General features: G+C 48.2%; 43 protein-coding genes (1 of these 43 only partly in view). 40 read left to right on the top strand and 3 right to left on the bottom strand.

The features are described from left to right. The first annotated feature begins 558 nt into the window (after positions 1-558). The 17 genes from AK95_RS32340 (at position 559) to AK95_RS32260 (ending at position 22,445) form a co-directional block, all read left to right on the top strand. Positions 559-1,680: a glycoside hydrolase family 88 protein gene (locus AK95_RS32340; RefSeq protein WP_071224127.1), complete on the top strand. Its 1,122-nt coding sequence runs from the start codon at positions 559-561 to the stop codon at positions 1,678-1,680. Beyond that, a complete protein-coding gene (locus AK95_RS32335; protein ID WP_071224125.1) occupies positions 1,670-3,838 on the top strand; it encodes an alginate lyase family protein in 2,169 nt (722 codons plus the stop codon). Before AK95_RS32340 ends, AK95_RS32335 begins: the two co-directional genes overlap by 11 nt. Before the next feature lie 67 nt (positions 3,839-3,905). Continuing rightward, positions 3,906-5,630, top strand: coding sequence for a cache domain-containing sensor histidine kinase (locus tag AK95_RS32330; protein ID WP_071224123.1), 1,725 nt, complete (start codon positions 3,906-3,908; stop codon positions 5,628-5,630). After that, positions 5,627-7,216 carry a response regulator transcription factor gene (locus tag AK95_RS32325; protein ID WP_083397788.1) on the top strand — a complete coding sequence of 530 codons (1,590 nt, stop codon included), beginning with the start codon at positions 5,627-5,629 and terminating at the stop codon, positions 7,214-7,216. The genes AK95_RS32330 and AK95_RS32325 overlap by 4 nt, the downstream gene beginning before the upstream one ends. Before the next feature lie 168 nt (positions 7,217-7,384). Further along, on the top strand, positions 7,385-8,305 hold the full coding sequence (locus AK95_RS32320; protein ID WP_009593494.1) for a carbohydrate ABC transporter permease: 921 nt from the start codon (positions 7,385-7,387) through the stop codon (positions 8,303-8,305). An 18-nt stretch (positions 8,306-8,323) separates the two neighbouring features. Then, complete coding sequence (locus tag AK95_RS32315) at positions 8,324-9,160, top strand: carbohydrate ABC transporter permease (protein WP_071224383.1); 837 nt, start codon at positions 8,324-8,326, stop codon at positions 9,158-9,160. A 150-nt stretch (positions 9,161-9,310) separates the two neighbouring features. Then, positions 9,311-10,693, top strand: coding sequence for an ABC transporter substrate-binding protein (locus tag AK95_RS32310; RefSeq protein ID WP_071224121.1), 1,383 nt, complete (start codon positions 9,311-9,313; stop codon positions 10,691-10,693). A 114-nt stretch (positions 10,694-10,807) separates the two neighbouring features. Then, positions 10,808-12,061 carry an alpha-L-fucosidase gene (locus tag AK95_RS32305; RefSeq protein ID WP_071224119.1) on the top strand — a complete coding sequence of 418 codons (1,254 nt, stop codon included), beginning with the start codon at positions 10,808-10,810 and terminating at the stop codon, positions 12,059-12,061. Between the two features lie 37 nt (positions 12,062-12,098). After that, positions 12,099-13,961, top strand: coding sequence for a glycoside hydrolase family 35 protein (locus AK95_RS32300; protein ID WP_071224117.1), 1,863 nt, complete (start codon positions 12,099-12,101; stop codon positions 13,959-13,961). 239 nt (positions 13,962-14,200) lie between these two features. Beyond that, complete coding sequence (locus AK95_RS32295; RefSeq protein WP_071224116.1) at positions 14,201-15,862, top strand: hypothetical protein; 1,662 nt, start codon at positions 14,201-14,203, stop codon at positions 15,860-15,862. A gap of 26 nt (positions 15,863-15,888) precedes the next feature. Next, positions 15,889-16,560 (top strand): bifunctional 2-keto-4-hydroxyglutarate aldolase/2-keto-3-deoxy-6-phosphogluconate aldolase, encoded by a 672-nt coding sequence (locus AK95_RS32290; RefSeq protein ID WP_071224114.1) that lies wholly within the window; start codon positions 15,889-15,891, stop codon positions 16,558-16,560. Positions 16,561-16,782: 222 nt separating this feature from the next. Next, positions 16,783-18,255: a spore germination protein gene (locus tag AK95_RS32285; protein ID WP_071224112.1), complete on the top strand. Its 1,473-nt coding sequence runs from the start codon at positions 16,783-16,785 to the stop codon at positions 18,253-18,255. Positions 18,256-18,314: 59 nt separating this feature from the next. After that, positions 18,315-19,523, top strand: coding sequence for a Ger(x)C family spore germination protein (locus AK95_RS32280; protein WP_071224110.1), 1,209 nt, complete (start codon positions 18,315-18,317; stop codon positions 19,521-19,523). Further along, positions 19,520-19,741: a hypothetical protein gene (locus AK95_RS32275; RefSeq protein WP_071224109.1), complete on the top strand. Its 222-nt coding sequence runs from the start codon at positions 19,520-19,522 to the stop codon at positions 19,739-19,741. Before AK95_RS32280 ends, AK95_RS32275 begins: the two co-directional genes overlap by 4 nt. Before the next feature lie 21 nt (positions 19,742-19,762). After that, complete coding sequence (locus tag AK95_RS32270; protein ID WP_071224382.1) at positions 19,763-20,857, top strand: GerAB/ArcD/ProY family transporter; 1,095 nt, start codon at positions 19,763-19,765, stop codon at positions 20,855-20,857. 161 nt (positions 20,858-21,018) lie between these two features. Next, positions 21,019-21,792 carry a MerR family transcriptional regulator gene (locus AK95_RS32265; protein WP_071224381.1) on the top strand — a complete coding sequence of 258 codons (774 nt, stop codon included), beginning with the start codon at positions 21,019-21,021 and terminating at the stop codon, positions 21,790-21,792. Next, positions 21,789-22,445, top strand: a complete 657-nt coding sequence (locus tag AK95_RS32260) for a GAP family protein (RefSeq protein WP_083397785.1) — start codon at positions 21,789-21,791, stop codon at positions 22,443-22,445. Before AK95_RS32265 ends, AK95_RS32260 begins: the two co-directional genes overlap by 4 nt. A 99-nt stretch (positions 22,446-22,544) precedes the next feature. On the opposite strand, the gene AK95_RS32255 is transcribed toward AK95_RS32260, so the two are convergent. Next, positions 22,545-23,237: an aspartate/glutamate racemase family protein gene (locus AK95_RS32255; RefSeq protein WP_071224107.1), complete on the bottom strand. Its 693-nt coding sequence runs from the start codon at positions 23,235-23,237 to the stop codon at positions 22,545-22,547. 230 nt (positions 23,238-23,467) lie between these two features. Here AK95_RS32255 and AK95_RS32250 point away from each other — a divergent pair, with 230 nt between their 5' ends. The 13 genes from AK95_RS32250 to AK95_RS32190 all read left to right on the top strand — a co-directional run bounded on the left by AK95_RS32250 (position 23,468) and on the right by AK95_RS32190 (position 41,437). Then, positions 23,468-24,046, top strand: coding sequence for a biliverdin-producing heme oxygenase (locus tag AK95_RS32250; RefSeq protein ID WP_071224105.1), 579 nt, complete (start codon positions 23,468-23,470; stop codon positions 24,044-24,046). 195 nt (positions 24,047-24,241) lie between these two features. After that, positions 24,242-26,530, top strand: a complete 2,289-nt coding sequence (metE, locus tag AK95_RS32245) for a 5-methyltetrahydropteroyltriglutamate--homocysteine S-methyltransferase (RefSeq protein ID WP_071224103.1) — start codon at positions 24,242-24,244, stop codon at positions 26,528-26,530. Positions 26,531-26,829: 299 nt separating this feature from the next. Beyond that, the gene (locus AK95_RS32240) at positions 26,830-28,269 is read left to right on the top strand and encodes an N-acetylmuramoyl-L-alanine amidase (protein WP_071224101.1); all 1,440 of its coding nucleotides are present in this window, start codon (positions 26,830-26,832) and stop codon (positions 28,267-28,269) included. 89 nt (positions 28,270-28,358) lie between these two features. Beyond that, the gene (locus AK95_RS32235) at positions 28,359-29,057 is read left to right on the top strand and encodes a response regulator transcription factor (protein WP_071224100.1); all 699 of its coding nucleotides are present in this window, start codon (positions 28,359-28,361) and stop codon (positions 29,055-29,057) included. A 3-nt stretch (positions 29,058-29,060) separates the two neighbouring features. Next, the gene (locus AK95_RS32230) at positions 29,061-30,518 is read left to right on the top strand and encodes a sensor histidine kinase (protein WP_071224098.1); all 1,458 of its coding nucleotides are present in this window, start codon (positions 29,061-29,063) and stop codon (positions 30,516-30,518) included. Further along, positions 30,515-31,654 carry a hypothetical protein gene (locus AK95_RS32225; protein WP_071224096.1) on the top strand — a complete coding sequence of 380 codons (1,140 nt, stop codon included), beginning with the start codon at positions 30,515-30,517 and terminating at the stop codon, positions 31,652-31,654. Before AK95_RS32230 ends, AK95_RS32225 begins: the two co-directional genes overlap by 4 nt. A gap of 166 nt (positions 31,655-31,820) precedes the next feature. Continuing rightward, positions 31,821-32,708 carry a YwqG family protein gene (locus AK95_RS32220; RefSeq protein ID WP_071224094.1) on the top strand — a complete coding sequence of 296 codons (888 nt, stop codon included), beginning with the start codon at positions 31,821-31,823 and terminating at the stop codon, positions 32,706-32,708. A gap of 147 nt (positions 32,709-32,855) precedes the next feature. Further along, entirely contained in the window at positions 32,856-33,584 is a 729-nt protein-coding gene (locus tag AK95_RS32215; protein WP_071224092.1) for a class I SAM-dependent methyltransferase, read from the top strand. 266 nt (positions 33,585-33,850) lie between these two features. After that, the gene (gene ytxJ / locus AK95_RS32210; RefSeq protein ID WP_071224090.1) at positions 33,851-34,189 is read left to right on the top strand and encodes a bacillithiol system redox-active protein YtxJ; all 339 of its coding nucleotides are present in this window, start codon (positions 33,851-33,853) and stop codon (positions 34,187-34,189) included. Between the two features lie 38 nt (positions 34,190-34,227). Continuing rightward, the gene (locus tag AK95_RS32205) at positions 34,228-34,560 is read left to right on the top strand and encodes a thioredoxin family protein (RefSeq protein ID WP_071224088.1); all 333 of its coding nucleotides are present in this window, start codon (positions 34,228-34,230) and stop codon (positions 34,558-34,560) included. Between the two features lie 499 nt (positions 34,561-35,059). Next, complete coding sequence (locus tag AK95_RS32200; protein ID WP_071224086.1) at positions 35,060-36,832, top strand: methyl-accepting chemotaxis protein; 1,773 nt, start codon at positions 35,060-35,062, stop codon at positions 36,830-36,832. 48 nt (positions 36,833-36,880) lie between these two features. Continuing rightward, complete coding sequence (locus tag AK95_RS32195; RefSeq protein WP_235613272.1) at positions 36,881-40,609, top strand: non-ribosomal peptide synthetase family protein; 3,729 nt, start codon at positions 36,881-36,883, stop codon at positions 40,607-40,609. 150 nt (positions 40,610-40,759) lie between these two features. Further along, positions 40,760-41,437, top strand: coding sequence for a serine/threonine protein kinase (locus AK95_RS32190; protein ID WP_071224082.1), 678 nt, complete (start codon positions 40,760-40,762; stop codon positions 41,435-41,437). Positions 41,438-41,564: 127 nt separating this feature from the next. Here AK95_RS32190 and glsA read toward each other — a convergent pair whose 3' ends face one another. Further along, on the bottom strand, positions 41,565-42,506 hold the full coding sequence (gene glsA / locus AK95_RS32185) for a glutaminase A (protein WP_071224080.1): 942 nt from the start codon (positions 42,504-42,506) through the stop codon (positions 41,565-41,567). A gap of 217 nt (positions 42,507-42,723) precedes the next feature. Between glsA and AK95_RS32180 the strand changes: the two genes are divergently transcribed. From AK95_RS32180 to AK95_RS32150, 7 genes are all read left to right on the top strand, one after another. After that, a complete protein-coding gene (locus AK95_RS32180; protein WP_071224078.1) occupies positions 42,724-43,491 on the top strand; it encodes an ABC transporter ATP-binding protein in 768 nt (255 codons plus the stop codon). Then, entirely contained in the window at positions 43,478-45,409 is a 1,932-nt protein-coding gene (locus tag AK95_RS32175) for an ABC transporter permease (protein ID WP_071224077.1), read from the top strand. Before AK95_RS32180 ends, AK95_RS32175 begins: the two co-directional genes overlap by 14 nt. Before the next feature lie 22 nt (positions 45,410-45,431). Further along, positions 45,432-45,797, top strand: coding sequence for a YxeA family protein (locus tag AK95_RS32170; RefSeq protein WP_071224075.1), 366 nt, complete (start codon positions 45,432-45,434; stop codon positions 45,795-45,797). 26 nt (positions 45,798-45,823) lie between these two features. Then, complete coding sequence (locus tag AK95_RS32165) at positions 45,824-48,028, top strand: M1 family metallopeptidase (RefSeq protein WP_071224073.1); 2,205 nt, start codon at positions 45,824-45,826, stop codon at positions 48,026-48,028. A gap of 94 nt (positions 48,029-48,122) precedes the next feature. Further along, on the top strand, positions 48,123-48,827 hold the full coding sequence (locus tag AK95_RS32160; protein WP_071224071.1) for a response regulator transcription factor: 705 nt from the start codon (positions 48,123-48,125) through the stop codon (positions 48,825-48,827). 3 nt (positions 48,828-48,830) lie between these two features. Next, on the top strand, positions 48,831-50,261 hold the full coding sequence (locus tag AK95_RS32155; RefSeq protein WP_071224067.1) for a sensor histidine kinase: 1,431 nt from the start codon (positions 48,831-48,833) through the stop codon (positions 50,259-50,261). Positions 50,262-50,351: 90 nt separating this feature from the next. Then, the gene (locus AK95_RS32150; RefSeq protein WP_071224065.1) at positions 50,352-50,702 is read left to right on the top strand and encodes a DUF2512 family protein; all 351 of its coding nucleotides are present in this window, start codon (positions 50,352-50,354) and stop codon (positions 50,700-50,702) included. Positions 50,703-50,883: 181 nt separating this feature from the next. On the opposite strand, the gene AK95_RS32145 is transcribed toward AK95_RS32150, so the two are convergent. Continuing rightward, positions 50,884-52,674 carry a hypothetical protein gene (locus tag AK95_RS32145; RefSeq protein WP_071224064.1) on the bottom strand — a complete coding sequence of 597 codons (1,791 nt, stop codon included), beginning with the start codon at positions 52,672-52,674 and terminating at the stop codon, positions 50,884-50,886. A gap of 367 nt (positions 52,675-53,041) precedes the next feature. On the opposite strand from AK95_RS32145, the gene AK95_RS32140 reads away from it, so the two are divergent. The 3 genes from AK95_RS32140 to AK95_RS32130 all read left to right on the top strand — a co-directional run. Then, positions 53,042-53,455 (top strand): YugN-like family protein, encoded by a 414-nt coding sequence (locus AK95_RS32140; RefSeq protein WP_071224062.1) that lies wholly within the window; start codon positions 53,042-53,044, stop codon positions 53,453-53,455. A 270-nt stretch (positions 53,456-53,725) separates the two neighbouring features. Further along, entirely contained in the window at positions 53,726-57,178 is a 3,453-nt protein-coding gene (locus tag AK95_RS32135) for a glycoside hydrolase family 2 TIM barrel-domain containing protein (RefSeq protein WP_071224061.1), read from the top strand. A gap of 151 nt (positions 57,179-57,329) precedes the next feature. After that, on the top strand, positions 57,330-57,671 hold the beginning of the coding sequence (locus AK95_RS32130) for an alpha/beta hydrolase (RefSeq protein WP_071224059.1). Its footprint extends 438 nt past the window's final position; the window shows 342 of its 780 coding nt (coding positions 1-342); its start codon is at positions 57,330-57,332; its stop codon lies beyond the right edge, outside the window.

Raw genomic sequence — 57,671 nt, 5'->3', positions numbered from 1 at the left:
CTCATAAACAGAAAGTGTATCAAATAAAGCCATGGCGGTGATCAGGATATTACTCCCACACCGCTAGGCTTCTTTTTAATTAAGATAGAGTTGGTCCATGGTATATTGAATGTACAAAAGAAACCGTTCCTTTGGGTCGTGCCTCCACTTTACCAAAGAACGGTTTCTTTGCGACTAAAAAATCAAGAAATCTGCACGGCGTAGCGGAGAGGACGAATCGATTCCGGACAAGCGTCAGCGCTCGCCTTTGCCCACACATTTCGTCCTTGCTCAGAACCATTCCAAGAAATGTGGGGGCAACAGCGATGGGAGGAACGATTCGTACATGGAGCGCTTCTAACAGCAAGAAGGGGCCTCCCCGAAGATTTTGATCTTTTGGGATAGCCTCTTTTTTTAGTTGGTTTCCAACGAAAAGGGATGGATTTGTTCCTTTATCACCACCTTAGGGCGCAAAAGTCAAAATATTGCACATCAAGGCAAAAATCGGCTCTACAAGAACCGGGTGACTCTCCTTATCATGAATCGTAATCATGATGGATTGGAAGGGAGCACGACGTTATGTGGAGCAGTGCGATTAAAGATGCTGTAGAGAAAATCCGGAAGAACATGGATACCTTCGGGACAAGATTTCCCCACGTCAGCAGGGACGGCGCTTATTTGCTGAATGACAATGACGACTGGACGAACGGTTTCTGGAGCGGTCTTCTCTGGCTATGTTATGAATACACGGGCGACGAGGCCTTTCAATTGGGCGCGAAACGAACGGTAGAAGATTTTCGCCGCCGCTTTGCAGAAAAAAAGGTGCTTGATCATCACGATATCGGATTTCTGTATTCCTTGTCCTCCAAAGCGGAGTGGATCATTGAGAAGAACGAGAGCGCCCGCCAATTGACGCTTGAGGCTGCGGAATTGCTGCTGAAACGCTGGCGTCCAGGCGGTGGATATATTCAAGCTTGGGGTCCTGAAGGAGATCAACAGGAGGGCGGCCGCATCATTATCGATTGTTTGATGAATCTGCCGCTGCTGTTCTGGGCGGGACAGCAAACCGGCAATCCCGTATATAGAGAGATCGCAATCATGCAGGCGGAGAAGACACGGCGTTATCTGGTACGGGGAGATGACAGCTCATACCATACCTTCTTCTTCGATCCGCATACGGGGGAGCCGATCGGAGGCGCCACGCATCAGGGTTATACGAACGGCTCGACATGGACGCGGGGACAAGCTTGGGGGGTGTACGGCTTCGCACTGGCTTATCAATATACGGGAGATCGTGTATACCTGGAAACCTCCAAACGAATGGCGAAGTATTTCCTGAAGCACTTACCGGAGGATCATGTCGCCTTTTGGGACTTTAACGCCCCCGTAAGCGCTGATACTTACCGCGACAGCTCGGCCTCCGCCATTGTGGCAGCAGGCTTGCTGGAACTGATTGGGCATTTGGATGAGGAGGATCCGGAAAGAACTGACTTTGAGCAAAGCCTGGAGGCTTCCATGACCTCGCTGGTACGAAATTACTCTACGCTCGGCAAGGAGGCGGAGGGTCTGCTGAAGCATGGCTCTTATCATGTACGCGGCGGATTGTCACCGGATGATTTCATGATCTGGGGGGATTATTTTTACCTGGAAGCTTTGATTCGGATGGAGACCGGGAGCAAGGGGTACTGGTATGAACGCTGATGCCACGGAAGCTTCGGTGAATGCCGTATGGGCTCTTTTGAATCTGGAGGATCCCGTTATGCGTTCGATACAGGATGCAGACGATCAAGGCCATCGGCGCGATATGCTGTGTAAGCTGCATAAACACTTCTCCTGTCGGAACACACCCGGATGGTGGATGAGCAGTGAGGATAAGCAGAAAATTACGGATTATGTGAAGCAATGCTGTGCAGATGAACTGGAAACCGTCATGAAGACGGCGGATGAGGTGGTGCAGCAGACGTTCCTGTTCCGCTTTCCATGGGATATGGAACGAAGCGTGATTCCCGTTACATTTGACGGTGATATTGACTGGTGCCATATTCCCGATCAAGACGTGGAGTGGGCCTATATGCTGAATCGCCACCGCTATTGGGTGGCGCTGGGACAAGCGTATGCGATGACAGGCGATGAGAAGTATGCAGCAGTGTTTAGCCAGCAGCTTGGAGACTGGATCGATCGGAATCCGGTACCTGGAGAACCTACGACGGATACGTTGACATGGCGTCCGATCGAGGCAGGTCTACGCAGCGTGAACTGGATCAAGGCACTTCGATACGTGATCGGTAGCCCTTCCCTGACTCCGTCATTGCTCGGTAAAACGCTGATTTCGCTTCACGAGCACGGGGAGTATCTGGCTGCTTCGTTCACCAGCTGGAAGCATATCAGCAACTGGGGAGTACTGGAAACTTGCGGTTTATACCATATTGCACTGTTCTTGCCCGAGTTCAGCAAGTCAGCACGGTGGCGGGAAATGGGAGAAGAGAGATTGAAGGAGACGGCGAGTCTTCAAATTATGGCGGATGGCATTCATTGGGAGCAATCGCCTACATACCATCATGAGGTGCTGGCTTGTTATCTTGACTGCATTCACCTCGCCAATCTCAACGGATTGGAGCTTGACGGTCCTTTTCGGCGTACGGTCCGCGAGATGGCCGAAGCCTCCCTGTACTGGGCGAAGCCAAATCACAGGCAGCCGATGCTGGGAGACAGCGACGATAGCGATATTCGTGGTATTCTGACCTATGCCGCGTGGTTATTTGGGGATTCCGTTCTGAGATATGGCGGACATGCTCGACCGGATTATGATAATGCCTGGCTGTTCGGCATAGACGGAATCCGTGAGTACAAAGCTATGGTTCCAGCGGAGCCGCCATCTCAGAGCCGGGCTTTTACCCATTCCGGTCATTATACGATGCGAACGGGTTGGGACGAAGATGCATTGTACCTTTGTTTTCACTGCGGCCCGCTTGGCGGAGGCCACGGTCACGCCGATATGCTGCACGTGGATCTTCATGCCTACGGCCGTGATCTGCTCACGGATCTTGGAAGGTATAACTATAGTGACCATACACCGCTGAGAAAAGCATTAAAGGAGAGCTCAGCCCATAACACAACGGTTGTCGACGAAATCGGGTTTACCGGAATCAAGGACACCTGGTCTTTCGACCGGATTGCCGCGCCGCTAGGCTGCAAATGGGTCAGCAGGCCGGAGTTTGACTATGTCGAGGGGGCGCATGACGGCTATCTCTATGGGAATGAACCGTTGTATCCGCGGAGAAGGATCATCTTTGTTAAGCCTTATTTTTGGCTGCTGATCGACAGCTTGGTGTGCCTTGAGCAGCATACCTTTACCCAGCATTTTCATTTTCCGCACACGCCAGGAGAAGTCGGGATCGAAGCTGAGTCATTGATATGCTGTACAAACACCCCCGGGGAGGCGAATCTATCGATTATCCCCGTACGCACAGACGGTCTGCGCGGAGAAGTTGGCGAGGGTGTAATATCCCGCGAATATAACCTGTGGGAACCGAATGCGAATGTGACTTACTCCCGGACGGGAAAAGGATTGATCAGCATCATGCAGGTGCTGTATCCTCATCGTCCAGGCGAAACGGCTTCTCCGCGAGTTCGTAAGGTCCCGGTATACCGTCATACGGGTGAGCGGGTTCATGACGGGCAAGCGGAGGCATGCGGTGTTCAGCTCCCGGGAATGGAAGAGGAGTTTATACTCGTTGTTAGTCACCGTGCGCCGTCAGGCCATTATGATTCTTTTGTGGTGGAGGACATGCAGATCTTCGGGGAGGTTGTGCTGATGACCCTTCAAGGCGGAAATAAGCATGCAACCGTCATCATTTAATGAATGCTTCCAGCACAGAGGACTGATAGAATAAAGAGGACAAGAGCATAAGAGAGGCGCAGAGAATATGTTCAAATTCACCTACTACAAACGCATCCAGCTGTCGTTTCTTTTGCTGATCTTTATTCCGCTGATCGCGGTTTCTATCATTTCATTTGTTCTGATTCGGGATACGATGGTAGAGAAGCTGCAGCTCAGCAACGAGAATGTCCTGAACGTCATGACGGATGAGCTGAGCAAGACGATTGACGATGTTACGTTTGCTTCCCATTTTATCGTGAACGATACGAATGTTCGCAATATCCTGAAGTCATTCGCAGACACCAAACGGCTGGCTACTTATCAGGATTATGTACATTTTAGACAAATTCAGGACGTATTTTCCCTGATTAATTCCAAGCCGCTGAATAATAATGTACGCATGTACTTGGTCAACCGTCAGCATTTTGTCATCTCATCCGGCACGGAGGATTTGACCGCCATTAACGGAAGTCTCGACAAACTGATGGAGCGCGTCGATCTGAGTAAACCGGAAACCCTGCAATGGCTTGGGATGGCCGGCGGCGACTCGTCAGGGAAAGGCAAGAGTTATTATATTGCCAGGGTCATCTATGACAGCCGAGAGAAGAGGCAAGTGTCCGTATTGCTTAGTGCCATTTCCGATTCGTACTTCAACAAGCTGCTGGGTACGATCGACTTCGGCAAGGTGGCGCTCTTTGATGCAAACGGGGAATTCATCGCAGGCAATTCCGGGTTGCTCCCGCATCATACGGAGACCAAGGGCAGTGTCCGAACGGACAAAACCATATTGAAATCGAACTGGAAGCTGGGTTACGAGGCCTCGGAGAAAGAGTGGTCGGGGCAAATCTCCCGGACTTTTTATACTGGTCTTGCGGGGGTTCTGCTGCTGTTTCTCGTGTTCTCCGGAATGTCCATCCTGATCGCCAAAAGGCTGCACAGTCCGATTCTTAAACTGCAGCGGGTCGTACGCCAGTTCGGAATGGGAAACCTGGATGTCAGACTGGAGGTCAAGGGCAAGGATGATATCGCCGAATTGGGGCAGACGCTGAATACGATGCTCGATCAATTGCAGCGGCTGATCCATGATATCGAACAGGAGCAGGAGCAGAAGCGAGTGATGGAGCTCGAGGCCTTGTTTATGCAAATCCGCCCACATTTTTTGATCAACACGCTGAATTCGATCAAATGCAGCCTGATCTTGACGAAGGATACGCTTCACAGTGGAATTATTGATTCCCTGATGAGTTTGCTCCGCGCCTATCTCAAGGTCAATGAGCCGGCCACCTTGCGCGAGGAATGCAAGCTGCTGGGCCACTATGTTGACATTATGAAAATCCGCAATGAAATCCCGCTTCATTTAGAGGTTGACCTGGATCCGGAAACCGAGGGACTCATCTTGCCGAAACTTATTTTGCAGCCCATCGTTGAGAATGCCATCGTCCACGGGCTTGTCGATCATCAAACTCCGCGCATTGAGATCCGTTCCCGAAGCAACCCGGACGGAATCAGAATCGAGATTATCAACAATGGCTTCGGCGCCGATGAAGACATGCTCCTATGTCTAAACCGTAGACTTGAAAGACCAAGCGGCGAGCAGAATGGTGCTTATGAGAGGGTCGGTCTTATGAACGTGATCCAAAGACTCCGATTGACCTTCGGACAGGAAGCGAGTTTGACACTCGCCAACCTTCCGCAGGGTGGAATGTCAGTTTCACTGTACTTGCCCCAAAGTCATCATCATGGTTTTTTACCGGAGGGAGAGGAAGAATGATGTACAGAGTAATGCTCATAGACGATGATGTTCCTATGCTCAAGGTACTGCAACAGATGATTGACTGGGAGGCAAACAATCTGCAGATTGCCGGCAGTACGTATTCCAGCGCGAAAGCGATGCACATGTTTGAGGAAGTCCGGCCGGACATTGTCATTACGGATATCGGACTGCCACAGAAAAACGGCATTGAGCTGGCGGACCATTTTATTCGCATGAAGCCGGAGGTTCGGATTATCTTCCTGACGTGTCATGAGGATTTTCATTATGCCCAGCAGGCCGTAAAACTGCAGGCGGATGACTATTTGATCAAAGATCAGCTTACGGCAGAGCAGCTGGAACAGAGCCTCGGCAAGTCCATGCACTTGTTAAAGACGCGGGCTGGTCTGATTAATCGCGAGGCAGCGAGTTACAATAGCCAGCTCTTTCGGCAGGATTTGCTGCAAAAGGTGCTCAATGGCTCTCCGTCCGAGGCCACTTTGGCTTATGCGGCGCAGATCGGCATTTCCTGGACGTATCCATGGTTTATGCTGGGGCTGGTCAGCATTCAGCTCTCCAGCTTTGACAAGCGCTTCAGACAATCGGAATTTCCGCTGATTTTATACGCTGTCTACAATATCGCGATGGAATTGTCCGAATCGTATGAAGGGATTACGCCGTTCATGGAGCAGGGGAACATTGTGATTCTGCATAACTTTAGGGTGAACCTCGCACAGAATGCCAGCTTGCATCTCCATAATTATTTGCAGCGGCTGCGTTATCAGTGCGTCCATTTTCTCAAAATTCAACTGAACGTTATCGCGGTTACGGACAAAATGGAATTAAGCTCGATTGGCTCCATTTATCAGGAAATTCTTCATGACAATTGCGAGTTTTACGAAAATTCCGACTATACGATATCCGAAATTTCTCAAATAAGATCGCGGTGGTTTCAAGCCGCGCCTCAGGGATTTCTAGATAGCTACGTTTCGGAGCTGGAACGGAAACTCATCAAGCAGGATCTCGACGGTATCCGTACGACCCTGCATAAAATCGCCAGCACCGCAAAAGAGCTGTCGATTGATCCGGCCGACTTTGCCAGGGATCTTTCCTCCATGCTGCGAGGTATCGAGCTGATGTTCTCCAGTCTCAAATTCGATGAGGATCTGTTTGCCTATCTTGCTTTAGCACGCACCTTGGAAGATATGATGGAACTGGTGGAGAGAAAGCTGACCCAGATGATCGGAACGCGGCAAGCGGGAGTGGGAAGCTCCACGAATGAACCGAAGCTGCAGGTGATCCAGCAATATATCGATCAGCATCTTGACGATAACATTACGTCGATCGACATGGCACGCTATCTGTTTTTGAATCCGAGCTATTTTTCGCGCTATTTCAAACGGATGACGGGGTTGACCTTTACGGATTACGTGCATCAATACAAAATGAAGATGGCTACCAAAATGCTCAGAATGTCCGGACAAAATCTGGAGTCCTTAGCTATGGGATTAGGTTATTCGGATCGGACGTATTTTTCAAAAGTGTTTAAAAAATACGTGGGGACCACACCCAGTGAATATAAAGCGAAATACACCGCACGAAAATAAGCGGACCGCTACCACATCGGTCACTTATACAGCATCAAAGCATAGGCTCCACTTTGTGGGGCTTCTTTAGGTCAAAATCTTGCACATGGCTGGTCATAATCCCTCCTTCTTGCCGATGGCGGATGTATTACTATAATGACAACTTACAAATTGTTGAGGTGATGCTAGATGGAGGCTGTACAACAACCAGTGCCCAAGAGCCGGCGGAAGTTTTGGACTCCCAAGCGGAAAGAGGCTTTGATCGGGTGGCTGTTTCTGGCCCCGGAAATCGTCGGGATGCTGCTATTAAACGTGTTTGCTCTTGGATTTTCTTTGTATTTAAGTTTATCCGATTGGGATATGCTGTCAGGCGTCCAGGGGATCGAGTTTACCGGATTTGATAACTACATCAAGATGTTCCATGATCCGACCATTATTCAAGCGATAAAAAACAATTTGATCTATATGGTTCTTACGGTGCCGATCCCGATTGCCATCGCTCTGGTGCTTTCGGTTTTGATTCACAACAGCGTGTTCTTCAAGAGTTATTTTAAAGTCGCATTTTTCATTCCTTATATCTCTTCGATTATCGCAGTTGCTGCGGTGTGGAGCGCATTATTCCACCCATCGCTGGGACCGATCAACCAGTTTCTGATGGATCTCGGGATCAGCAATCCGCCGAAATGGCTGGTCGATCCGAAAACGTCGCTCTTGGCGATTTCGATCATCAGTTCCTGGGCGGGCCTGGGCTACACGATCATTATCTATATGGCCGGGCTTACGAACATTTCGAATGAAATTTATGAAGCGGCGGATATTGACGGTGCCAGTGCAATTAAAAAGTTTTTTGCGATTACGGTTCCGATGCTCCGTCCGACAACCTTCTTCCTGTTAATTACGATGTTGATCGGCTCGTTTAAAGTGTTTGACATCATCGCCTTTTTAACGGAAGGCGGCCCGAACAATTCTTCTACCGTGCTTGTATTCCGCATCTATGAGGAAGGCTTTCAATATTACAATATGGGATACGCTTCGGCCATTTCCTGGCTGCTGTTCGCGATTATCGGTCTGATTACCGCGCTCACCTGGAAAATGAGAAATGAAGAATAAGGAGGGAGAGGAATGTACATGCAGCTTCTTCGAAAAAACCTGTCCAAAGTGGTAGTCACCTTTGTCATGGGGGCATTGTCCATTGTATTTCTCGTACCGCTCATCTGGATGATTTCCGCGGCTTTTAAATATGAGAAGGATGTTATGCGATTCCCGATTCAATGGATACCGGAAAAGGTGAATCTGGCGTACAATTTCAAGATGGTCTGGATGGGAAGAGTTCCCTTCTATGATTTCTATTTTAATTCTTTTAAAATAGCGATTATTACGACCCTAATCACCCTGATTATCTCATCCATGGCAGGTTATGCGCTAACGAAGATTCGATTCAAGGGACGGAATCTTGTTTTTATGGCCTTGCTCTCGTTCATGATCATTCCGGATCAGGCGACGCTCATTCCGCGGTTTCTGCTCATTCGCTGGTTTGGACTCTACAATACGCATGAGGCCATCATCTTCATGAGCATGTTCTCGATTTACTTTACGTTCCTGCTGCGTCAATTTATGAACGGGATCAGCGATGAATACTTGGAAGCGGCCAGAATTGACGGAGCGGGTCATCTGCGGACATTTGCTTCCATTATGGTTCCGCTGTGCAAGCCTGTGCTTGCTACGGTGGCGATTATTAAATTCATATGGACCTGGAACGATTACCAGAATCCGCTCATCTTCTTGCTGGACAAGGACTTATACACGATTCCGCTGGGGATGACGCTGTTCCGTGATGACTACACCAACAACTATGCCATTATGATGATGGCGTCAGTCTCGGCAATCATTCCGCTGGTCATTGTGTTCATCGCATTGCAAAAACAGGTTATAAACGGCATTGCTTTGGGCGGGGTAAAAGGTTGATACGAAGTCTAAAGTCAAAATTCAGAAGTTTGAAAAGTCAAAAATGTAATCCTAGAACCTCAAAATTGTGCACTTGATCAGCCATGCGGGTGCCTATAATGAACATGAAAACAGCACCACAACTAATTTATCTGTGCAGGGGGAAGTAAGATGAAGAAAAAAAGTAAACACAGATTATCCGTCATTCTTAGCACGATCCTGGCGAGCACCCTGGTATTAAGCGGCTGCGGGAAATCCGGGTCAGAAAGCGGTGCCAGCACGAACGGTGGAAGCGGTCAGACGGACAAGCAGGTTACCGTCAAGTACTACAACTGGGATAATGAAGCTCAACAGGCGGGAACGGACGCCATGCTCCAGGAATTTATGGATCAGAATCCGAATATCAAGGTCGAGCATGTGGTCCTGGTTCCCGGCGATTCCGTGGAAATGTTGAAAAAGCTGGATTTTCTGATCTCATCCGGTGAAGCGATCGATGTTATTCAATTCCCAAGCTTGGGCGGAGTTCTCGAACGGGCCTCACGTGGAGCCCTTGCTCCCTTGAACGAGTTCTATGAGCAGGAAAGTCTCGTTCCGGAAGACGAATACTTTGTTAATGCTAAGCTAGAAGACAAGTATTATGGCATGCAGTACACCAAGAGCACCAACTATGTGATGCTCAACAAGGATGCCCTGGATGAAGCGGGACTTGAGGTTCCGAAATTCGGCTGGACTTGGGATGATTACCGCGACTATTCCAAAAAGTTGACCAAGGGCGAAGGTGTTGACAAGCGTTACGGTTCTTACTTCCATACATGGGAGCTATATATGAACGCTCCGGCGCAGACCATGATGAAAGATCCGTTCGTATATGAGGACGGAACGACCATTCTGGCAGATCCGACCTACAAATACTTCTTCCAGCTCCGCAAAGATATGGAGGAGGCGGACAAGTCGGCCAAACCTTACAGTGACGTGCTTGCCGCGAAGCTGAACTACCGTACCGAATTTTTTAATGAAGTAGCTGCTATGATTCTTACAGGCAACTTTACGGTAGCGGATCCAGGCAATACCGAGCAATATCCGCATGATTTCAAAACAGCTTTCGCTCCTGTACCTGTGCCTCCTGCAGGATCGGAACCTAAAGAGTATGAAGGAAAATACTTCACCAGCGGCAATATGCTGGCGCTGGGTGCCAATTCCACCAACAAGGAAGCCTCCTTCAAGCTTATGAGATTCATGACAACAGCCGATTCGGACAACAGACTTGAGTTCTCTGGATACAAGAAAGCGAATAACGAAGAATTGTTGACAAAGCTGGTTGCCGGTAAAGAGGATAAGTACGATATGGAGTCGTTGAAATATACGCTGTTTAGCGATGAAATCCAGTATCTTGATGCAGCCAAAGTCATGATGACGGATACTTCGGAATTGACCAAGATCATTAATGACGGCTTTGCGAAATTCATGCTCAGCAACGAACCGATTGATGAGGTTCAACAATGGATGGTCGATGAGGCTACAAAAATTATTAACGAAAAAGGCGTTGTCAAGTAACGGGGCAATGCAAGAGGTATGAGAATCCTGGTAGGAAACGGGTTTCGGGGGGCCATTTAACGGGCTTCCCCAAAGCCCTTTTTTTTACGACTGGTGAGAGTTGGAGGGGAAGTTATGTCCATATCTAGAAAGCTTAAGGACCAGCTTGTTGTTCCTTCGCTGGAGCAGCTAGCCTGGCAGGACATGGAGCTCGGGATGTTCTGCCATTTCGGAATCAATACGTTCTGCGACCAGGAATGGGGGGAAGGCAAGGATGCTCCGTCTTTGTTTAATCCGGACGGCCTGGATGCTAAACAGTGGGTCCGGTCTGCGAAGGAAGCCGGATTCCGTTATTTCATATTGACGGCCAAGCACCATGACGGCTTTTGCCTGTGGCCGACGGCGACAACGGACTATTCCGTAGCCTCGAGTCCGTGGAAGGAGGGTCAGGGCGATGTCGTACAAGAGTGCGCGGATGCTTGCCGGGAAGAGGGCATCGGCTTCGGTATTTATGTATCCCCCTGGGACAGGCACGAGCCGTGTTATGCCGACCCGCAAAAGTATGATGACTTTTATTGCAGACAATTGGAGGAGCTCTTATCGGGCTATGGTCCGCTTGTGGAAATTTGGTTTGACGGCGCAGGGTCGGAAGGCCGCGAATATGACTGGCCCCGTATCATGGATCTCGTTAAAAGGTATCAGCCCGGTGCCATGGTGTTTAATATGGGCGCGCCAACGATCCGCTGGGTCGGCAATGAGGATGGCGTGGCTCCGTATCCTTGCTGGAACACGGCCGATTCTTCGCGGGGCAGCATGTTCAGCGAAGAATCGCTGAAGTGGCTGCCGGAGACGCCGGGCTGGGTGCCCGCGGAATGCGATGTCCCCATCCGCAAAGACCGCTGGTTCTGGCATCCGGATGAAGAACACTTGCTGTTGTCCGTTGATCAGTTAATGGAAATCTACAATCGGTCGGTCGGACATGGGGCGACCTTGCTGCTCAACGTCGCTCCAGACCAGCGCGGGCTGCTTCCGGAAGCAGATGTAAAGCAGCTTCTGGCATTTGGCGGAGAGATCAAGCGTCGGTTCGGTCATGCCCTGGCCGAATGCTCGGGATCGGGAGAGGTCGCCCAATTGACCCTTCCCCAAGCATGCGTGATCGATCATGTCGTGATCATGGAGGAGATTGCTCACGGGGAACGGGTCCGTCAATATGTGCTGGAAGCCTTCGTCGATGGAGAGTGGCTTGAACTTACACGCGGCAGCGCGATCGGTCACAAGAAAATCGATGCATTCTCACAAGTTACGGCCGACAAGGTGCGTATGCGGGTACTGGAATCGGCAGCAAGTCCGAAAATCAAAAGTATGGCGGCTTACCGCTGCGGGGAATAAACGTTGGATTTTATATAAGGTGTGGAGGGGTTCTGTAATGGGAGTGCTCACTTGGAAGAACGGGCAATACTTGCTGAACGGGCAGCCTTACCGGATCATATCGGGAGCGGTTCACTATTTCCGTGTCGTTCCTGAATATTGGGAGGACAGGCTATTAAAATTAAAGGCCTGCGGCTTTAACACCGTTGAAACGTATATCGCATGGAATGTGCATGAACCCAAAGAAGGGGAATTTAACTTTAGGGGTATGGCCGACGTTGTATCGTTTATCGAAATAGCCGGGAAACTGGGCCTGCACGTCATTGTCAGACCGAGCCCATTCATCTGTGCGGAATGGGAATTTGGAGGATTGCCGGGCTGGCTGCTAGGTTATGGAGAAATCCGGCTTCGTTGCAGTGAACCGCTCTATTTAAGCAAGGTGGATCACTATTACGACGAGCTGATCCCGAGACTGGTTCCGCTGTTGTCTACAAACGGAGGACCGATTCTGGCGGTTCAGGTCGAGAATGAATACGGCAGTTACGGCAATGACCACGCTTATCTGGAATATTTGCGCGCAGGAATGGTGCGGCGCGGCGTTGATGTGCTTCTCTTTACTTCGGATGGGCCAACCGACGAGATGCTGCTGGGCGGGACGCTTGGCGATGTGCACGCCACGGTGAATTTCGGATCCCGGGTAGAAGAATCGTTCGGCAAATACCGGGAGTATCGCGCGGAAGAACCGCTGATGGTCATGGAATTCTGGAACGGCTGGTTTGATCACTGGATGGAGGACCATCATGTGCGGGATGCGGTCGATGTCGCCGGCGTATTGGATGAAATGCTGGAGAAGGGTTCCTCGATTAATATGTATATGTTTCATGGCGGAACCAACTTCGGCTTTTACAGTGGAGCGAATCACATCCAGGCATATGAGCCAACAACGACAAGCTACGATTATGATGCCCCTTTGACGGAATGGGGGGATCAGACGGAGAAATATGAGGCGGTGCGGTTGGTGCTCGACAAGCATGGTTTTAAGCCGGGGTGTGCCTTCCCGGATCCCATTCCAAAGGTAGCTTACGGAAAGGTCGCGTTGTCTGAAATGGCCGATCTGTTTGCGGATGCCAATCTAAAGCATCTCTCAGAACCGATAAAAAGCGTATGCACCAAGCCGATGGAAAAATTCGGACAGTCCTATGGCTTTATACTGTACAGCACATTTATTCAGGGACCGCGGCAAGGACAGCAGCTGCATATTCAGGAGGTTCGTGATCGCGCGCAGGTATTTCTGGACGGTCGGCCGCTTGGCGTTATCGAACGATGGAAATCAGAGCCTCTCGATATTACCGTACCCGCAGGCGGAGCAAGGCTGGATATTCTTGTCGAGAACATGGGCCGGATCAATTACGGCCCACTAATCCGCGATTCCAAGGGAATCACGGAAGGCGTCAGAATCGATAACCAATTCCTGTACGACTGGACGATCCGAACCCTGCCGCTGGAGCCAGAAATGCTATCTTCTCTCTCTTATACACCGGTTACGGATGAAGGGCGGGCGGAGCAAATAGAGCTGTCCATTCCGGAGTCGGAACACGCGGGCCTGCCCCGATTTTACCGCGGCAGCTTTCGGGTGGAGGATATCGGAGACACGTTTCTTCGCTTTGATGGCTGGACCAAAGGTGTCGCCTGGATCAATGGCTTTAATCTCGGCCGGTACTGGAACGCGGGGCCGCAGAAGGCCTTGTATATTCCCGGCCCTTTATTGCGTAAAGGGGAGAACGAGCTGGTTCTATTTGAACTGCATGGCGGTCCCGAATCTTGCGAAGTCGAGCTGTCAGATCAACCGGACCTTGGACAAACCGCGGCAGTGGACGAAGCTGTGCTCAATTTTGTACAGGATGGGGAAGAAGACAAATAGTCCATCACGACAGGGAATACAGTTCATTGAGTACAACATGCCCGGCCAGAAAATCCTTCTGGTCGGGCTTTTCCTGCAAGCAAGATACATGATGGCATGGGTTCTGAAAAATAGCTTCCCTTTTTGTTCATTTAGGTTTTTAATGTTTATATGGGTTCGGATTTGGTTTCTTTAAGTTCGTTTTTTATCTTCATTATGTTGGGAAGCGGCTTTACCATCGGATTGGGAAAGGAGAACAAATGAACGATTATAAAGAGAGAATGAACCGGATTGTTCGGAACGTTGCGGAACAAGCATGGAGGCAGCCTCTATTACCCAGCGGATTGTGGTTCCATGGGGATGTGCGTGATAACTTCTACTATGCCTCTTATCTGTTTGCGGCTTCGCTAGACCTTGAGATTGATCCGAAGTTTAACCGGCAGGAGGGTAAACGGCTGGCAGAGGAGGTTCTGGGTCGTGTGCTGCGACTGCAGAACAAGGACGCGAAGAGTCCGATGTACGGACACTGGCCGCTGAACCTGGGGCCGAAGCCGGAAGCAGCGAGTCCGCATACGCTGCCGGTTGAATTAATGGGGAGCTTGATGGTTTTTTTTCATCGCAAGTTTGAAAGTGAGATGAGCGAGGGCTTGGCGGCTGAGTTTGAGGCTGGACTGGAACACATCTACCACGGAGGATTTTTTCGCAAGCCGCTCACCGTGTGCAATCATCATGAGGCTAAATATACGGCAGCCAAGCTAATATTCGGCCATCGGTTCAATGATAAGGAACTTCTGGAGGACGGAAAACAAAGTCTTCGGAATACCCTGACCTTGCTCCGGCGGGAAGGCATGGCAGAATACGGCTGCTTGCCGTGGTTCTGGCATTGGACACAGGCGTTCACCTGCGCGTTGGAACTAATGGAGGAACCGGAATTAAAGCGGGAACTTCATGAACTGCTGGATGAGCTGTGGAGCCTGCGCACGTCCTATTATTTGAAAGGGGCGTGGGTAGGAGCCCACTCCAGAGGATGGCCGCATGATGCACCGAGGGATGCCAATGTGCTTCACGATTATGTCCAGTTCGGTGATTTTAGCCTTCCGGAGGAGATGCCGCGCACGGAGTACGCCGGTTTTCTGTTCCACGAAGCTCCGGAAGCTGATCGTCGTCTAGCCCTGGATCGAAGCGAACCGACCGAAGTGCGCAAGGCTCTGATGAAATCGGTTGACGGCGAGATGCGGCAGCTGCACTCCTATGCTTATGTCACGGAACATTTTGCGGCGGGCGGATTGTGGGAGCGGGTTCGTGAGTTCGACAACGAGCAGCTGCGCTGGATGTTCAGCCTGCCTGTCCGCACTGGCGGCAAGGCAAATCAGCTGTATTTTTTTCACCCGGGAGAGGGATATGATCCCTCAGGAAGCGATCCCCGCCACCAGAGTGAGTGGATGGAGGTGCTGTACCACAAAAATGTGGTGCTTGCACTGTATCCGCTGCCGGAACCAGCGGGTGATGGTGGCGGTGAAGTTGTCGGCGTTCTACCGGAAGGAGAATGGCTGTATGAGGCGGAAGCTCTATACGGCAAGGTAGATGAGGTTTATTTTGCCGTACATTTGAGCCCCGGGACTGCGTATGAGATTAAGGAGCAGTCCGGATATCATCTGGCCGTCTGCCATGGCCCTCGAATGGCTCTCACCGTAGAAGCGGTAACCGTTCGGGAAGCGGAGAACATAGGGATCGGACAACTGGCGGCGTTCGCACGGCAAATGTCCGGGCACAGGCCGGAATTCAAGACTGACGGCGGATTTGAGGTTGCGTATACAGGATGGATGACCGAGGATCGGCTGCATCTGAAGGTTATGGCTTCAGGCAGCTCAGCGAGAACGATAAACGGAGCGGAATGTACGTTTGAATCGTATTCTGTATAGTTATCGAATAGAAAAGAGGAGTTAAGATGAAGAAATTGCAGCTGATTCAAAAAATAGCAGAAGAAGGCGTGGTCGCGGTTCTGCGCGGCGAAACGCCGGAGCAGGTTGTGGAGATGGCCGAACAGGCGATTGCCGGCGGCATTAAAGTGATCGAGGTGACGATGACCGTACCGTTTGCGCTCCGGGCCATTGAAACGTTGTCGCGCAAATATTCCTGGAACGCCGAAGACCCTTCCTCCTATGCCATCATCGGGGTAGGTACAGTGCTTGATCCGGAAACCGCGCGTGTTGCGATATTGAGCGGCGCCGAGTTTGTTGTTGGGCCGTGCCTGAGCAGGGAAACCGTGATGCTGTGCAACCGCTATCGGATTCCGGTCATGCCTGGCGTGATGACGATCAAGGAAATCCAGGAAGCACTTGAACTGGGGGCGGACATTGTCAAGCTGTTCCCTGGCAATCTGTATGATCCGTCGATGATCAAGGCGATCAAAGGCCCGCTGCCGCAGGCGAATATCATGCCGACCGGTGGTGTCTCGCTTGATAATCTTGGAGAATGGATTAAGGCGGGGGCTATAGCCGTCGGTATTGGCTCGGATCTGACAAGCGAAGCTTTGAAGCGGCAGGATTACAGCTTGATCGCACATAAAGCAGCCGAATACAAGAGAGCGTATCTGCAGGCTAAAGGGCTGCCACAGTAACTATATTTTGGAATTGGCAGAAAAATTAAATCAGATAACGCCTGTTGTTGACTCTCTGAGTCTTCAAGAGGCGTTTTATTTTGAATGAATTCACTTCAAGGACCTGTCTCAAAAAGTATATAATATCCAACTGCGGGAACAGTAGAGGAAAAGATAAATGAAGGTAATTGAATTCCTTGTAAGGCAAAGCTGACCATGAGGGAGAAACGAGGAGTCGTTTACATGACGGAGAACACCACACGCAATCATGTTTCACAAGAAAAATTGCCGGTTTCCATCGCGCAATTTATCGAAAATATGAAGAGTCGATTCGGGCAGAGCGGAGATATCATATACAGAGAGTTAATTGTGGGGGCTATCCCCACGGTGATGGTTTACATTGAAGGGATGGGAGATCCCCATCTTTTAATAGAAGCAATTCATAAGGATTTACCGCTATTTATTGAATTCCCCTATCAATCCCCGGAAGAACGTATGAGAATGCTGAAGGAACTGACGATAACAATGGGGAAAGTGGGGGAAGCCCGAACCTATCAAGAGGTTGAAAAAAAACTGTTGTCCGGGAACACGATCGTCTTCATGGATGGAACATCCACCTCGCTTTATGTGGGTACTGAAACACTGAAGCAGCGCGCAGTTGAAGACGCGACTTCTCAATCCGTGGTAAGAGGTCCGAGGGAAGGTTTTACTGAATCCCTCCGCGAGAATACGGCATTAGTCCGGCGGAGAATTCAAAGCCCTAAGCTGCGCATTGAAGAAAGAACTGTAGGCGAGCACACCAATACGCAATTGGCCGTGATGTACATGGACGGTTTATGTGATATCGATGTACTCAATGAGCTGCGCAGAAGACTGAATGCAATCAAGCTGGACAGCGTCCTGGAGAGCAATTATATCGAAGAGATGATACAGGACCATCGATACAGCCCTTTTCCGACGGTATATAATTCAGAGCGGCCCGATGTTATTGCTTCTGCAGTACTGGAAGGGCGAGTTGCTATTTTTGTGGAAGGTACGCCGTTTGTATTGGTGGTTCCGGCACTGTTTGTACAACTGTTTCAATCGAGCGAGGACTATTACCAACGCTGGGATTTTGCCAGCTTGGTTCGACTTCTTCGATACTTATGCTTCGGAATAGCGCTTCTTACCCCCTCATTATATATTGCGATCACTACGTTTCATCAGGAAATGCTTCCGACCAATTTGCTGACAAGTTTGATCGGTCAACGCGAAGGGGTGCCATTCCCCGCATTTATTGAGGCGTTGATTATGGAAATCACGTTTGAAATTTTGCGAGAGGCCGGGATTCGATTGCCTAAATCGATCGGCCAATCCGTTTCCATCGTTGGCACTTTGGTTATTGGACAGGCCGCCGTCGAAGCGGGTCTTGTATCGGCCGCGATGGTGATCGTTGTGTCCATGACGGCGATTGCCAATTTTGCCCTTCCGGCTTTTAATATTGGGATCTCGGTCCGGATATTGAGATTTGGGCTAATGGGAATAGCAGCGTCATTCGGATTGTATGGAATGATAATCGGAATGATTATGATTGGCCTCCACCTGTGCAGTTTGCAGTCCATGGGGGTTCCTTATATGTCTTCTTTTGCACCTATACGCTGGCGGAGCCAGAAGGATGCATTGTTGCGATTGTCACGCCACAGTATGAAGAAATACTTGTCCAAATCCAAGACATGAGCCGTCTTTTTACGTCATGACTCGAATTCTTTATTTTAGACAGATGGGACTGGTTATGGATGTGGGAAAGAAAAGTACTTACAGTCCTGCTTATAGTCAATCTAGCCATAACGCCTGGATGCTGGAGCAAAAAAGAACTGAATGAGCTTGCCGTCGTCATGGCACTTGGAATCGATACCCACGAGAATGGGTACGCCGTTTCTGCTCAAGTGCTCAATTCCAGTGAGACGGGGTCCAAAAAAGGTGGATCCATGGGGAGTCTTCCGGTCGTAACATACAAGTCAGTCGGTAAAACCATCCCCGATGCCCTTCAGCGCATGCTGAGCATGGCACCTCGGATGCCGTATCTGTCCCATGTCCGGGTGTTGGTATTTGGGGAAGATTTGGCCCGGCTAGGAGTCAGCGACGTGCTCGATTATATCTCCCGGAATCATCAGCTTCGAACGGATTTCTTCATGCTCGTTGCCAAAAACGGGAAAGCCTCTGACATCCTGGAGGTCGTTACGCCATTCGAGTATGTTCCGGCAAATTCGCTCTATTCCTCGATTCTGATATCGCAGAAAAAATGGGCAGCGACGGGGAAAGTTACATTGCAGCAGTTTGTGACGGAGTTAAAGCGCAGCGGCTCAGACCCTGTATTATCCGGGGTCCAGTTAAACGGCAGTTTAGCAGAAGCACAGTCTCTGGAGAATGTGAAGCAAATCAGTCCTTCAACGCTGCTTCAACATACGGGATTAGGCGTGTTTAAAGGGGACCGGTTAGTGGGATGGCTGGGGGAACCGCCTAGCAAGGCCGTCAATTATGTCTTGAATAGAGTCGACAACACGGCGGGATATATTTCATGTCCGGACGGAGGCATCGTCGGGTTTGCGGTAAACCGGGCAGACACATCGCTTGATGTTACGCTCAATTCGAAGGGGATCCCTGAATTCTCAGCCGAATTGGAGATCGAAGCGGACGTGAACGCCGTTCAATGTCCGATTGATATCAGTCAACCTGCCGTCATCGACGAATTAGAGAAGGATATCGAGGATAAATATAACACCAATATTTCGAAGCATATCGGTCTGGTGCAGCAGCGTTATGGATCCGATGTTTTTGGATTCGGTGAGGTCCTGCACCGAAAATATCCGGACGTTTGGAAAAAATACCGGGATCATTGGGGAGAAAGCTTTAAAACGATGAATATCCGCGTGGATGCAGATGTAGCGATCCGGCGGATCGGATCCATCATACAACCCATAAACCAAAAGGTGGATGAGCCGTGAATTGGCATTGGTTATTCATATCGTTTCTGGTTATCGTGCTCGTTACGGAAACCCGTCATCTCCTGAAACTGCGCTCTCTTAGAGACATGGTCGTATTCTATGCGGTGTGGGGAATAACCATGCTTGCATTGATAGGAGATATGATGGAGGTGCCTTATCTAAGGCCGCTGGATTGGATAAGCGCATTGATGCAACCTCTGAACAGGTTGATCTCATAACGAAGAAGGGTATGGTTGTACGTGATCAAATACAAGGATATCGCCGCACGACAATTCTTTATGCTGGCCTTTGGCTTAACCATCGGAACCTCGATCCTGGTGACCCCCTCCGGGTTAGCGCATACCGCACGGGAAGATGCGTGGATGGCTTCCCTCTTCAGTATCCTCATTAACCTCCTTATGGTTGTGCTGTACATAGCCATCGCGCGTGTCTATCCTGGCCAAACGATCTTTGAGATCCATGAGAAGGTTTTGGGGAAGTTGCTGGGAAAGATTCTCTCGCTGCTCTACCTTTTTTACTTTTTGATTCTTACGGGCACATTGCTTGGCAACTTGGGTTTTTTCCTGAGCAGCGAGATGATGCCGGATACGCCGATCGAGGCTATTCAAATCTTATTCTTGATAGCGGCTGTCATGTGCGCTAGGATGGGCATCATTCTTTTGGCTCGTGTCAGTGAATTGATGTTTCCGTGGATTGTATTTCTGTTCTTGGTCCTTGTCCTCTCGCTGATTCCCCAGATCGATTGGAACCATATCAAGCCTATGCTTGAGGAGGGCTGGATGCCAGTTGCCAAGGCAGGATTCCATTCCTCCATGTTTCAGGAACTGATTGTGCTGATGACCTTTTTGCCTCTGGTTAAGGGGGAGAGGAAAGGGGGGAAGGCATTGATGTGGGGAGCCGCTGCAGGCGGGATCGTGCTCGGCATTACCGTCCTGCTCAGCGTGCTGGTTCTGGGCATTGAGCAGACGGAGAATAGTACGTTTCCGGCATTTGCACTTGCGAAGACGATCAACTTAGGAAACTTTTTCCAACGTGTGGAAGGCATATTGATTACACTTTGGATCCTGACTTTTTTTATCAAGATCTCTCTCTTGTATCTTTCGATTCTTCAAGGCATGAAGACCGTGTTCGGACTAAAGGAACAAAACCCGTTAATCTATCCATTGTCCGTGCTGTTTGTGATCGTGGCCTGGAATACATACATCAACACCATCTATGTTGCCGATATCATTCAGAACGTGTGGTCAAGCTATGCGCTCCTCCATTTGCTGATGATTCCCATCGGACTCTATCTGATTGGCTTAACCAGAACAAAAATCATCAAACTGAAGTGAATTCCATTCTGCATTAGAACAAAGCCCGATAACTCGGGCATTTTTTGTGCCGGCTGCATCAAACCACAAACGGTCATATTTTTCGTTAAAAAGCTTGAAAGTGACGTAGCGTCATCCTGTATAGTGAAGTTATCGAGACTTTAGGAAAGCAGGTGATGAAGTTGATTCCCATTCAAGATTTATCCAAGCAGACGGGGATTACGGTAAGAACGCTGCGCTATTATGACCAGATTGGCCTGCTGATTCCTGCGGCCAAAACACCGGGCAAACATCGTATATACAGTGATGAGGAATTAAAGAAGCTGCAGCAAATACAGTTTCTGAAAAGGCTGGGCTTCAGTTTGCAAGAAATATCGGATATGATTTCCAACCCGGAATGGAACTGGTCCACCAGCCTGATGAATCAGTTGGACTTCGTTATGAACGAACAAAAAAAGCTGAACCAGATGGAATCGGCGCTGCGGACCGTGCTTCATAGTATTGCGATGGAAGGTGAGACAAGCTGGGACGTTATTCAGAAATTGATTCACCTCTCTGGAAGAGACCCATCGTTAAAGCATTCGTTCAGGCAGCAGATGTTTGAGAACCGCGAAGTGGAGTTGTTAAGTTTACTCCCTAATATGAACAGCACGGACCCCGACTCTCTCGAGTGGATTGCTCTGTTGGGGCAGCTCAAAAGGCGGATGCAGGACGGTCCCGATTCACCGGATGTGCAGCGAATTGTACGACGGATGGATGAGAAACGACTTGAGGTATTTGAAGATGAAGATCCCTTCATAGATAAGCTGTGGGAGATCCGTAAATCGCCGGCGCAGTCCGAGAAGATGGGATTATATCCCATCGAGGATGCTCTTCTTCATTTCATGGAACAGGCATTCGAAATTTATGTATTACGCAAGGACAAAGAACAAGTAGAAGTGGGGGAGACATCTTGACGTTGGAACTGCTGCTCTCCATTGGAGCCTTATCCCTCTTGGACATGCTGAGTCCAGCAACGGTTGGCGTAACGGTGTATTTGCTCTTGACTGAACGGGACAGGCTAATCCCGCGTTTATTCATTTATTTATTCACAGTGGCAGGCTTCTACTTCCTGGTAGGGGCTGCGCTTATGCTGGGTTTGGATGCCGTTCTGCAATCCGTAAGCGGCATTTTTCAAAATCGAACGGTAAGCTGGATCATGACCATTGTCGGCGGTGTCCTGTTTGTCTTCAGTTTCTTTATCCCCACGAAAAAAACATCTGAGCCGCGCCGTCCAAGATCCAAAAGCTTCGGAGCCATGATCGGACTTGGATTCACGACGTCCCTGCTGGAGGTAGCAACAGCCCTTCCATACTTTGCGGCTATCGGGCTGATGACTACGGCTCATTTACAAACGGTTCAATGGATGCCCATCCTGGCTGCATACAATATCGTGATGGTGCTGCCTCCAATCCTATTGCTTGGATTACACCTCGTATTCGGCCGCATGATGCAGCGTCCGCTGGAGAAGCTGCGCCTGAAAATCGCGCAGAGCTCCGGATCGATTCTGTCATGGGTTTTGTGTATTGCCGGGCTGATTCTGGTGCTGAACAGCATAGATAACTTGTGATGATACCCGATTTATATAAGAAGCATGCTGAATGAGAGGATGCCGAGAATCACCTTGGATCCTCTCCCAACATCAGGAAGGGAAAGCAAAATCGTAGAGTCAGCTTTCCAATGATTTATTGACGGCTTCAATGGCATGTATGAAGGTTGTATCAAACAGAGGAACATTGGAATCCTCGGGTTTTATTAATAATCCGATCTCCGTACATCCCAGAATAATTCCTTCGGCTCCAACTTGAATCAGCCGTTCAATAACTTCTTTATAGTGAGCTTTTGAATTCGATTGGATGTTACCGAGACATAATTCCTCGTATATCACTTTATTTACGATCTCTCGATCTTGTTCATTGGGGATGAGCACTTGAATACCATTAGATTCTAATCGTTGCTTATAAAAATTCTGCTCCATGGTATATTTGGTTCCAAGCAAGCCTACTGTACGCATCCCATGTTCATGGATTTGATTAGCCGTAGCATCGGCAATGTGCAGCACAGGGATCCTTAATCTTTCTTCTATGTAATCTAGTACCATGTGCATCGTGTTGGAACATATCACAATAAAATCGGCGCCGCCCTTTTCTAGTGAAAGTGCAACTTCACCTAATGTTTCACCGGCTTTTTTCCAATTCCCCTCGGATTGATAGCGTTCAATCTCTTCGAAGTTCACGCTGTACATAAGGCATTTGGCGGAGTGGAGGCCACCCAATTGGCTTCTCACCTGCTCATTTATCATTCTGTAGTATTCAATGGAGGATTCCCAGCTCATTCCCCCGATTAGTCCAATTGTCTTCATAGTTAAGCTCCTTTACAGTCCGAAGTAAATTTTATTATAGGGTGTTTCAACGTGCATAACAATTGCTATCTTATGATATCGGGCACCTTTGAGCCTGCTATGTATTCATCGTATCCTCGGTATGATATATTAATCGCAGGGTTCATCGACTGACCGATACTTAATTGTAGCGGTTTGTTACAGGTGTGCTTGTCCTTGCATTACAGCCTGAGACATTGAGGGGGTTATCCATGAGCACGCGGATTTTAGAACGGATAAGAGAAGAGACGGCAGCCCAGCATGAACGAATCGAACAGAATCCATACGCCAAAGCGGCCTTCGATCAGACCTTGACCATAGATCAATATCGGTCTTATTTAGCGAAATTTTACGGATTTATTAAACCGGCCGAAGAGCAGCTGAAGGCAGAGGGTGCCGTGAACCATCTTGGTTTGGATCTGGAAATCCGAACGAAATCGAATCTATTGGAAGAAGATCTTATTCATCTGGGAATGAATCCTGATGAGATTGCACAATTGCCACTGTGCAGCCAATTGCCAGAGCTGAGCAGCCAAGCACGAATATTAGGATATCTGTATGTTATTGAGGGATCCACACTTGGTGGCCAAGTCATTACGAAACAAGTGATGAAGTTCTTGCCGCTGAGTCCGGAGTCGGGTTTACGTTATTTCTATGCATATGGTCAAGAGACCAAGCCAAGATGGACCGAATTCCGGGAAGTACTGCTCAATACCGGGGAGGATCCGGATGTGATTATACATTCGGCTAAAGAAACTTTTCGTTTGCTGGATGCTTGGATCAGAGAATAGTTAGAAAACCATAGAGAAACCTTGATGAAAAACCGCGTTTTGCGGTTTTTTTGCGTTGAAGCGAAACATGCGTTACACGCATACCAATCTAGCTATAGCCATAGGCTATAACTAGATATAGCTTATATGAGTTACACTATACCGATCAATACATGATATCTTTCTTGTAACAATTTGTATAGGAGTGTTACATAGATGGCAAAAAGCAGTGTACTGGGATATCCACGTATTGGCGCTGATCGGGAATGGAAGAAAGCCTTGGAAGCATTCTGGGCAGGCAAGCTGGAAGAATCGGAGTTTCACAGACAGCTGCAGGAGATTCGGTTGAATCATTTACGGAAGCAGCAGGAGAGCGGGATCGATCTTATTGCGGTTAATGATTTTAGTTATTATGATCATGTTCTGGATACGGCGACGATGTTTGGTATCGTACCGAAACGCTTCTCTTATGTGGGCGGCGTTGTGCCATTGTCTGTATATTATGGTATTGCACGCGGAACGAAGGATGCTACGGCAAGTGAAATGACCAAGTGGTTTAATACCAATTATCACTATATCGTGCCTGAATTGGATGGGGCTGCTCCGGTACTGACAGAAAACAGACCCCTTGCAGCCTATCGGGAGGCCAAGGAGAAGCTCGGAATAGAAGGCAAGCCGGTTATTGTCGGTCCGCTAACCTTCCTGAAGTTGTCCAAAGGATATCAGTCGTCGGAGACGGATGCTTGGTTGGAAAAATTGTTACCGCTCTACGTACAGATTCTTCAGGAGCTTGCCCAAGAAGGCGTTCAATGGGTACAGATCGATGAGCCGATACTCGTTACAAAATTAAGCGATGCCGATCTTAAGCGGTTAACCAGCATTTATGGAACGTTTGCGGCTTCGGCACCAGGATTGAACATCATGCTGCAAACCTATTTTGAATCCGTTGAAAACTATCAGGATATTATCCAGCTTCCGGTTAGCGGCATCGGTCTTGACCTGGTGCACGGATACCAAGGCAATATGCAAGCGATTAAACAGTCAGGGTTTCCTGCGAATAAGGTGTTGGGCGCCGGCATAATCGACGGACGGGGTATTTGGAAGGCGTCTCTTCGCGAGAAGCTGTCACAATTGGAAGAGCTGACGAAATACGTAGCCCCTGAACGTCTGATTGTTCAATCTTCGTGCAGCTTGCTGCATGTTCCGGTGACGGTGAGCAGCGAAACGAAATTGCAGCTAGAATTGAAAGGGGCGCTCGCCTTTGCAGACGAGAAGCTGAATGAACTGGTTCTTTTGACAAAAGCAATCTCCACAGGAGCAGCCCGAATTACCAAGGAACTGGAAGCATGCGATGCTGCGCTTCAGGCGCTGAAACAATCCGGAGAGCGGAATCGCCATGATATTCAGCAGGCAGTTGCAGAGATTAGTGCACAGAATCCGGTTCGCAGTCTGCCGTTTGCGGAGCGTCATGTAGCTCAAGAGAACAAATGGCAGCTGCCGATTTTTCCGACCACGACAATCGGCAGCTTCCCGCAATCAGCCGAGGTTCGCAAGGCACGTCAGGCGTGGCGTAAGGGAGAGTGGAGCCATGAGCAGTATGAGCGCTTCATTCAAGAGCAAATCGATGTTTGGATCAAGCTGCAGGAAGAGATTGGCCTTGATGTGCTTGTGCATGGGGAGTTCGAAAGAACGGATATGGTTGAATTTTTCGGAGAGAAGCTTGGAGGTTTTGCCTTCACTCAGTTTGGATGGGTTCAGTCCTACGGCTCACGCTGCGTAAAACCGCCTGTGATCTTCGGGGATGTGGCATTCGAGAAACCGATGACGGTGGAGGAAACGAAATATGCACAATCGAAGACGGACCGGCCCGTGAAAGGGATGCTAACCGGCCCGATTACGATTATGAACTGGTCGTTCGTCCGCGAAGATATCTCGCGGGAACAGATCGCCTATCAACTGGCTTATGCCCTAAGACAGGAAGTAGAGGCGCTGGAGCAGGCGGGCATAGGAATGATTCAGGTGGATGAGCCAGCGGTGCGCGAAGGGTTGCCGCTTAAGGAGGAAGATCAAGCGGAGTATCTCGCTTGGGCTGTTAAAGCCTTCCGTATGACCACTTGCACGGTTCAGCCGACTACGCAAATTCATACGCATATGTGTTACTGCGAGTTCCATGACATGATCGATTCGATCGAGGCGATGGATGCCGATGTCATCTCGATTGAAACTTCGCGCAGTCATGGCGAGCTGATTCATAGCTTCGAGGTCAATACGTACAGATTAGGGATCGGACTAGGCGTGTATGATATCCACAGTCCGCGGGTACCTCGAGTGGAAGAGATGACAAGCATGATCGAGCGTGCGCTGCGGGTCCTGGATCCGAAGCTGTTCTGGATCAATCCGGACTGCGGCCTCAAAACACGCGGTAAGGAAGAAACAGTCGCATCCCTTCGTAACATGGTTCTAGCCACGGAGATCGCTCGCTCGTCCTATTCGTTGAACGTGTAACGCAGACACAAGCCGTCTGCCTGTACGATTTACGTCGATCTGTCATTGGTGAATCAGGGAGGAGACACGTCGGGTTTATAAATTTAAAAGTGTATGAATTCGAGAAAGCCGCACACATGCGGCTTTTTTTCTGCGCGGTGGTTTTGCATCCTCATGAATCTATGAAAATACTTTTGTTTGTATCCATAGTACAGTATCGGACACAAGTTGTTGACATCTTGGTAAAATCGTTGTCACATCCGGCGATTATATTCTTCTTATGGAATCGTATCTAGCACGATCATCCAGAAGGAGGAGCCATGAACAATTACAAGAAAAGAAAGAAATTTACCAGAGTCTTCTATATTCTATTTATTGCAATCCTGCTTATCGTCGGCTTCAAATTGGCATGGCACGTCGGTTCATCAACGGTAGAGTTGATGCCTGCATCATCTGCTAGAGTTGCAGATAACTATAAGACGCTTCCTGCCGTGCCCAATCATCAAGAAACATTTCGGATCGTCATCGATCCAGGCCACGGGGGAAAGGATCCTGGAGCTACAGGAGTCAGCGGCGCATATGAGAAGGCGTTCAATCTGTCCCTTGCCGGACGGGTTGCTGCCCTCCTTGAGGAGGATCCTATGTTTGAGCCTCTCTTGACACGAACGGATGACCAATTCATAGAATTGGAGGAGCGGGGAGCGATCGCGAATGATGGGAATGCGGATGCCTTCATCTCCATCCATGGCAACACCTATACGGATCCTATGGTATCAGGAACAGAAACCTTATACAGAAACCAGGACAGCATTCCATTGGCCCAAGCCGTTCAGACGCATTTGGCGGAGGGAATTGGACTCCGTGATCGCGGCATAAAGGAAGAACAACTAAAAGTGCTAGGTACACCCAGGATGCCCGCAGTGCTTGTTGAAGTTGGATATCTTACCAATGCGGAGGATGAGCGTTTCCTGCTGAGCGATGAAGGACAAGACCTTGCTGCGCAGGCTATTGTCGATGGACTCAGAGAATATTTTTTGGGATCGCAGGAGCTCTCGCTTGAACACCAAGGAACGAGTGATTTAGATGAAGAAAGATCGCCCGATACCTCTGAAAGCGGAATTCGGCCCATGGAGAAGAAGGTGTATTTTAATGGTTCAGCGAAAGACGGCAAACAGGTCGCACTTACATTCGATGATGGACCGGATGCCATTGTTACGCCCAAAATTCTTGATATCCTGAAAGAAAACGATATTAAAGCTACCTTTTTTATTCTGGGAAACCGGGCTGAGGCCCATCCTGAGACTGTGCGGCGGATTAAAGAGGAAGGTCATGTCATAGGAAATCATTCCTGGTCACATCCCAACTTCAAGGAGTTATCCATGGAGGAAGCGATGAAGCAGGTCATGGATACACAGGAGGAACTGAACGACATCATTGGTTATCGGCCATCCTTGTTCAGGCCGCCTTATGGCGCTTTGGATGAGGACAAAGTGGAAGCTATACAAAATAAGGATCTAGCTATTGTGAACTGGTCTGTAGATACGATGGATTGGTCAGGTGTGCCTGCTCAGGAGATCATGGGAATCATCCACGAGCAGTTGAAGCCAGGAGGCATCATTCTTCAGCATACCGCAAATGGTAAGAATCATCTGGCCAACACCATTGAGGCACTTACACTGTTAATACCTGATTTGAAGAATCAAGGATATTCTTTTGTCACCGTACCGGATCTGCTGCATTTGCCTGAATCACAGACATAATATGCTTGTAGGTGATCAGGTTATCATAACTGTGGGGATATGCTAAAATCGAATCATCAAATAGCTCGTGAATTAGGAATGGAGACTTCATGAAAAAAACAAAAATTCTCATTATCGAAGATGAGGAGCCGATCGCCGATCTGCTGGCCTATGGCCTCGCGATGGAGGGTTTTGAAACCCGTACCGCGGCCAGCGGTGCCGCAGGCTTTAGGGAGCTTGCGGCATTTCATCCCGATCTACTCCTTCTGGATTGGATGCTGCCCGACCAAAGCGGGCTCGATATATGCAAAAAAGTAACAACGGACTATAACATCCCCATATTCATGATTACGGCAAAATCCGACATCACGGATAAAGTGCTCGGGCTAGAATTTGGTGCCGATGACTACATTACGAAGCCCTTCGATCTGAGGGAGGTAATCGCCCGAATTCGCACGATCCTCCGGCGGCTGGATCAGGCGAACCAAGGGGATAGGGGAGGAATGCCGGAAGCCGTGATCCGCTTCAGGGATATCGAAATCGCAATGGAAGAGCGACTGGTCAAGAAAGAGGGAAGACCGGTTGATCTTACGCCGAAGGAATTTGATCTTCTCCTGACCTTGTACGGCCACCGGGGGAAAATTTATACACGCTCGGAACTGCTGGATTTGGTCTGGGGATATGATTTTGTTGGGGATACCCGGACGGTGGATACGCATATTCAGAGGCTCCGCAAAAAACTGGATGCCGGCGATTTGATCACAACCGTATTCGGCATCGGCTATAAATTCGAGAAGCAGGCGGAATAAGAGATGATCCGGACCATCAGAGCCAAGTTTATTGTTGGTTTTTTTGTGATCTTCAGTCTGTCGTTCCTCGTACTCAATCAAACCGTCAAGGAGATCATTCGGACAAGCAATCAGAAGATCGTAACTTCCGATCTGGTTGGACTTAAAAACAACAGCAATGTATATGTAAGGCAAGCTTTCCTTATCAATCATTTTACGAACAATAAGCTTTATTTCGGGCAGATGGCCGAGGAAATGGTGAATGATTTGAAGCATGCTACCTCTAGCCATGTCAGCGCGTACACCGTCGACGGCAAGTTATTGTTCTCATCGGACGAGAGAAGATTCTCGGGACCCTCGGATGCGGATCTTCGCCAAGCGATCGAGGGAAAGACGGCCTATACCATCACCTATGGTCGAAACAGCGGAACCGTTCTCTATTCATATCCGGTTATCATCGATGGAGTCAAGGTGGGCATATTGAGGTTTACCAAGGATTTTACCCTGCTCTACGAACAAAGCGGCCGGATCATGGACATTATTTTCTACATTGCGCTTGCCATATTCGGAGCAGCGTTCCTGTTCTCGTACCTGCTGTCCAGGAATATCACCATACCGCTAGTGAAGCTTACCCGCGCTTCCACTGAAGTAAAGAACGGAAACCTGGATGTTCGAATCAGATTCCGGCGAAGAGATGAAATTGGCAAACTGGCTCTGAATTTCAATGACATGATCGACCGGATCGGTAGCCAGATATCCACGATTGAGCGTGACCGGGATCGCTTGAAGGAGCTAAATGAGCAGGAGAAACGTTTTTTTGACAATGTGACCCATGAACTCAAAACGCCGCTCACCTCCATTCTGGGTTATGCCGAGATCATTCGGGAGAAAGGGGATGACGATCGGGAGTTCTTCGATAAGGGCATGAATCACATCGTTGAAGAGAGTCGACGTCTGCATGGCATGGTGCTAAGGCTGTTGGAAGTATCGCAGCACAACGCTGGAGAAGAGGATGTAGAGCTTGTGGATTCGGGGAAAATTCTGCGCGATGTAGTTGACTCCATGTCGTTCCGGGCCAAGCGCTATAAAAAGAGCATCGTTTGCGAAGCAGAGGAAGGTTCCTTCGTGCTTGGCCAGCCTGATCGGCTGCGCCAGCTCTTTATCAATCTTCTGGATAATGCCATCAAATATAGTGCCGCCCAATCGGAAATTACCGTCAAGGCTGAGCGTGTGGACGGAAGCGTTCGTTATACCTTCGATAATCCCGGAGAGCCCATACCGGATGACGAGCTCGCAAACGTCTTCCAGCCGTTCTACTCGGTGAGCCAGAAGCAGAAGGAAGAGGGCAGTGTGGGTCTGGGCCTCAGTATCGTTAAATCCATCGTCGATGATCACGGCGGAACCATCCGTATCGTCAGCGAGAAGTTTCATACTGTCGTCTATGTTGAAATTCCTTATGTAAAGACGGGGGCTGTCCAATGAGATATCGATATAAACGTTTAAAATTATGCTATGCTCTTGCCTTGATTTTACTGACCGGCTGTGCAAGCGAACTGCAATCAGAGACCGTCATTATCCCCAGCGAGGAATCGGATCAAGCCGTGGACGAGGGAAGCCGGCCTTTCCAAGTGAAGACGATTTATCGAATGCCAGAATCCAAGGCTCCAGTTGAATTGCTCGGCTGGTCATCATCCAAGTCGGTAGTCGGTCTTTTTTATGAAACCGAAGCAGTGGACGCGGCGAAATTGAGCTTGCAGCGTTTTCCATCCCCATACGAGCGAGTTGACCATTCATTAGAGATTGAAATGAATAAGCTTTCCTATCAATTGTCCCCCAATGGAAAATATGTTTCGGGAATTGCCAAAACGGAGGAGGGCGTTTTTCTGCAATTGATAGCATATCCGGGCGGGGAGGTGGAAAGCCTCGAAGCTACGACAGATGCCAATCAGGAGCTATGGTTTGAGGAACCGACTTGGTCCGGCAACAGCCGGTTTGTAAGCTATATGGTGATGGAATCAAACAAAAGGCAGTCCAGCATCGGGATTTTTGATACGGAAGCGGAATCGGCACGTGTTTATCGACTGCAGGGTCTTGAAACGGAAGCCCTTCCCTTCAAGGTGATCGTCTCGGATGACGGGAAAATGGCGCTCATCGTTCTGGACGAATACGGTCACGGTCGCCGAATTGCTATGGGTGCCGTCAACGGCAATGCGATTGATGTTCAGTATGAGCATGATATCGGCACAGACCAAGCCGCATGGTTGAACGATGATCAATTCGTATTCTTAGGAACGGAGGGAACCCTGTTCGTATATGACCGCAGAAATCATGAGCTGTCCATTCTGCTGGAGAAGGTGGATAGCTATGAGTTCTCGAAGGATCGCAAATATATCGCCTATTCCCAGAACGGGGAGAATACAATTTATGCAGGTAAGCTTCAAGGGAAGAATATACTGAGCGCAGAACCCATCTATCATGGGGTCATACCTTCTAAGATGTATTGGAGTCCGGACCATCGCCGGCTTCTCGTGAACGGCCGCAAAAATTATGTCAAAGAGCAGGGGCCTGTTGCGATCGGACCGACAGAACATCAGCCATTTATAATCGAATTCAAGTAAAGGCGGAGGGTTCTTCGACCACCTATTTATTCTTCGCGATGCGGCAGATTGAACGATAGGCGTTCGATTTGCCGCTTTTTCTCTTTAAGGATGAGAAGGGAATCGTGCAAATCCTCGTTTTTTGTTATGATTATTATCTAAACTTTGAATAGAAGAGGAACAAGACATGCAGTTAAACGAACATAACTTGATCAAGATGCAGAGCATCATCAAGGAACACCAATTTGAACATGCAGCTGACTATTTAATCGAACATACGCGCCAAGGCATACGGTTATCCAAAAAGGGAGTGGAGGACTATGCCAGGCCGTGCCATTCACGGATTGGCGGAGATCCGGATCTTCCCGAAGAAATTGAATGGCCACTGACTTCGGAAGGTACGCCGATGACGTTTTTGGCACAGCTGCAGTTGAGGGATGTGGCAGCTCATGATGCCACCGCTTCGCTTCCACTGGGCGGAATGCTGTATTTCTTCATTGGCGTTGATGAGCCTGCCTATAATATTGAACATCGGGTTCTGTATCTGACAGAGGATCAGACGGCGGCAGCGGTTCGACGCCAGGCTCCTGAGGAAACCACGTTAGAAGAAGAATTCACCGGCTACCGTATTGAAGCCAGAGCTACGCTTGAGCCTCCTAATTACGCATATGTGGATGACGCAATCGTCGAGGATGAGGAGCACGATTTTGAATCTTATGAGGACCTGTGTCATCAATTGACTGGACTGGGATCTGACGACATTGCAATGATCTTTGGCTATCCCTCTACCCAGCACGGAGATTGTGAGCATGAGGCTGCTTTAATGCTGCTAACCGGATCCGAGTACAATTACTCCATGGAGGCGGCTATGCAGCAGATCACCGATCATTGCGGAGGCAACGCGGAGCAAGCCCAGCAGGAAATTCGGGATACACTGCTTCTGCTCGCGATCGATTCGGACGACGATGTAGGATTTTGCTGGTGGGATGCCGGTGAGCTGCAATTTTACATGCGAAAAGAGGACTTGATGGCCGGAAATTTTGAGCGGACGTATTGTTCGCTGTATTCAAGCTGACTAACAGGGAGCGAGCAATGACAGCAACTTCCATCGGCTCTTGGTCGGAGGATCGGGAATGGATATAGCAGAAATCGATACGTTAATCTTCATCGGATGTTCAAGGATTTGCTTAATGAAGTTCTGTCACTAGAGGGGGGATGAACCATGAAGGAGAAGGTCATTAAAGCATATGATAAGCTGGCTGGAGACTACGAGCGGCATGTAGATTCGCAGAGTGGACATAATGCGTATTACGAAAGGCCGGCCATGATGCATTTGTTACCGGCGAACATGGAGCAAATGACCGTCCTTGATGCTGGTTGTGCCGCGGGGTGGTATACGGAGCAATTTCTTAAACGAGGGGCCCGGGTCACAGCGGTTGATCTGAGTCCGGCGATGGTAGAAGCCTGTAAGAGGCGAGTCGGCAATGAAGCGACGGTATTCGCATGCGACATAACCGAGGATCTGCCCTTTGAAGATGAGGTTTTTGATCTTATCGTAAGTTCATTGACGCTTCACTACATCGAGGATTGGGCGCCGACCTTTCGCGAATTTCAGCGCGTGCTGAAACCTGGCGGCAGTTTGATTTACTCCGTTCATCATCCCTTTATGGATGTTAAACATTTTGATCGCCAAGATTACTTTGCTCGTGAGTTATTGACGGAGGTTTGGAACAAACCGGAGTCCGGACCCGTCGAAGTCTCCTTTTATAGAAGACCGATTCAGGAAATCATCAACGTAACTTCTTCACGGTTTCGAATCGATCAGCTGATTGAGCCGCAGCCCAGTTTAGCGGATAAAGACAACCCGGAAGCTAAGGAATGGATGGCCAAATGGTATGATCGCCTGATGACGAACCCTCACTTTTTGATTGTGAAAGCCTTAAAATCATAACTTCGAATCCATACATATTCATAAGGGAACCGCGTCCATCGCGGTTCTTTTTGTGCTCGAAGGACGTGACGGAAGATACGATTTGCTGGTATGACGGCAATCAGACACTCCGGCCGTGATTCGGTTATCGATTGAAGAAGGATAATCACCCTAAGACTTTCTACGCATGAAAGAACGCTACAGCCTATGTGTATCATAGCGATTGGTTGTATAATAGAAGCAATGCAATGCAATGCATTACATCACATCCAAGGGGAGAATATCATATGCAATGGAATGAAATCACGACATTAGAAGAATGGAATGCGATTCTGGAAAAATCCTCCGAGCGCGGCCAAGTTATTTTGAAGCATAGCACGACATGCCCGGTTAGCTCCAATGCTCTTTCGGAGTTCGAATCTTACTTGAAAAAGGCACCAAACAGCGATGTGGATTACACGCTGGTTAAAGTCATTGAGTCCCGGCCGGTTTCCAATAAAATTGCCGAGGATTTGAACGTAAAGCATGAATCACCGCAAATTATCTATGTGAAGGACCAAGCGAAATATTGGACGGCCTCACACTGGGCGGTTACGTCTGCGCATATCACCGCGGTTCTGGACTGACATAATCCTTTGTCGCGCCTGAAAGTATGGTGTAAAAGATGAAAGAACTGGAAGAACTAAGATCGATAGAGGCCATCGAGCGGTTTATTCAAGATCACACCTTCAGTTTTGTTTATGTATCCAGACAAGATTGCAGCGTATGCCACGCGATCTTACCCAAACTTAGACAATTGTTGGAGCAGTTCCCTCGTATCTCATTGGGACATATCCAAGGCGAAGCCGTCGGGGAAATCGCCTCGAGATATTTGATATTTACCGCTCCGGTACTCCTCTTATTCGTAGAGGGAAAAGAGCATCTGAGAGAGGATCGCTTTGTACTGTTTGGCGCGTTAGAAAAGAAATTAAAAAACTTGATGGAGCTCTTTAGCTAGATATCAGCGAAAAAGCAATGAACCAAAAGGCGATATTCCTAAGTCACAAGACTTACGGAATGTCGTCTTTTTTGCGTTTCAAAACAAGCTGAAAAAGCGGAACTTTAAGGCAATAGCAGTCATGAAAAATTCAAATATTTGTCGAAAATCAGGACTAATTTGCATTCAAATATTACTAAAGTATTAAAAATTAAAGGGGATATGCCGATTTATTAATAGTACAAAAGATGTAAGGTTTATGGAATCATAACGTGAATATGGATCTATTGAACTGGAATTTCGCATAACAAGAACTTTGTGTGGAATGGACCTATGTCAGAAGAATGATGGAGGGGAAAGCGGTTCATTCAAGATGAACATTTTTGAAAAATGTAATGTATTCATGAAAAATTCCGGAAATTTTATAGTTTCCAGGAAAGTAGGTGATGCGACAGGTTCGCAAAAGAAATCCCTATTTTAATTGGAAGATACATAAGAGATATCAAAGGAGAGACACCAAGTGAGTGAGCCAAAACCGTTATCAAGAGGAATGCGTTTTAAAAATTTGAGCATTGTTACAAAAAATATGTTATGGACAAGCCTGTATATCATTATTACGGGTGCTGTCGTTATTGGATCTAGTTATTATATCCAGGACAACGTGCTGACGAAGCAGCTGCAATCCGATTCTGGAAAAATTATGGATACCTTGGTTAAGTCCGTATCGGTGGAAGATGCTCTAGCGGTGAAAGGCGCCACCGACCGCAATGCGGATATCCAAAAAAAACTTACCAAGACGTTTGATGATCTATCCTTAACGCATCCCAATATTGCACAGGGCTATATTTTTGGACCGGAGCTCGAGGGTGGCAACCAGACCTCGATTATTGCCATGCCGACGGCAGTGCTCGATATGTTTGCCGAAGAAGACTTGAATCTGGGCGACTTATACGAACAGCCGGATATCCATGCCGATGCCGTAAGAGAGATGCTGAAAACGAAAAAAATCGTCTACACCAAAGCCTATAAAGACAATTATGGTACCTGGATCACCGTGCTGCATCCTTTCCAGGATGCCAGCGGGGAAATTTTTGCTTACATGGGGATCGACGTGGATGCAAGCTTAATCGCTTCCGGGAAACAGGAATTGATCACCAATACGGTTTTTGCGCTGCTGATTACCTTGCTGATCGTATTAGCGCTGCAATACTTCACGATCAGACGGACATTCGCACCGATTCAAGCATTAATGGGGGCGCTGGACAAGCTGAGCAAAGGTGACTTTACCGTCCAATTAAAAGCTGGCGAAGATGAGCTGGGGCAGGTCAATGCCAAGTTTAATACAACCGTCAATCATATTAATGAACTTGTCACAACGATCAAAACGGTATCGGAACAGTCTGCAGAGCAGTCTAAATTTCTCTTCTCGGCTGTGGAAGTCAATAATAACAAATCTTCAGCTATTACTAAGAATATGGAGGAAATGTCGGAACGCGTTGCTCTGCAAAGCACTTCCATTACCGAAAGCGTGGTTTCGCTTGAGGAAATCTCGTCCGGCGTATCAACGATTGCCGGCAATACATCGGATCTTTCTGAGATATCGGTGCAGATGAAGGAGCAATCGGAGCGTGGTAACCACAATGTGGAGCAGGTTATCGAGCAGATGAATTCCATCGATCATTCGGTCAAAAACTCGGTGCATATCATCGAGAAGCTGCAGAACCGTTCACATGAGATTGGTCAGATCGTGCAGGTTATTACCGAAATTGCCTCTCAGACGAATCTGTTATCACTCAATGCCGGAATCGAGGCGGCAAGAGCCGGCGAAGAGGGCCGCGGGTTTGCTGTCGTCGCCAGTGAAGTGAAGAAGCTTTCGGAGGAATCCAGAAAATCGGCGGACCAAATCATTGAATTGGTTCGATACATTCAGGATGAAACGGCATCTGCGGTAGAAGCCATCAGCGAAGGAGAACACAACGTCGCTAAGGGAATTGAGGTTGTCAAAGAAACGGGTGAGCTGTTTAAAGGCATGCTGGTGGCAACCGATACGGTGACGAGTCAAATTCAAGAGGTGTCTGCAGCTACCCAGCAAATGGTTGCCGAGACCGAACAGATTACCGCAGCGATTAAACAATTGGCAGAGCTTGCAGAGAGAAACTCGTCTGTATCGGGTGAGATCCGGATCAGTGCCAAGGAACAGCAGGCTTCCTTCGCCAAAATTTTCGAATCTGCAGAACAGATCAGCCAGGTTTCCGCTGAGCTGGAGGCCCTTGTAAACAAATTGCGTGTGTAGTGTTGCGAGAACAAAAACAGTAGAGAAAAAAAGATGGAGCTGAAACCTTTGAATACAACATTGATGATCGAACAAGGCAAAGAATATTGGTTGAATGAACTGCAGCTACCTTTACCGGGATTCTATCTGTACACCGATGGTCCAGCGCATCTTCAGGAGCAAGAGCTTGATCGCACGACGTTGAAGCTTCATATCGAAACCGGTAAAATCAAGCGGTTCCGCGATTTATATGACATGAAGGTGTGGATGCTCACAAGCTATGTGGTGTTTCTATACCGAATGACTCACGATACCGATTTACTGATTGGCGTGAACAATGAAAAGGGCAATCTCCTTCCGCTGAGAGTTAACTTAAGCGGCAACGACTCATTCGCACAGATCTATGAGCAAATTCTCGGCAAAATGGAGCACATTGAAATAAGCAGCTTTTCGCTTGAAGATATAGAAGGATTCACCGGTCAACCGCTCTCGCTCCAAACGGTCTATGGCCATAATGGGAATGGTTATGCTTATAGTTCCAGCTGGCTGAACTGGATGGTTCAGGAGGAGAAGAAGGACGAGTGGACACTCTATGTATCCTATGCCCAACCATTGTATCGAGAAGAAACGATCGAAAAATTCAGCAGGCATTTTGAGCTGCTCGCAACGGCGGCTCTTGAACATATGGATGTTCCGGTTAGCCGTTTGCCTATGCTGACAGAAGAGGATAAGAACGCGTACTCGATACTCAATGACACGAAGAAGGAGCTCCCGAAGGATCCTACCATTGTGTCGATGCTTGCTTCCATTGTGGAGAAATTTCCGAAGCGAATCGCGCTATCGACAGGTCATGAGCAAGTATCGTATGAGCAGCTTGACCGGTTGTCAAACCAAATTTCACATATGCTTATAGACAAGGGACTGCGTAAAGGCCAATTCGTCTCGATATTTATGAAGAGGGGCCTGGATACGATTGTCAGTATGCTCGGTGTGCTCAAGGCCGGCGGAGCCTATATCCCGCTGGATCCATCACATCCAGACGAAAGAAATGCCTATATTATCGAGGATACCCAATCGGCGATCATTCTGACGCATCAGGACTTTACAGCCAAGCTGGATGGACTCCTGGCTGGTTTTCAACCGAAGCCAGCGTACTTCTGTCTGGATGAACAATTCCTTTCGTACTCGGATGAAGCCTGTGGCGTCCGCGTTGAAGGCGATGATTTGGCATACATTATCTATACCTCCGGTTCGACGGGCAAACCGAAAGGGGCCTTAATCGCCCATCAAGGCGTCGTGAATTTGGCACTTGCCAATCAAGAGAATTTACAGATGAGTGAACAGGATATCATTCTTCAATATTCCACATTCAGCTTTGATGCTTCCGTATACGATATATTCGGATCGTTGGCATGCGGTTCACGACTGCATCTTCTTACCGATGAACAGCGTTTCTCCATAGACGCCTTTACGGAGGCCGTAGCAGAAACCAAGGCAACCCGTGTCGCCATATTGCCTACGGTGTTTTTTAATCAATTGGCAGCGTATTTGCCTGTGGAAGACACACATAAATACCGGAATATCAAGACGATCGTCGTCGGAGGGGAAGCGCTGGCCGGAGAAACCGTTCGGATGTTCCAGAAAAAGCTGCAGATTCCAATCGTGAATCTATACGGCCCAACGGAAACAACGGTTGTAGCAACAGGTCATGTCGTGGATTATCCGGTTCCGGACGATCTGGCCACCGTGTATATCGGGACGCCTTTTGCCAACTATGAATTGTATATTGTGAATGAACATAATGAGTTATGTCCAACTTGCGTAACCGGAGAGCTGCTGATCTGCTCGGTCGGCGTAGCCAAAGGGTATCTGAATCAGCCGGAGAAAACAAAAGAAGCCTTCATTCTGGATCCGATAACACCGGAATCAGGAAAACAATACTACCGTTCCGGAGACTTGGTTCGTCTGCTGCCGAACGGACAAGTGGAATACCGGGGACGTAAAGATTCGCAGGTGAAGATCAGAGGCTTCCGGATCGAGATTGGGGAGATCGAAGACAATCTGGCGAAGCACCAACAAGTAAAGGACATCGCGGTTATTCCGAGAATGGACGAGGACGGAACCAAAATGTTAGCGGCATTCTATACAACCCATGATGGACAGGCAGCTTCCGCTAAGGATTTGGTGCAGTTTTTAGGTCAGAAAGTACCTGGTTACATGATTCCTAAATACATGTGTTTCGTGGAAGAAATGCCGCTATCCCCGACCGGTAAGATCGACCGTAAGAAGCTGGCAATGTACGAATTGTCGATGGAGATGGAAGAGGATGACTCCCACTACGAGGCACCGGTTAACGATATTCAGCGGAATGTTGCTGCGGCTTGGGAACAAGCACTTGGACAAACCAAGATCGGCATCCACAACGATTTCTTTGATATCGGCGGGTATTCGCTGAAAATACTGGAGATTCTGGTGCTCCTTAAGCCGCAGTACCCACAGTTGAAGATCAATGATTTCTTTGTGTATCCGACGATTGCAAAATTAGCGGAGCGAGTAGAGGAATTGGGGCAAGTAACGATCCCAGCCGATCAATTAGAAGATAGGGATCTTCCTATTCAGGATTTGGCTGAGTATCCGATCTCTTTCCCGATCAACGATGGTTCGGAACAACCCATCTATCACCAGCAGCATATTTTGCTGACAGGCGCCACGGGATATTTGGGGTCACATCTGCTGTATGAACTGCTCAAACAATCGACCGCTACCCTGTATTGTCTGATTCGACCAACAAAGCAGATGGAGCCCTATGCCCGCCTTGAGCAGATCATGACCGGATATTTTGGCGAAGAGGTCAAGTCTCGAATGGACAAAAGGGTGATTGCGATTCAAGGCGACTTGGAGCAGGAATATCTAGGGCTCGGAGCTGAAGACCGTGCCATGATTGAAGCGCGCATCGATTCCATCATTCATTGCGGAGCCGAAGTGAAGCATTTTGGCGATTCCGGCTATTTTGCGAGAGTTAATGTGGAGAGTACGGACCGTTTGTTGGCTTTGGCTCAGAGAAGACCGCATATCCGTTTTCACTTTATTTCTACGCTTGGGATCCCTGAAGATTTGGCACTGGGCGGTCAGTGGGATGCCATCGTTGCCGGAACGGGATATGAAGAGTCGTCCATTGAGAATGTCTATACGAACAGCAAGCTGGAGGCAGAGAAGCTGGTCATTAAAGCCGGTTCAGATCGAGGCATTCCATCATCGGTTTATCGCGTGGGGAATTTGTCCTGTAACTCGGAGAATGGAATTTTCCAGAAAAACATCGATAACAACGCGTTTTACCGCATGCTGAAAGCGATGCTGCTGTTGAAGAAAGCGCCCGGTGTGAGATGGGAAGTAGATATTACGCCGATTAACTATGCCGGGGAAGCCATTACCGCACTGCTGCTTCAGCAGGAAACGGTCGGGCGGGTGTTCCATATCTGCAACCCGGTTGCCGTTCCTTATGAGGAGATGGTGGAGCATTTCAAAGCCTATGGATATGACATTTCGGTGATGGACTGGAAGGAATACGAGGCATGGTTATTGGATCCTCAGCAGCCGAAGGATAAGGAAGGCCTTGAGCTGGCGATGGCGCAATTCGAAGGCGACGGAGCCAAGAATTCCATCTACCGGTATACTTGTCCGCAAACCTCGGAATTCCTCAAGCACACAGGGGTAAAATGCGCTTTACCGGACAAGCTTTTATTCGAAAAAATGATTGAATACGCCGCTGGTATTGGATATTTCGTGAAACCGGAGTAATCATAGGCAGGCAGCAAGCATGAAACCGCGAGAAGCTCTCGCGGTTTTTTTGTGGTCAGGATCAGGCATAGCATGCAAATATTTTTTTTGTGGCTGGAGTGTGGTACGATCATACTGATTTAAGTCCAGTAACACCAAATGAGGTGGCCCATGAATCACGAACATTGGAAGCAGGCAGAGACCGCACTGGCTTGCATGGAAGTTTTCAAGAATGGAGAGAACGACCCTGTAACGATTGAAGGCGAATCGGATGACCTGCGCTGCATCGGAATTGGTACGGATGCTGCAGTATTCGTATACGAACCTTTGCCGGCTTATGCGTTTAAACTGTATGCTGCGGAGGCGCAGCCTAAGAAGGAAGCGGAGATTAAGGTCTATCAAGAGTTGGTGGGAAGCCCCTATTTTCCTGTATTTTATGGAGCAGGTGAGCGTTACGTGGCGATCAGCCATGAATCCGGATTCACTCTGTACGACTGTTTGCTCTATGGTATGCCCGTTCCGAGGCAGGTCATCGATGATGTTGAAGCAGCACGCTCCTTTGTGCGCAGCAAGGGCTTAAACCCGCGGGATATTCATTTGAAGAATGTACTGCTGCAGGAAGGGAGAGGGAAGGTACTCGATGTATCGGAGTATATTCAGGATGGAAACGATAAACGCTGGGAGCATCTCGTGTGGGCTTACGACAACGTATATCCGCTGCTTGAGGGCAAAAAGTTACCACTCTGGGTGTTGGAGGCCGTGAAGAACGGGTATTACCGTCTAGACCCATCCAGTGTGAATATGCAGGAATTTGCGGACCGGATTGGACGACTGTTCTTCAGGAAATAGGATAACCGGGACTATTCCAAACGGGGTGGGAGCATTCCCCGCTTAGCAAACGAAGCGCTATCATCAGAATATATACGGCGGAATCAATCCCCCTGAAGCTGTAACGGCTCCAGGGGGATTTTGGTCATTAGAAGATACTCCAGTTCATCTCTCGGGATATGGTCTGCAGCAAATGTACGCCGGCATAGCTGTTGCCCTTGTCATTCAGTGCGGGTCCCAGCACACCGATTCCATAACGTCCCGGCACAAAAGTTAAAATGCCCCCTGAAACGCCGCTCTTGGCGGGCAACCCTACCTGAATGGCGAATTCTCCTGATGCGTTGTACATGCCGCACGTTGTCATGAACGTCCTGGCGATTTGAACATACCTTCTAGGTATGAGCGTGTTGCCGGTAATCGGATCCGTACCGCTGCAAGCCAGCACTAATGCCATTCTGGCTAGATCGGCGCAATTCACAGCGATGGAGCAGTGCCGAAAATACACCTCTAACACCTCTTCAACATCTCCGCTGAGCACCCCGTTTTCCTTCAAAAAGAATGCTATGGAACGATTCAGATTCCCGGTTTCCGATTCTGAACGGTAAACGCCCAAGTCGTATTCCAAACCAGCGTTGCCTGATAGCTCTTGAAGAAACTGAAGAATTCGGTCGGATTTCTCGCTCGGGCTGTCTCCGTGAATTAAGGAAGAAACGGTTATCGCGCCTGCGTTAATCATCGGATTGAAGGGAATGCCGGGCCTTACTAACTCCAGCTTCAGCATGGAATTAAAGTTGTCTCCGGTCGGCTCCATGCCAACCTTGCTGAAGACGGCATCCTCTCCATTGTCCATCAGGGCTAATATTAGCGTAAACACTTTGGAGATGCTCTGCATCGTAAAGCGCAGCCCGCAGTCCCCGGCTGTGGCGGATTCGCCCATAGTGTTCAGAAGGGTGATGCCTAGAGCAGCATGCGGAGCTTTGGACAGCTCTGGGATGTAGGCGGCGACTTTGCCTCTGCTGACACATGGTAAACTGGCTTCCAGCCAGCCGGGAAGCTGCCGTCGGATGGCTTCGATTTCGGTTGGCCTCATCTGTCAAACCCCTTTCTTGGTGTTAAACACCTTATAAGCCCGCCATGGCCGTGTCCATGCTGCGGGTTTTTGTTTTGTTCTGAGTAAGCCATGCTCGTGTTTGTGTACTGAGCAAGTTTGTTAAGCTTTATGTAAGGTTCGTATAAAAATCGTGTAAGGTTCGCCTTTTATAATTACATCTGTGCTTAACTAACGACAACTTGAAGGGGAACGCGATATGACAACCATATTACAAGCAAAACATGTAGAAAAAACATTCGGTAATCAAGGAAATCAATATACGGCATTGCACGATATTAATCTTGAGATTCAGGAAGGCGAGTTTGTCGGGATTATGGGACCATCCGGGGCAGGCAAATCCACGCTGCTGAATATTTTCTCGACGATCGATACACCGTCGGCAGGCGATATTACCATTGCCGGACAGCATATCGTGTCGATGAACGAGGAGCAGCTATCGGATTTTCGCCGGAATCAGCTCGGCTTTATATTTCAGGACTACAACCTGCTGGACACACTCACGGTCAAAGAAAATATTTTGCTTCCACTGGCGTTGTCCAAGGTGCCTGCAGACGAGATTGAGAAACGGGTTAACGCGATTGCCGATACGTTTGGCATTCGCGATATCTTAAACAAATATCCTTATCACATCTCGGGTGGTCAGAAGCAGCGTACCGCGGCCTCGCGCGCAATTGTCGCCAATCCAAGCCTCATATTGGCGGATGAGCCGACAGGGGCGCTGGATTCCAAGTCGGCAACCAGCTTGCTGCAAAGTTTAAAGAAACTGAATGAGATCGATCATTCCACCATCATGATGGTCACTCACGATGCTTATGCTGCGAGCTACTGCAAACGCGTCATTTTTATAAAAGACGGACAGCTTTACCAGGAGCTTCATAGAGAAGACCAACTTCGCAAGGTGTTTTTTGATCAGATTCTGGAGGTGCTGGCTGCACTTGGGGGTGAGCACGATGACACTGTTTAGCATAGCCAGAAAAAATATCCGTAAAAATTTCACCAATTACTTTTTGTATTTTGCTTCGATGATTTTTAGTATCGTCATTTACTTCACTTTTGTTTCATTAAAATATGATACTGCCATTCAGTCCGCAGCGGAGGGATCGACAAAAATCAGTTCAGCCTTTAGCGGTGCCGCTGTCGTGCTGATCATCTTCGTGGCTATATTCATTTGGTATTCCAATTCCTTCTTTACCCGCAAGCGCAAGAAAGAAGTCGGATTGTATTCATTGCTCGGTGTGCGGAAGAAACAAATCGGCCGGATGTTATTTTATGAAAACTTTCTGATGGGTGTGCTAGCTCTACTAGCCGGGATGGTTCTAGGCTCCGTGCTGACGAGATTCTTTGTATCCCTGTTAATGAAAGTTATGGGATATGATGCGGTGTCGAATTTCTCGATATCGCCTGCGGCCATCATCAATACCACCATCGTATTCATGATCATTACGCTTATCACATCGCTGCAGGGTTACCGATTGATCTACCGGTTCAAATTGATTGAATTGTTTCATGCGGATCAAGAGGGAGAACGGGAACCGAAGGCTTCATGGATCACCGCTATATTGTCTCTGGTATTCATAGGCACCGGATATTGGCTTGCTCTGCAAAATCTGCTGCAATCCAAGGCTTGGGCGGCGCTGGGATTCATGTTAACGCCGCTCGTCATCCTGATGACCGTGATTATCGGAACGTATCTGCTGTTCAGTACCCTGACCGTTACGTTGTTGAAATTGTCCAGAAACAATAAGAACAGATTCTGGAACGGGATGAACATGATTGGTGTCTCTCAGCTTCTATATCGAATCAAAGGCAACGCCCGAACGCTCACCATCATTGCTGTACTTAGCGCGACAACCCTTACTGCTGTTGGGACGGCTTACAGCTTTTATTACAGCAATGCAAGCAGCGCCCAGCAAGCGAACCCGAACAGCATGATGTGGATCTCCCATGACAGCAGCGTGACCAAACGCGCAGACGAGCGGATCGGCTCAGCTGCACATCACGAGCTGTTATATCATGTGTCCGTCCCTGTCCTTGAAGTGGACGCTGATGTCAGAGGGCTGAACGATGCATTTTCGCAAGATATCCAAACTTACAGCGTCATCTCCGAGCATGATTTTAACGAGCTGGCGAAGGTGCAGGGCCGGAAAGACACCATCACTTTAAGCGGAGAAGAGGCCGTTGCCTTGGACCCGGCCTATTACGAAGGAATTTCACCGACGTATGTGGGTTCTACGGTCACGCTCAAACCAGACAAGCAGGAGCAGCAAATTACCTTTAAGGGATTGAAGAAATTCAGCGTGCTAAATATGGGGACGGTCTATTCTACAGTGGTCGTAAGCGACGAACTGTTTACGCACTTGCAGAAACAGACTAACACGATTTTGCTGGAGGCTTACGGCATATCGAATCAAGATAAAGCGAAGCAGTTGACGGAGGATCTGGAAGGCATCTTACCGGAAAGCGCCTCATTCGCCAGCTATTATCATGATTATGCGAGAGGAATGGAATCGTCAGGCCTGTTGATTTTTATGGGAGGATTCCTGGGACTTGTGTTCCTGACGGCGACAGGCAGCATCATTTACTTCAAGCAATTGACAGAGGCCAATTCGGACAAGGCAAGATATCAGATATTATACAAAATCGGCGTAAATCGGCGTGAGGTTAAAAAGAGCATTGCCCAGCAAGTGCTGTTCATCTTTGCTTTGCCGCTCGCTGCCGGCATTGCGCACTGCGCTGTCGCACTTTCTGCGTTGTTCAGGCTTCTGCATATGAATCTTGTGATTCCGGTCGTAATCTGTATGGCCGTCTACACCTGTGTTTATTTGATCTATTACGTTGTTACCGTTAGGTCCTATTATAAAATCGTAACCAAAACAAAATAACCAATCATAAAGGAGTACAGTCATGAAAAAAACGTTGATCTTCGGCGGCATTCTTGTCGCCATCCTCATTGGATTTGTTGTATTCATTCAAAATGTAAACATCAATCGCCTCGGAACAGAATCATATTATGTGCAAATCCAAGATGGAAACCGAGTGGAAGACAAAGCGGATAACGGGGAGAAGTACATCTACTACGAGTACAACCTGGAGGGGTTCGACAAAGAAGGGAGCGCGAAGACGTTAACCTTTAGGGCAAACAAAGAGCTGCGAAAGGAAGCGTACTTGCGTTTATATGTTAAAGAAAAGGGAGTCAGTTCCTATCAAGAGGTACAGGCAAACGAAATTCCGGAAAAAGCCAAGATGAAGCTTGAACCGTTAGAAAAATAAGGACGATAACAGAGGGAGAGAATAACGTGACTCATCTAAAAGAAAGAACGACGAGCCTATCGAAGAAGGCTATCATTAGCTCACTTGTTTTGACATTGACTGCATGCCCGCTCATCAGCGCGGGTCATGCAGTGGCAAAAGCCGTTTCCCCGTCTACAATTTCACAAGTCTCTGCGAGCGTTGAAGCGCATGCGCCGATTCAATATCATATTCAGGCGAGACTGAACGAGAAGAACATGACCATGCAGGGAAGCAGCATGGTTACCTATCGTAACACGAGTCAGGATACGTTGAATCAGCTGGTATTCCATACCTTTGCCGATGCCAACCGTTCGAAATCGACGCAGACGTCCATGTTTAAACGATCGAACGAAGAAATCAGCAAGAACCATCCGGAGAAGAAGCCGGATGATTTTCTCGGAGGTATTGATATTCAAGGAGTGAACGCTAACAGCCAAGCTCTCGAGTTCGATAATAAAGATCAGGCTTTGACTATTCAATTGAAGGAGCCCTTGAAACCAGGCGCAACAATCACGGTACATATGGACTTCTCGCTGAACATTCCGTATGGTTCGCAGCGCTTATCGTATTACCAGGATATTGTGAATGGCGCTCACTGGTTTCCGGTCATGTCGGTCTATGATGAGGAGAAGCATCAATGGGACACAACCCCTTACAGTCCAACGTTCGAAACCGATTACTATACTTCAGCAGATTATGAAGTTGAGTTTAACGTTCCCGCTGGTTATCAGGTGGTGATGCCAGGCACGATAGCGACAAGGAATGACGTGGAACCCGGCCGTAAGGTTGTTACCTCTGTTTCCAACAATACAAGGGAATTTGTATTTTTTGCCAGTCCCAATTTCAAAGTGGACAGTGTTACCCGCGACGGTTTGACGATCGAATATTTTTATTTTGATAACGAACCGGGAAAGAAACAGGTCATTGATCGGTATATCGATCAGGCATTTAAAGCCATTGAATTTTTTGGTGATAAATATGGCGCTTATCCTTATCCGGAATTCCGAATCGTCGAGTCTTACGTGGAGGGCGTGGCTATCGAATATTCACGGGTCATCCAGATGGGACAGGTTCACAGCCAGGCCGATCCAGCGCAGGACACGGTATTCGTTCATGAAATTGCACATCAGTGGTTCCATGCTCTGATCGGAAACGATTCGGAGAACGAATCGTTCCTGGACGAAGGTTTTGCCGATTTTTCCAAGGTGTATTTTGCCGAGAAGCAGGGGGATAAGCTGAATGGCTTTAGATCCATTCAATTTGACGTTTCCCCAATGGAACTTGCCATTGCGTCGAACAATGACGAGGTGGGGGATATGGCTAGTCCGGTTTATTACGATAAAGGCCGCCAAGCGATTTACCAATTGTACCGGTCCGTTGGCGAAGTAAAGTTCGATCAGTTTATGAGGGAATATTTCAAACGCTATGTATACAAAAATGCCACAATCGAGGAACTTCTCCAAACGATTGAAGATGTGCTGGGAAAAGAGGCCCGTAACGAAATGGCCACGGCTCTATACGAACCGGGCTTTGTACTTAAGCCTGAATACCAACTGTCAGAAGAAGAGAAAACAGCTTATATGCATGATCAGTTTCAATTGCTGTATCAAACATCCTTAAACCAAATTCCAGACCTGCCCTACGAAACGATGAGCCGCATCATGGAGAAGGCCCTCCAGGGAGAGCCGTTATCGATCGTTCTGAGTGACCAAGTAAGCAGTCCAGCACACAAGCAGCAAGAAGCCATGGTGAACCAGCTCACGATGCTCTTTGATATCAGCGGAGTGAAATATGACGTTATTCGGGATCGCCAGGTATTGAAAAAGAAATTGAAGAAAGAACTGGGGACAAGCAATCTGATCGTGATTGGCAACGGTAAATCGAACGGGGTGATCCAGGCGCTGAAATCCGGTATCATCGAGCGGGCCAACAAAATGGGCTTTGCTTGGAAGGATACCATGAATCAATCAGGTGCTTCCGGAGCGTATGCGATCAAGCATCCATTCAATCAGAATCGCTTGATGCTGCACTATTTCTGGAATGGAGATCATGTAGAGGACAAGGCCTTGGAGACGTACATGGCGAAAATGCAGGAATCTCTCGGATTCACGAGCACTTTTTATCAGTACTATGTGATGGACAAGAAGGGCAAGGTGGTGTTAGATAAATCAGAGGAGAATCCGCTATCGAAGTTTTTTGCGGAGGAGTAAGCATTACGTATGTTCCCTTCCCGAGCCATGCTCTGTTGAATAGCAGCCTGGCAGGTGGGAAAAATGTTGGTTATAGCAGGGGGTGAACGTATTGATGTTTGATCAAAAGGTACTTGTCGTTGATGATGAGACGGATATTGTCAGGCTTCTTCAAACCGTGCTGATCAAGGAAGGCATCGATCAGGTGTATACTGCAGGAACAGCGGAAGCAGCATGGGTTGAATTCCAGAAATGGCAGCCTGATCTTGTTATTCTGGATATTATGCTCCCGGACGGAGAAGGATACGAAGTATGCAAGAAAATTCGCAGCGTCTCCAATGTTCCGATATTCTTCTTATCGGCCAAGACGGAAGAAATCGATAAAATCCTGGGATTCGCCATCGGCGGCGACGATTACATTACCAAGCCATTTAGTCCCAAGGAAGTGGCTTACCGGATCAAAGCCCGGTTTCGGAGACCGGATATTATTGAGCATGAGGACAAACCGAAGCGCGTGATGAAGAAAGGCCCCTTTGAATTGGATGAAGAGAAGGTAGAGCTGAAGAAGAACGGCAAAGTCATTCCGCTAAAACCGAAAGAGTTGGGATTGCTCACGCTGCTGCTTAAACATCCGGGTCAGATCATCAGCAAGGAAAGTTTATATGATCAGGTCTGGGGTGAGGAATTCTTCGGTTTTGATAATACCGTGATGGTTCACATCCGGAGGCTGCGGGAGAAAATAGAAGATGACCCTTCCAATCCCCGGTATCTCCTCACGGTAAAAGGCCTTGGGTATAAGCTTGTCGTAGAGGATGAATAAGGGATGAAGTGGAAGCTGACAGGCAGGTATTTGGTCTCCGTGGTTCTTATCGTCGTCATCGTTATTATTATGAACATCGTCGTGGTTATCGGTTTATTCATTCTACAATCGGTGAATGAGGATCTCCCAATCTTAAATAGGCAAACCTCAGCGGAATCGATATCCCGATCCCTCCAGGAACATATCGTAATAACCGGATCAGGTGTTTCGATAAGCGAGAAGGGCAAGGAGATTCTGGAGAAGAATCAAGCGTGGGTTCAAATTCTGGATGAGGATGGCGGTGAAATCTACCGTTATCTTGCTCCGGAGGAGGCCAAAACGAAGTACGCCCCCATCGATATCGTGCAAATTTATAAGTATGTCGAAAAGGAAGTACTGTCCACCGTTTTCGTTGGCGAAAAGAAGGGTTTCGAGCATCGTTACAGTTACTTGGTTGGATTTACGACTCCATACCTGGAGCGCCAAGTGTTAACCTTCGATTCCCGGAACTTTGCTCAAATGTTTAAGGTCTTTAGTGTTTTTATCATCATTGTTGATGGATTTATCGCCTTATGCATCGCTTATATCTTCAGCAAGCGGCTGACCAAACCCATGTTTATCTTAATCGACAGCATTAAGCGTTTAGCTGGTCGTGATTATAACGTCTATCATCAACCTAAGGGGATTTATAAGGACGTGTTTGCCAATATCAATCTTTTGTCGGAAGAGCTGAAATCAAGCGAGAAGGAAAGAAAGAAATTGGATGCGATGAAGGAAGAGTGGATCGGGAATATCTCGCATGACATCAAAACGCCTCTTGCTTCGATTCAAGGCTATGCGGAGATGATCAAGGACACGGAATATCAGTTTTCCATGGATGAAATACGTGATTACGCCGGGATCATCGAAGGAAAGTCCAAATATTTGCGAGACGTGATCGAGGACTTGAATCTGTCGACCCGCTTGAGGAATAAAGAGCTGACGTTGAATAAGAAAAATGCAAACATCGTGAGCCTGGTACGCAATGTCGTCATCGATACCCTCAATGACCCCAGGTATGCCAACCGGGACATTGATTTTAGCAGCAGTCATGAGGTTATTAAACTCGAGGTTGACGATATTCTGATACGCCGAGCGATCAGCAATCTGATCTATAATGCAATTGTTCATAACCGTGAGGATATTTCGATCAAGGTCCGGGTTGAGAAGTATGATGAGCATATCCTGATTCGGATAGAGGACAATGGAAAGGGCATTAAGCAGGAGGAGCTTGGAAGAATCTTCGATCGCTATTACCGTGGGACCAATACGGGAGAACTCCATAAGGGATCAGGTCTTGGCATGGCGATTACGCATGACATTGTGATCGCGCATGGAGGGAATGTTCAGGTTCATAGCACGGTTGGCCAAGGCACGGTTCTTGAAATCAAACTGGAACGGAACAGCGCCCAATAGGAGTGATAGTTTTCCATTGATATTAGGTACCATAGGCAGGAGTAAAAAAACGCAAAAGGGATACACTACCGCAAAAGGAGTGTATCGCTTATGAAACTGCTTGTTAAGTTGTTGGTGCATGGAGTCTTGATTACGGCACTGCTGGTTGCGCTCACCGATGCTTCGTTCACAGGCGCTATCTTGACGGCATTAGGAATTGGCATCGTCGCTTATTTGGTGGGGGATTTATATATTCTGCCCCGAACCAGCAATATGATGGCAACGATTGCGGATGCCGGCTTAGTATTCGTGATGCTGTGGATCATCGGTGGAGTTGCAAACTGGACAATCGATTTCTCGGAGGTCCTGCTGATTGCGGTTCTTGCGGGAAGCTTTGAGTATTTGTATCATATGTGGCTCAGGGGCGAGCATTTGTTTGAAAAGAGACGGCGGGCCTCGTGACCACGGGAAAACCTTATATCGATCAATATGCGTATATGATGAAGCCTGAGATATCAGGCTTTTTTATTAGCCTATATGTCTATTCTATGAGTCTACCGAGCGTACCGTGAAGCGAGCCCAGAGAATAAAATAACCCCATTGCTCATTCGAGAGCGATGGGGTTATTTCGTTTCTTACCTCTTTAAGGCTTGGCATTTTTCCAGTAAGCATACGCATGCACCACGCTACCGGTAAAGGAAGGTGAATCCTTCAATAAATCAGGCAGCTTGGCCAGCTCTTCCTCCATGTAAGCTGCTCCTTCTTCATAGAAGGTAATATGATCGCCTTCATGGCTGGCTTTGATCTCTACGGAAATCTTGATCGGTTTGCCCAGCTCATCGGCAAATGCGATCTCTTCCTTAGCTACGGCGACAATCCCGTTCGATCCTTCCGCTGCATCACGGAAGGCCATGAGAGAAACATGGTCCATTCGGTTGATCATCCACTTGCTGAGGGACATATCTTGCCCGGTAACTTTGTATTTATCCAGCCACACGGCCATATCCATGCTTGCTTCCAGATTGGAATCTTTTTTCAATTCCGTAACAAAAGCATCCAGATTCGCGGTCCATTCGGAAATAACCTGCTGCGAATTTTCCCTCCATGCAGGCAGCACATAAGGCTCAATGTCCAAATGAATGCCATGAAAACGCTCATTGCCTTCCACAGCACGATTGTAGTTCTTCACATAATTGACCAATCGCATCATTCTGGGCCGGTTCTCCTCAAGTGCCCATATCGGATGACCACCCATGGCATGGACCTCGATTCCGGCTGCAGCCGCTTGTTTAACAAACGACGAGTACGAACTGTACGGTTGCTCCAGGTCCAGCCTTACATACAGCCAGTTCAAGTTTTTCTCTTTCGCAAAATCAAGAATTTCCTGACTGTTTTGAATTACTTCATGGGCTTCCCAAATATATGTGCCTCTTACGATAGAGTCCCGTGTAACGGGATCCGCATCGGGCACGCGATCGCCCTCTCCCGGTTCAGGATTCGGATCGGGGGCCGGTGATGGGGAAGTAGGGTCCTTATCGTCTGGCGGCACGCTCCCATCATTAGACATGTTTTGCCAGTTGCGAATATCGTGGATAGCGATCCCGGCAAAGGAAGCATATGAACTGAGCGCACTGGACAGATGCTCCAATTTCGCGTTCATTCTTTCCTTACCATGTCCATAAAAGCTGGTGTGAGGCTCACCCGGCATTTCCTTCGTGTTAACCCCGATAAGAATCTGCTTACCAAGCCTGTTGGCAAGCTCAAGCTCATCTCGCGTCAGCTCCAGAATGCCATGCTCGGATTCTACTTCGTTCCGATAGGCCATCACGGTAACATGGTCAAATGTACTGATCAGCCATTCATTCAGACCGGCTCCATTACCCAAGGAGTATTGATCAAACCAGAAGGGGATGTCAATTCCGAGCTCCAGGTCGCTCCCGGATACTTGATTCAGGAACACCATAAGATTTTGTTCCCAGGTGCTGATGATGTTGTCCTGCTCATCCTCCCACTGGGCAAGTACATACGGCTCTATATCAAGATGAATGCCGTCAAATCGGGCGCCGGCCGAAACCTTGCCGTTATAGTTGATCACCCAATCGGCGAGTCCGAGCATATCCTCCCGATGTTCGGTGAGGGCCCATCTTGGATCTCCTCCTAAAGCATGCACAGCAATTTGACTCTCATGCGCACGCTGTATAAATGCCTCGTAAACTTCGAACGGCATTTGACGATCAATCTGTAGGAAGATTAGATTAATTCCTTCTTCGCGGGAAAAATCAAGCAGTTCTTCGCCGCCATCCTGAATCAGATCCGTCTGCCAGATCCAAGTTGCTTTTGTTGTAGCATTTTCTCCATAAGCCGGGGTTTGAAGCCCCACCAGAAGCATGACAGCCAACAGGCCGGCAAGCATCGGGTAATCTTTCACTTTCATGTTTTCCCTCCGTTTCTCTGCGAGAACTCCACGTATTCTCTATTTAGTAAACGGGGTTATTATAGCATTGATGCCTCAAAAAAAGATGAGACCTTGTTCTTACGGGACAGGTGGCAAGCAATACATCGAACAAATGATCGGTTTAAAAGGAACTATGATGTATTTGGAAAAATATAACTAAATTATATAAATTATATGAATTTGAACAAGATTAAGGCTAACTACTCAGGAAGAAAGTTGTGTTTTTGGCTTTTATATGGCCTAGTGTCACTGTTTATAATGATGAACTTCATGATTTCGAAAAGCATTCCCGTATACCGTTTGGCATTCGAGTCCATCCTAGGACTAAAAACATAAGGTGGGCGACATGATTAATTTGGAATCAAGATTGGAGAATATCGAAGACCGTTTTGTGAATATAGATACCTATCTTTGTAGACATGAGTTTACGTTAGCCGGCAATTGGGATTATAAGCATGGTTATCTGGACAGGCGCTTGGATCAGGAGCGGATGGTGTGGCTTCGGATCCCTTTTCTGGTAACCAAAGGCACCCTGGATGGCGAATGCGGCGGTTGTCATGCTACGATAAAGCTCGGCCGTCCATTCGTATTTAGACATATATACAATACGGGAACCGACAAGCATGCAGCACCTCGTTTATTAGGAGCTCTCTTTGATCAATTCCAGGCTCCGATCGACCCGGACGCATCAGTGGACGAGATGTGGATTGAACAAGCACGAAAAGTCTTGGATGAAGTGGAGACAGGGTACTTGCACTGATACTCGGCGCTGACGAGGAGATCAAGTTATCTTGATCCCTTTTTATAGTTACATCATAATAATCAAGGAGCTCTGACGTTTGCTGCGGTCAAGGGGCTCCTTTTTGTATGGGTGAACAGAATAGGGGGATTAAAGAATATCCTTAGAAAACTTTAGAACTTTCGTAAAAGCGGGCTCAAATGTTAAAACATCCTGATATAGTTGGATAGACTGGCTTCATTATGTGCCAACTTGGATCAATTAAATAAATGAAGAAGGTGATACCCACCCATGAACAAAAAAACATTATTTAATGATGGATGGACATTTGCAAAAAGCAGCCTTGACCATACGGATTCGGCGAATCTTAAATTCCAACCCGTGGACATTCCCCATGATTGGCTTATTTATAACACGGAAAATTTATATGAGAACAGCATGGGCTGGTACCGGAAGCAATGGTCGTGGAATGGCGAAGGAGCTCAGGTTCTGCTGTGTTTTGACGGGGTGTATATGGATTCTTCCGTCTATGTCAATGGTCATTGCGTGGGAGAATGGAAGTATGGCTATTCCTCCTTTGAACACGAAATCACAGATTTCCTGGTAGAAGGGGAGAATGACCTTATTGTGAAGGTAGTGTTTCAAAGTCCGAACAGCCGGTGGTATTCGGGCGCGGGCATCTATCGTAATGTGTGGTTAAAGATAAGGGAAGCGAACCATATCGCAACAGACGGCATTTATATATCAACAACATGTCAGGAAAATGGATGGTTGGTCGAAGTCGACACAGAAATGAATATCGTAGATGATGTGGTCATTAACCACACGCTCCTGAAGGGTGGTCAGAGGATCGCAGAGGTGTCCAATCACGTCAACGCTAGCAGCGCTGGGAATATAACGAATACGCAAACTCTAGCTGTTGAGCGTCCATGGCTCTGGAGCCCAGATGAACCTCATCTGTATCAGTTGGTTACCGAGATGCGGGTGATTGGAACTGATCATCCGACAGACCGGCACGTTGAAATGGTAGAATCGGTGTCGCACAACGTGGGATTCCGCCATATCCAGCTTGATCCGAATCAGGGATTCCTCCTGAATGGCAGCAAACTGAAACTGAACGGTGTATGCGAGCATCATGATCTCGGAGCACTGGGTGCAGCGTTTAACAAAACGGCCTTAGCCAGAAGGTTTGCTATTCTGAAAGACATGGGGGTTAATGCGATTCGCACTGCTCACAATATGCCTGCCAAGGAATGGATGGATCTTGCGGATGAAATGGGGCTGCTGATCGTATCGGAAGCCTTTGATATGTGGGAACGGCCGAAAACCCCTTATGATTATGCAAGGTTTTTCCCGGATTGGGTTCAGCGCGACGTGAAGAGCTGGGTCAAACGGGATCGAAACCATCCGTCCCTTATCATGTGGAGCATCGGGAATGAAATATATGATACCCATGCGGATGAGAGGGGTCAGGAAATAACAAGAATGCTGATGGCAGAGGTCCAGCGATACGATCCCAAGCAAAATGCAAGCGTTACCATCGGATCGAATTATATGCCTTGGGAGAATGCTCAGCTATGTGCCGATATCGTAAAGGTGGCAGGCTATAACTATGCCGAGAAGTATTACGAGAAGCATCATCAGGCACATCCGGATTGGATCATCTATGGCAGCGAGACCGCATCGGTCGTACAAAGCCGAGGCATCTATCATTTCCCGTATGAAAAGTCCATTCTAGCCGATGACGACGAGCAGTGTTCCTCCCTTGGAAACAGCTCGACCAGTTGGGGGGCGAAATCGGCGGAGGCCTGCATTCTGGCAGAGCGAGATATGCCCTTCTCGCTGGGACAGTTTATATGGACCGGATTCGATTATATTGGAGAACCTACACCGTATCATACCAAAAACTCTTATTTCGGACAGATCGATACGGCAACCTTCAAGAAGGATTCTTATTATATCTATCAAGCAGCCTGGACGGATTACAAAACGAAACCCATGGTGCATCTGCTGCCATACTGGGATTTCAACGACGGCCAAATGATCGATGTTCGCATCTGTTCCAATGCGCCAAGCGTCGAGCTGCAGCTGAATGGGGAAACCATCGGTACGCATGATATTGACCATGCACACGGAAGACAGCTGGTGGGTTGGTGGAAGATTCCTTATGCAAAAGGCGAATTGAAAGCGATCGCTTATGACGAAGCTGGCCGTATCGTGGCTGAGGATACAAGAAACTCTTTTGGCGATGCCAAGCGTATTGTTTTGTGCCCGGATAAAGAAGAATTAACAGCCGATGGAACAGACCTCATCTTCCTGGAAATTGCGATGGAGGATGAGGACGGCCATACCGCCCTGAACGCGAATAACCGGGTGGAGGTGCATGTGACGGGTGCCGGGCGGTTGCTTGGACTCGATAACGGAGACAGCACGGATTACGATCCGTACAAAGGCCGGAGCCGAAGATTGTTCAGCGGCAAGCTGATGGCAATCATCGGAGCCACATTGGAGCCTGGGCCTATTCGAATCGAAGTGTCTTCCCATGGTTTGGAGAGCCGATGCCTACATCTGACATCCATCCCGGCGCAGGATGAATTGACAAAGGGCATATCGGCAAGCATGAATAACGAAGAGGGGCCGTGCCTCACGGGGAACATGCTCGAGCTTCCGCTTCGCAAGATTGAACTGATCAGCGAAGGAGGTCCATCATTTCATCCGTCCAATCGGCAAATGGTGGTGCGTGCCATGTTACATCCGCCGGAAACCACTTATCAAGAGGTCGAATGGGCTGTCGTGAATGATGCCGGCATCGAATCCAATATCGCCAGTGTGGAAGCCAATGGTCATGAAGCCATCGTAACCGCTCTTGGCGACGGTGAGTTTCGTTTGAGATGTACGAGTCGGAACGGGACGGATAAAACCAAGCTCATCTCCCAGCTTGAATTTCAAGTTGACGGTTTGGGGGCGGCCTACAAAGACCCATACTCTTTCATTTCCGCAGGACTGTATGATTACAGTCAAGGTGATGTGGGAAACGGGAACGAAAGAGGCGTAGCTACGAGCAGAGACGGTGAGACGCAAGTCGGATTTCGGGACATCGATTTCGGTCCCCATGGCTCCGATACGATCACCATTCCGATATTTGCACTCTCAAGCGAAGCGTACTCGCTGCAAATCTGGGAAGGCATGCCTGGTGAGGAGGGCAGCTCCTTGCTGGCCGACTGCATTTATCAGAAAGAATCCAAGTGGAACGTGTATCAGGAAGAAACCTACCGGTTGTCCAAGAGGCTGCGCGGCATAACGTCAATATGCTTTGTCCTGCGCCAGAAGGTGCACATCAAAGGGTTTTATTTTCATGCGGGGAATCGGGCCTTCGAGCAGAATTATGCCGCAGATGGTGATCGAATCTACGGAGATACCTTTACGATTATGGATGACAAGGCTGTTGAAGGTATAGGAAATAATGTTTCCCTCGAGTTTGACCTAATGGATTTCTCAGAAGCAGGCACTTCAAAACTGATTGTGTACGGGCGTTCGGCCATAGACAAAAACACGATTCATATCCGGTTTGCCAATTCGGCGGGAGAAAGCAATCAGCTTGTTGAATTTACGCAAACAGATGGATACGAAGAGCAAGTGTTTGATCTGGAGCATGTGAACGGTAAACAGAAGGTGACGTTCATCTTCCTGCCGGGAAGCCAGTTTGATTTTGGCTGGTTCCGATTTGTACGGTCAGGTTCATAATACCAATGGTGATCGAGGCTGCTGATCCAATCGGCAGCCTTCTTTGTTTTGAATGGAGGTATGGACCATTTACACGGATCGATAGGAATTTAATTAACCCTGCGGTATAATTAAATAATAGACATACCGAGATGGAAGGGACCGTGAGGAAATGAAGCAAACCAATAAACCGAGGAATAAAAGAGTGGTCAAGATTGTTATATGGACCCTGTCTATACTAACCATTATTACCATAGCAGCTAGTGTCCTACTGGATTCTCTTACTTACAAACCGCTCGATGAAGCGAAAGCGGTGTTTCAAAGTAATACGAAAGTAGTTGTCGAACACCTCAAGGACGGCTATCGTTTCGAGCCGGTGGGCGGGGAGGTGATCCAGCCCGACATTATTTTTTATCCGGGTGGATTGGTGGAGCCCGAAAGTTATGCGCCTTTTGCCAAGAGAATGGCAGAGAAGGGGCACCGCGTATACATTGCATCCATGCCTTTGAATCTC

This window comes from Paenibacillus sp. LC231, assembly GCF_001860525.1.
Lineage (GTDB): Bacteria > Bacillota > Bacilli > Paenibacillales > Paenibacillaceae > Paenibacillus_AQ.
The sequence above is the reverse complement of the archived record's forward strand: the minus strand, read 5'-3'. Positions and strand labels throughout refer to the sequence as shown.

Coding starts and splice junctions, on each gene's coding strand:
- AK95_RS32150 (WP_071224065.1), top strand. CDS start 50,352: ATGAAACTGCTTGTTAAGTTGTTGGTGCATGGAGTCTTGATTACGGCA.
- AK95_RS32240 (WP_071224101.1), top strand. CDS start 26,830: ATGAACAATTACAAGAAAAGAAAGAAATTTACCAGAGTCTTCTATATT.
- AK95_RS32320 (WP_009593494.1), top strand. CDS start 7,385: ATGGAGGCTGTACAACAACCAGTGCCCAAGAGCCGGCGGAAGTTTTGG.
- AK95_RS32180 (WP_071224078.1), top strand. CDS start 42,724: ATGACAACCATATTACAAGCAAAACATGTAGAAAAAACATTCGGTAAT.
- AK95_RS32290 (WP_071224114.1), top strand. CDS start 15,889: ATGAAGAAATTGCAGCTGATTCAAAAAATAGCAGAAGAAGGCGTGGTC.
- AK95_RS32190 (WP_071224082.1), top strand. CDS start 40,760: ATGAATCACGAACATTGGAAGCAGGCAGAGACCGCACTGGCTTGCATG.
- AK95_RS32295 (WP_071224116.1), top strand. CDS start 14,201: ATGAACGATTATAAAGAGAGAATGAACCGGATTGTTCGGAACGTTGCG.
- AK95_RS32215 (WP_071224092.1), top strand. CDS start 32,856: ATGAAGGAGAAGGTCATTAAAGCATATGATAAGCTGGCTGGAGACTAC.
- AK95_RS32205 (WP_071224088.1), top strand. CDS start 34,228: ATGAAAGAACTGGAAGAACTAAGATCGATAGAGGCCATCGAGCGGTTT.
- AK95_RS32330 (WP_071224123.1), top strand. CDS start 3,906: ATGTTCAAATTCACCTACTACAAACGCATCCAGCTGTCGTTTCTTTTG.
- AK95_RS32155 (WP_071224067.1), top strand. CDS start 48,831: ATGAAGTGGAAGCTGACAGGCAGGTATTTGGTCTCCGTGGTTCTTATC.
- ytxJ (WP_071224090.1), top strand. CDS start 33,851: ATGCAATGGAATGAAATCACGACATTAGAAGAATGGAATGCGATTCTG.
- AK95_RS32325 (WP_083397788.1), top strand. CDS start 5,627: ATGATGTACAGAGTAATGCTCATAGACGATGATGTTCCTATGCTCAAG.
- AK95_RS32220 (WP_071224094.1), top strand. CDS start 31,821: ATGCAGTTAAACGAACATAACTTGATCAAGATGCAGAGCATCATCAAG.
- AK95_RS32250 (WP_071224105.1), top strand. CDS start 23,468: ATGAGCACGCGGATTTTAGAACGGATAAGAGAAGAGACGGCAGCCCAG.
- AK95_RS32135 (WP_071224061.1), top strand. CDS start 53,726: ATGAACAAAAAAACATTATTTAATGATGGATGGACATTTGCAAAAAGC.
- metE (WP_071224103.1), top strand. CDS start 24,242: ATGGCAAAAAGCAGTGTACTGGGATATCCACGTATTGGCGCTGATCGG.
- AK95_RS32140 (WP_071224062.1), top strand. CDS start 53,042: ATGATTAATTTGGAATCAAGATTGGAGAATATCGAAGACCGTTTTGTG.
- AK95_RS32225 (WP_071224096.1), top strand. CDS start 30,515: ATGAGATATCGATATAAACGTTTAAAATTATGCTATGCTCTTGCCTTG.
- AK95_RS32340 (WP_071224127.1), top strand. CDS start 559: ATGTGGAGCAGTGCGATTAAAGATGCTGTAGAGAAAATCCGGAAGAAC.
- glsA (WP_071224080.1), bottom strand. CDS start 42,506: ATGAGGCCAACCGAAATCGAAGCCATCCGACGGCAGCTTCCCGGCTGG.
- AK95_RS32300 (WP_071224117.1), top strand. CDS start 12,099: ATGGGAGTGCTCACTTGGAAGAACGGGCAATACTTGCTGAACGGGCAG.
- AK95_RS32160 (WP_071224071.1), top strand. CDS start 48,123: ATGTTTGATCAAAAGGTACTTGTCGTTGATGATGAGACGGATATTGTC.
- AK95_RS32235 (WP_071224100.1), top strand. CDS start 28,359: ATGAAAAAAACAAAAATTCTCATTATCGAAGATGAGGAGCCGATCGCC.
- AK95_RS32170 (WP_071224075.1), top strand. CDS start 45,432: ATGAAAAAAACGTTGATCTTCGGCGGCATTCTTGTCGCCATCCTCATT.
- AK95_RS32255 (WP_071224107.1), bottom strand. CDS start 23,237: ATGAAGACAATTGGACTAATCGGGGGAATGAGCTGGGAATCCTCCATT.
- AK95_RS32175 (WP_071224077.1), top strand. CDS start 43,478: ATGACACTGTTTAGCATAGCCAGAAAAAATATCCGTAAAAATTTCACC.
- AK95_RS32285 (WP_071224112.1), top strand. CDS start 16,783: ATGACGGAGAACACCACACGCAATCATGTTTCACAAGAAAAATTGCCG.
- AK95_RS32280 (WP_071224110.1), top strand. CDS start 18,315: ATGTGGGAAAGAAAAGTACTTACAGTCCTGCTTATAGTCAATCTAGCC.
- AK95_RS32310 (WP_071224121.1), top strand. CDS start 9,311: ATGAAGAAAAAAAGTAAACACAGATTATCCGTCATTCTTAGCACGATC.
- AK95_RS32145 (WP_071224064.1), bottom strand. CDS start 52,674: ATGAAAGTGAAAGATTACCCGATGCTTGCCGGCCTGTTGGCTGTCATG.
- AK95_RS32305 (WP_071224119.1), top strand. CDS start 10,808: ATGTCCATATCTAGAAAGCTTAAGGACCAGCTTGTTGTTCCTTCGCTG.
- AK95_RS32335 (WP_071224125.1), top strand. CDS start 1,670: ATGAACGCTGATGCCACGGAAGCTTCGGTGAATGCCGTATGGGCTCTT.
- AK95_RS32230 (WP_071224098.1), top strand. CDS start 29,061: ATGATCCGGACCATCAGAGCCAAGTTTATTGTTGGTTTTTTTGTGATC.
- AK95_RS32315 (WP_071224383.1), top strand. CDS start 8,324: ATGCAGCTTCTTCGAAAAAACCTGTCCAAAGTGGTAGTCACCTTTGTC.